This is a genomic window from Streptomyces sp. NPDC016845, assembly GCF_044332585.1.
In the GTDB taxonomy this organism is placed as follows: domain Bacteria; phylum Actinomycetota; class Actinomycetes; order Streptomycetales; family Streptomycetaceae; genus Streptomyces.
Map to the genome: position 1 here is coordinate 226,426 of NZ_JBIRPI010000009.1, position 40,798 is coordinate 267,223.

The window sequence follows — 40,798 nt, forward strand, 5'->3', positions numbered from 1 at the left end:
AGGGCGACGTCCTCGGGCTCGCCTGGGGCCGCTCGACCATCCACATGGCCGCCGCCCTCGACCGGCTCCCGCCGTGCACCGTCGTGCAACTGACGGGCGTGTACGACGCCGGGACCGCCGAGCGCGGTTCGGTGGAGGCCGTGCGCCGCGCGGCCCAGGTGTCCGGCGGCGACGCGCACCCCATCTACGCGCCCATGCTGCTCCCCGACGCCGCCACCGCGACCGCGCTGCGCAACCAGACCGGCATCGCGCGCGCCTTCGAGTACTTCGACAAGGTCACCGTGGCCTGCGTGTCGATCGGCTCGTGGGAGCCCGGCATCTCCACCGTGCACGACATGCTCAGCGACGAGGAGCGCGCCCACTACGCGTCCCTCGGCGTCGCAGCCGAGATGTCCGCGCACCTCTTCGACGCCCAGGGCCGCCGCGTCGGCCGCGACCTGGGGGAGCGGTGCATCACGGTCGAGACGGACCGGCTGCGGCGGATACCGGAGGTCGTCGCCATCGCGGGCGGCCAGCGCAAGGCCGCCGCCATCGACGCCGTGCTCCGCTCGGGCCTCGTGACCAGCCTGGTCACCGACACCGCCGCGGCCGACTTCCTGCTCGCCGCCGGATCCACGCCGCGCCCCGCGCTGCAGCGCACGGACCCGGACGACTGACGATGGCCGACACGGTCGTGCTCGACCTCGACGGGGCCCCGGACAAGGCCGCGTTCATGGAGCGCTGCGCCACCGTGCTCGCCCTGCCGAACTGGTTCGGACGGAACTGGGACGCACTGGCCGACTGCCTGAGCGAGCGCGAACTGGTGCTCGTCGTGACCGGCTGGCAGGGGTTCGCGGCGCGGTGCCCGCGGGAGTGGGCGACGGCCCGCGCGGTGTTCGGCGAGGCCCCCGCCGTCGAGCTGCGCCTCGACTGACCGTTGCACCGTCACTGATCGTTCTCTTTTGGATGATCGTCCGAGCCGGGCCGGTGACCTTGGGAGGTTCGGCCCGGAGACGGCTTCGCCGCGCCCGTGGGAAAATGAAGTACGTGCTTTGTGCCCCGGAGGATTCCTCCCGGGGACCCCTTCTACCGACTGGGATGTCCGCACGTGCGTTTCCTCAATGACATCAAGCCCGCGTACGACCTGACGTACGACGACGTCTTCATGGTGCCGAGCCGGAGCGCCGTCGGCTCCCGCCAGGCCGTGGACCTCTCCTCGCCGGACGGCACGGGCACCACGATCCCGCTGGTCGTCGCCAACATGACCGCGATCGCCGGGCGCCGCATGGCCGAGACGCTCGCCCGCCGCGGCGGCCTCGTCGTCATTCCGCAGGACATCCCGATCGAGGTCGTCACCGAGGTCATCTCCTGGGTCAAGACCCGTCACCTGGTGCTCGACACCCCGATCGTCCTCGCGCCGACCCAGACGGTCGCCGACGCCCTCGCACTCCTTCCCAAGCGCGCGCACAACGCGGGCGTGGTCGTCGACGACGAGCTGCGCCCCGTCGGCGTCGTCACCGACCAGGACCTGACCGGCGTCGACCGCTTCACGCAGCTCTCCGAGGTCATGTCCCGTGACCTGCTGCTGCTCGACGCGGACATCGACCCGCGCGACGCCTTCAACAAGCTGGACGGCGCCAACCGCCGCTACGCCCCCGCGGTCGACAAGGACGGCAAGCTCGCCGGCATCCTGACCCGCACCGGCGCCCTGCGCGCCACCCTCTACACCCCGGCCACCGACGCGGACGGCAAGCTGCGCGTCGCCGCCGCCGTCGGCATCAACGGTGACGTGGCGGGCAAGGCCAAGCAGCTCCTCGACGCGGGCGTCGACACCCTCGTCATCGACACCGCGCACGGCCACCAGGAGTCGATGATCAGCGCGATCAGGACGGTGCGCGCGCTCGACCCGCGGGTGCCGATCGTGGCGGGCAACATCGTCGCCGCCGAGGGCGTCAAGGACCTGATCGAGGCCGGTGCCGACATCATCAAGGTCGGTGTCGGACCCGGCGCCATGTGCACCACCCGGATGATGACCGGCGTCGGCCGCCCGCAGTTCTCCGCCGTTCTGGAGTGCGCCGCCGAGGCGAAGAAGTACGGCAAGCACGTCTGGGCCGACGGCGGTGTCCGCCACCCGCGCGACGTCGCCATGGCGCTCGCCGCGGGCGCCTCCAACGTGATGATCGGCTCCTGGTTCGCCGGGACCTACGAGTCCCCGGGCGACCTCCAGCACGACGCGCAGGGCCGCGCCTACAAGGAGTCCTTCGGCATGGCGTCCGCGCGCGCCGTGAAGAACCGCACCTCGGACGAGTCCTCCTACGACCGCGCCCGCAAGGCGCTCTTCGAGGAGGGCATCTCCACCTCCCGGATGTTCCTGGACCCGCAGCGTCCGGGCGTCGAGGACCTGATCGACTCGATCATCGCGGGCGTCCGCTCGTCCTGCACGTACGCGGGTGCCGACTCGCTCGCCGAGTTCGAGGAGCGGGCGGTCGTCGGCATTCAGTCCGCCGCCGGTTACGCCGAGGGCAAGCCGCTGCACGCCAGCTGGAGCTGATGCCCCAGGAGGCGGCGTGGGCGGTGCCGGTCAGACGGCCGGAGCCGCCCACGCCGCCTCGATGCGTCTGCCGCCGGGCGCGGGCAGCACCGCGAGCCGCTCGGCGAGCCGTTCCGCCATGTGCCGGCCGAAACCGCCGCCACCCCTGTGAGGGGTGCGCATCGCGTGGTCGACGGCTACCCCACCGCCGGATCTTCGTGGCCCCCGCCCCCGGTGGGGGGCAGGACGGTGTCGAGGCCCGTGATGCGGAAGATCCGCTCGACCGCCGGGGAGAGCCGGCTGACCGCGAGGGCGGCGCCGCGCTCCTGGAGCTGTCCGCGGGCGCGCAGCAGCACGTTGATGCCGCCGGAGTCGAAGAACTGCACGCCCGACAGGTCGAGGGTGACGATGGTGCCGGGCCCGGGGGCGAGCGCCGTCACCGCCGCGAGCAGATCGGGCGCCGTCTCGTAGTCGAGGTCGCCGCTGAGCGTGATGACGGGGCCGCCGGGACCGTCCGTCACGGTGCGGGCCCGCACCGGGCGCGGCCCGTCGGGTATGGACTCGGATGCCGCGTGCGTCATCGGCTCCTCCGTACGGTCAGGGCGAGTGTGTCGTCGGGGTGCAGGATCACGGTGTGCATGTCCTCGGCGAGGGCGCCGGGGATGTCCTCGGTGGGGCGGTGGCGGTGGCGGACGGCCGCCTCGACGAGTCTGCGCTCGCCCTCGTAGGGGTCGCGGCGGCTCTCGGTGAGCCCGTCCGTGTAGAGGACGAGCAGGTCGCCGGGGGCGAGTTCGTCGTGCCAGAGGCGGTCGCTGCCCGCCATCGGGTAGCCGACGCCGCGGCCGCGTACCTCCAGGAAGCGGGTGGTGCCGTCGTCGGAGACGAGGAGCGGCGGCGGGTGGCTGCCGTTGGCCAGCTCCAGGTGGCCCGTGGCCGGGTCGATACGGGCGAGCAGGACCGTCGCCATCAGCTCACGGTCGTAGGGCAGCAGGATCTCGTCGGTCCGCGCGACGATCGTCTCCAGCGGATGGCCCTCCAGGGCGAGCGTGCGCACGGCGTGCGTGACGTTCAGGGCGCTGCTGGTACTGGTGAGTCCGTGGCCGAGGGCGTCGACGACGGTGATGTGCACGGTGCCGTCGGGCAGCTGGAACCAGTCGTACAGGTCGCCGCCGGTCGGCGCGTCGCTCTCGGCGGGCGCGTAGTGGATGGCCAGTTCGAGCCCGTCGACCTTCATCGGCCCCGGGCGCAGCGCGTCCTCCAGTTCGCGGAGCATCTGGCCGTGGGCGCGGCGCAGTTGCTCGTCGCGCTCCTCCAGCTGGACGTAGAGGGCGAGGACGCCGCTGTTGGTCTCGTCCAGTTCGTGGGTGAGGCGGCGCCGGTCCGCCTCCAGGGCGTCGGCGCGGGCGACCGCCGCCCGCAGCTCCTCCTCCAGGAGGGCGGTGGGGGAGGGCTCGGCGCTCTCCACGGCCGGCGGGCGGCGCTGGCCCGGCAGCGGCACCTGCCACACCGTGGTGTCCGCCTCGCGGGTGCCGGGCAGCGGCAGCGTCTCCACCGAGGCGGCCCAGGGCGGGCCGGCGGCGTGCAGCCGCACCGTCAACGACTGCCGGTGCGCGGAGTACTCGTACACCGACTCCAGGGTGACGGGCCGGCCCGCGCGCAGTTCGGGGCCGGCGACGCGGGCCACCGAGAGGGTGAGCCGGGTGCGCAGCTCGGCCGAGAGCCGGAACGTCACCGCCAGCGCTCGTACGGCGGCCCGCAGATCGGCCGCCGAGCGGTGGGTCGAGCGCTGAGCGGGCACGGCTGCCCGGTCGGTCATGTGTTCCTCCTTGCCGCCCCGGAGACCAGGGCGGTCGCGTCGTCCCGCGCCGAGCGGTGGCCGTGCCCGAGGGCCGCGGCCAGCAGCCGGGGCGGGAGCCCCAGCAGGAACGGGGGCGCGGAGTCCGCCCAGCGCGGCGCGATGCCGTCGCTGTGCAGGACCGCCGCGCTGTCCTCGGGCATCGGCAGCGTACGGGCCCGCGGCCTTGGCATGTTCCAGCCCACGACTCCAGGCTGCCCCGTGTCGCGGGCGGCGATGCCGTCGTGGCCGACGAGCAGCAGGCGCACGTTGCCGACCCCGCAGTGCTCGACCGCACCGGGCCGCAGGCGCAGCAGGGAGACGGCGGCGCCGCGGCTGCCCCGCAGGGCGCGGTCCATCGTCATGAGCAGCTCGGGCAGCGGGCCGTGCGGGTTCTCGCGGAACACCCGGACGGCCTCGGCGCTGGCCCCGGCCGCCTCGGCGCCGTGCCCGAGGCCGTCCACGACGGCCGCGGTGCGGCCGCCGGGGGCGTCGACCACGGCCGCGCTGTCCCCGCACAGCTCCTCGCCGCGCAGCGGCAGGCAGACCAGGCCGAGGTCGGTGGCCGCGGGAGCGGTGCCGGGCGCGTGGAAGCGGGCGCAGATCAGTGTGCCGACTCCCGGCAGGGTGCGCAGGGTCAGCTCGTCCGCGAGGCGCTGGGCCGCGCCCATGCCGGAGCCGAGGGTGCCGGTGGTGCTGTAGCCGTCGGCCATGGCGCGGTCGGGGCTGGCGATGCCGGGGCCCCGGTCGGCGGCGATGATGTCGAGGCCGCCCTTCTCGCCGTGGCGCTGGACGTACATCGCGCCCTCCACGGCGTGCCGCAGGAGGTTCTCGGCCAGCTCGGTGGTGAGCACGGCGGCCCGTTCGACGGTGGCCTCGGCGAGGCCGGCGGCCCGCGCGGCGTCCTTGGCCAGGGTCGCCGCGTGGTGCACGGCGCTGGGGTGGTCGACGACGACGTGCGCGGTCACGGCGACGTCGGCGAAGGCGGTCACCGCGCCGTCCAGCGGACCACGGTGACCGTCGTGCCCGCGCCCGGGCGGCTCTCGACGTGGAACTCGTCCATCAGCCGCCGGGCCCCGCCCAGACCGTGGCCGAGGCCGTTGCCGGAGGTCCAGCCGTCGGTCATGGCGGCGCCGAGGTCCGGGATGCCGGGGCCCTCGTCCTGGATGACGAGGCGGACGCCGTCCGCCGCGCCCCGCTTGAGGAGTTCGACGGTGAGGGTGCCGCCGCCGCCGTGGATGTAGGCGTTGCGGGCCAGTTCGCTCGCGGCGGTCACCACCCGGGTCTGGTCGACCAGGCCGAGGCCGCACTCGATCGTGGCCGCGCGCACGGCGTGCCGCACCGTCAGGAGGTCGTCCTCCGACCGCACCTCGTAGTCGCGGCGCACGCTCACCCGGACCGCCGGGCCGTGGTGCGGCGCGTGCGAGGCGAGCTCATCGGACATGGTCACGGCCGGGGCCCTCCGGGGTCCGCAGCCAGCCGAGCGCGGTGAGCCCCTGCTCGGCGTTGAGCGCCGTCTCCACGCCGGTGAGCCGGATGCCCAGCTCGACCAGGGTGATCGCGACGGCGGGGCGCATGCCCGCGACGATGACCCGCGCGCCCAGGAGCCGGGCCATGTGCGTGAGCTCCATCAGGGTGCGGGCCACGAACGAGTCGATGAGTTCGAGCCGCGAGATGTCGATGAGCACACCGCGGGCGCCGTCGGCGACGATCCGCTCGGTCAGCTCCTCGGTGAAGGCGATCGCGGAGCGGTCGTCCAGCTCGTTGAGGAGCCCTGTCACCAGGACGTCCGCGAGCCGCAGGATGGGGACGCCCGTCGGGTGCGGCGTCGGTGGTGTGCTCACGTGGCGGCCGACCCGGTCATGGGGAGGGCGCCGGCGGGCTGCTCGGTCATCCGCATCGCGTCGGCGAGCGCGTCGGCGAGCGTCGCGCGGGTCAGGATGGTGGACAGGTCGATCCCCAACTGGACGATGGTCTGGGCGATGGACGGCCGGATCCCGCTGATGACGCAGTCCGCGCCCATCAGCCGGACCGCGCCGACGGTGTGCATGAGGTGCTGGGCGACCGCCGTGTCGACGGTCGGCACCCCGGTGATGTCGATGATGGCGATCTTCGCCTCGTCGTCCTGGATCGCCTGGAGCAGCGACTCCATGACGATCTGGGTCCGCGCCGTGTCGAGCGTGCCGATCAGCGGCACGGCGAGCACGTGCCGCCACAGCTGGACGACGGGCGTGGACAGCTCCATGAGCTGCCTGCTCTGCCGCTGGATGATCTCCTCGCGCCCCTCGACGAAGGTCTCGAAGGAGAGGGCGCCTGCGGCGTCGAGCATGCGGTTGACCAGGACGGCCGCCGAGAACAGCTCGCCCGTGTCGAGGGTGGTGTGCCGCACTGCCGCCAGGAGCGCCTCCTTGAGGGAGAGGACGGCGAGCGCGGTGTCGGTGGGGGTGGCACCGGCCCGGACCCGGCGCAGGGAGAGCTGGGTCACCGTCGTCCGCAGATCGTGGTGCGAGGTCACGAGCCGCTCGACGGGGATGTCGCCGGCCAGGGCCTCGGTGAGGGCCTCGACGAGCAGGTGCGCCTCCTCGCGCAGCTCGCTCTCGCAGAGGTCCGCGCCGAGGGCCGCCTGCTCCAGCTGGAGCGTCGTCCAGCGGTCGGTGATCTGCCCCTCCTGATCGCGCAGCGCCGCGAGCAGCACCTTGCGGATGTCGGTATCGCTGGTACTCACGAGCCCCTCTTCACACCGTTCTCTTCGTCTTTCCCGGACGGACTGTGCACCTTGCACACATGATGCACACACCGGATCTTCACCGCGCCGACCAGGGGGCCGACGCGTCACCGTCCCGCGGCGGCCGGCCTGCGGCCGACGCACGGGACGGCCCCACCGCGTACCCACGAACTGCGCCTTCACGCCACACGACCCCGTGTGAGCCCGGCCACACCGCGCACGCAACAGACGAAACGGACGCCGCAACGAACCCCCGCGCAACCGGGATCCGCGCAACGATCATCCGGCCGCGCGCAAGGTTGCTGCATTACAGCCGGGAAGTCACGTCCTCTAGAGTCATCCGCTGTACGCGGCACGGCGGGAACGCGCTGCTCGGCGCTTCCCCGTTCGCGGTGTGACCGGACAGACGCCCTCCCGCCCTGCCCGACCCTCAACCGGCAGCGATGAAGGAGCCAGTCCGTGCTCGACCACGGCGCACCCCCGCGCAACCCCCGCGACGAGCCCGCGAGCGCGGGCCTCGGCGCCCGTCTTATGCGCCGCAAGCCGGTGGAGCGCCTGGTCGAGGAGGGTGGCCGAGGCGAGGGCGGGCAGCTGCGTCGCTCGCTCGGGCTGTGGCAGCTGACCATGATCAGCATCGGTGCCACGCTCGGCACCGGGATCTTCGTCGTCCTCGGCGAGGCCGTCCCGAAGGCGGGCCCCGCCGTCACGCTCTCGTTCGTGATCGCGGGCCTCACCGCCCTCTTCTCGGCCCTTTCCTACGCCGAACTGGCCGGCTCCATCCCGGTCGCGGGCTCCTCCTACTCGTACGCATACGCAACGATGGGTGAGCTGATCGCCTGGGTCTGCGGCTGGTGCCTGGTCCTGGAGTACGGGGTCTCCGTCGCCGCCGTCGCCGTCGGCTGGGGCGAGTACCTCAACGAGCTGCTCGACGGCACGATCGGCGTCACCATCCCGGACGTCCTGTCGGCGCCGCCCGGCGACGGCGGCATCTTCAACCTGCCCGCGCTGATCGTCGTCCTGCTCGCCATGGTGTTCCTGCTCGGCGGTGCCAGGGAGTCCGCGCGGGCCAACACGATCATGGTCGTCGTGAAGATCGTGTCGCTGCTGCTCTTCTGCGCCATCGGCCTCAAGGGCTTCCAGTCCGGCAACTACGAGCACTTCATGCCGCTCGGCATGGCGGGCGTCAGCGCCGCCGGAGCCACCCTCTTCTTCTCCTACATCGGCTTCGACGCCGCCTCCACCGCCGGTGAGGAGGCCAAGAACCCGCAGCGCGACCTGCCGCGCGCGATCATGCTCTCCCTCGTCATCGTCACCGCGCTGTACGTGCTCGTCGCCGCCGTCGCCGTCGGGGCCCGGCCCTGGAAGCGGTTCAGCGACTCCGAGGCCGCGCTCGCCGGGATCATGAAGGACGTCACGGGCCAGTCGTTCTGGGCGACGCTGCTCGCCGCGGGCGCGGTCATCGCCATCGCCTCCGTCGTCCTCACCGTGCTCTACGGGCAGACCCGCGTCCTGTTCGCCATGAGCCGCGACGGGCTCGTGCCGAAGGCGTTCTCCAAGGTCCACGCGAAGAGCGGGGCGCCGCGCGTCAACACCGTCCTCGTCTCCCTGTTCTGCGGCGTGCTCGCCGCCGCCGTGCCGCTCGGCCAGCTCGCCGACGCCACCAGCATTGGCACGCTCTTCGCCTTCGCCCTGGTCAACATCGCCGTGATCGTGCTGCGCCGGACCCGGCCCGACATGGAGCGCACGTTCCGGGTGCCGCTGTCGCCGCTCTTCCCGGCCGTCGGCTTCGCGCTCTGCGTCTGGATGATGGGCAGTCTGTCCGCGATCACCTGGATCGTCTTCGGTGTCTGGATGGCCGTCGGCCTCGTGTTCTACTTCTGCTACGGGATGCGCCGCTCCCGTCTCGCCGCCCCCTCAGAGCCCCAGAAGTGAACCGCCTGCCTTGCTGAACGATCTCGACGAACGCATCGTGCACGCCCTCGCCGAGGACGCCCGCCGCTCCTACGCCGACATCGGCCAGATCGTCGGCCTGTCCGCGCCCGCCGTGAAGCGGCGCGTGGACCGGCTGCGGGCCACCGGGGCGATTACCGGTTTCACCGTGCGGGTCGACCCGGCCGCGCTCGGCTGGGAGACCGAGGGGTTCATCGAGATCTACTGCCGCAGCAACACCTCGCCGGACGCGATCCGGCGGGGCCTGGAGCGCTATCCCGAGGTCGCCGCCGCCTCCACCGTCACCGGCGAGGCCGACGCGCTCGTCCAGGTGTTCGCCTCCGACATGCGCCACTTCGAGCGCGTCCTGGAACGGATCGCGGGGGAGCCGTTCGTCGAGCGAACCAAATCGGTGCTCGTGCTGTCCCCACTGATGCGCCGCTTCACCTCCGGCTCGCCCGTCTAGAACCCGGCCTGATCCGTGGTCCGGCCCCGGCCCGATCCCTGGTCCGGCCCCCGGCCCGGCTCCACGCAACGAATCGCTGTTGTCGCGCTCCCGCACGCAACGGATCGCCTCGGCAGACGCAACAGACGTGTCTTGTCCCGCCCCGCGCGCGAAACGTACCGTCATAGCGGCCCCGGGCAGCCCCGGTGGCCCTCCCGCACGGACGTACGTTGGTGAGTACAGGCCTGCCGTCGCCGCCGCGAACCCCGTGACCCCGTACCCGCCCGCGCGTCCGCGTATCCGCAAGGAGCTTGTACCCCATGACGTCCACGGTGCCGACCGCCGTCCAGCACACCGAAGCGCAGCCGCCGATCACGATGTTCGGGCCCGACTTCCCGTACGCGTACGACGACTTCCTCGCGCACCCGGCGGGGCTCGGGCAGATACCGGCGGCCGAGCACGGCACCGAGGTCGCCGTCATCGGCGGCGGGCTCTCCGGCATCGTCGCCGCGTACGAGCTGATGAAGATGGGCCTCAAGCCCGTCGTCTACGAGGCGGACAGGATCGGCGGCCGGCTGCGCACGGTCGGCTTCGACGGGACGCCGCCGGACGCGGCCGGACTCAGCGCCGAGATGGGTGCGATGCGCTTCCCGCCCTCCTCGACCGCGCTCCAGCACTACATCGACCTGGTGGGCCTCCGGACGCGGCCGTTCCCGAACCCGCTCTCCCCGGCGACCCCCTCCACCGTCGTCGACCTCAAGGGCGAGAGCCACTACGCCGAGACGATCGACGACCTGCCGCAGGTCTACCGCGACGTCGCCGCCGCGTGGAACGCCTGCCTGGAGGAGGGCGCCGACTTCACCGACATGAACCGGGCGATGCGCGAGCGCGACGTGCCGCGCATCCGCGAGATCTGGTCGCAGCTCGTCGAGAAGCTCGACAACCAGACCTTCTACGGGTTCCTGTGCGACTCCGAGGCGTTCAGGTCCTTCCGCCACCGCGAGATCTTCGGCCAGGTCGGCTTTGGCACCGGCGGCTGGGACACCGACTTCCCCAACTCCATCCTGGAGATCCTGCGCGTCGTCTACACCGAGGCCGACGACCACCACCGCGGCATCGTCGGCGGCTCGCAGCAGCTGCCGCTGCGCCTGTGGGAGCGCGAGCCGGAGAAGATCGTGCACTGGTCGTACGGGACCTCGCTCGCGTCGCTGCACGAGGCCGGGGCGCCCCGGCCCGCCGTGACCCGCCTTGCCCGTACCGCCGGGAACCACATCACCGTCACCGACGCGGACGGCGACATCCGCACGTACCGCGCGGCGATCTTCACCGCGCAGTCCTGGATGCTGCTCTCCAAGGTGGCGTGCGACGACGCGCTCTTCCCGATCGACCACTGGACGGCGATCGAGCGTACCCACTACATGGAGTCCAGCAAGCTGTTCGTGCCGGTCGACCGGCCGTTCTGGCTGGACAAGAACCCGGCGACCGGCCGCGACACCATGTCGATGACGCTCACCGACCGCATGACGCGCGGCACCTACCTCCTGGACGACGGACCCGACAAGCCCGCCGTCATCTGCCTCTCCTACACGTGGTGCGACGACAGCCTGAAGTGGCTGCCGCTCTCCGCGAACGAGCGCATGGAGGTCATGCTCAAGTCGCTCGGCGAGATCTATCCGGACGTCGACATCCGCAAGCACGTCATCGGCAACCCGGTCACGGTCTCCTGGGAGAACGAGCCGTACTTCATGGGCGCGTTCAAGGCCAACCTGCCCGGCCACTACCGCTACCAGCGCCGCCTGTTCACCCACTTCATGCAGGACCGGCTGCCCGAGGACCGGCGCGGCATCTTCCTCGCCGGCGACGACATCTCCTGGACGGCAGGCTGGGCCGAGGGCGCCGTGCAGACCGCGCTCAACGCCGTCTGGGGCGTGATGCGCCATCTGGGCGGCGCCACGGACGCGACCAACCCCGGGCCCGGCGACGTGTACGACGAGATCGCCCCGGTCGAACTCCCGGAGGACTAGCTACAGCCCTGCGGCGCGGGCTTTCTCGTAGACCTCCGCCGCCACGTCCTTCAGCTCCTGCGCGTCGCGGCAGTCGCCCTGAAGGTCGACGAGGATCTCCTCCAGGCCCACCTCGTCGTGCGCGACCAGGTCCTCGACGATCTGGTCGGCGCTGCCCTGGAACGGGCGGCGGTCGTCGGCCGTGTACGGCTCGCGCGTGTAGAGCGTGTTCGCCCGCAGAACGCTCTGCAGCGGCGCCGTGCGGCCCCGCTCCCCGGCGAGCGCGCGCAGTTCGGCCCACTGCTGCTTCAGTGACTCGGCCCCGGTCGCGGCCGGCATCCAGCCGTCCGCGTGGTCGACCAGGCGGCGCGCGGCCTTGGCACTGTTCGCGGGCAGCAGGATCGGGAGGGGCCCCGCGGGTTTCGGGCCGACCACGGACGGCGCGATCGTCGTCAGCTCGCCCTCGTACGCCACCGGGTCCGGGCCCCACACCGCGCGGCACACCGCGAGCAGCTCGTCCAGAACCTCGCCGCGCCGCTCGAAGGGCGCCACACCGGCCGCCGCGTACTCGTCGTGCGACCAGCCGGTGCCGAGCCCGGCGACGACCCGGCCGCCGCTCGCCGCGTCCAACGAGGCGAGCGCGCGGGCCAGTTGGAACGGCACGTGCAGCGGCGCCACCAGGACGCTCGTGCCGAGCCGCGCGCGCGAGGTGGCCGCAGCGGCGAGCGTGAGCGAGACCAGCGGGTCGGCGACCGAGCGGTACCGGTCGGGCCAGGGGAGGCCCGGGACGCCGTAGAGCCCCTGGCGGGCGGGCTCGGGGAAGAGGATCCGCTCGAAGACCCAGAGGCTGTCGTACCCGGTGGCCTCCGCGGCGCGGGCCACGTCCGGGATGTCGCGGCCGACGTCGTACTGTCGCATCTGCGGGAGGCCGAGGCCGAGTCGGGTCGCCATACCGTGCTCCTTCGTCGCATGCGCATCGGTTGTCGCAGAGGTCAACGCGCGGTCGGCGCCCGGGAGTTCCGTGTAGGCCGAATGATTCTGTGGACGGCCGGGACCGGTGCTCGGCCGGGCCCCGGTGTTCAGTCGGGGAGCGGTGCTCGGCCGGGAGCGGTGTTCATTCGGGAGCGGTGTTCAGTCGGGGAGCGGGGTGAGCAGCATCCGCCCCACCAGGCCCACGGACGTGTCCATGGAGCGCGTGAACTCGGCCGTCACGCCCGGCAGTTCGCGCAGCGCCCACAGCGCGCGGGCCGCGCCCCACGCCGCGTCGCGCGCCCGCTCCAGGCTCCATGAGCCCAGCAGATGGGTGAGCGGATCGGCGATCTGGAGGAGGTCGGGGCCCGGCATCAGCTCCTCGCGGATCCGTTCCTCGAGAGTGACGAGGATGTCGCCGACGCGCTCGAACTCGTCCTCCAGAAAGGCCGGTTCGCAGCCGAGCGTGTGACAGGCGTCCACGACGGCGAGCGCCAGGTCGTGGCCGATATGGGCGTTGATCCCGGCGAGCGCGAACTGGAGCGGCCGGACCCCCGGGTGACGGCGGAACTGGAGCAGCGGACGCCAGCACGCCGGGCCGAGCAGCAGCCCGGCGGAGGCCGCGTCGACGGCCGTGAGGTAGCGCTCCGCGAAGCGGACGTCGAGGGTGACGGCGGCGGTGCGGTCCGGGAAGCCGCCCGCTGCGCCGCTGTCGATGGCCCGGTCCACCGCCTCGGTGACGGCGAGGTAGACCCGGTTGAAGACGGCCACACCGTCCCCGGGCGGCAGGTCGGCGGCGAGCGCGCGCATCCGCGCGATCACCGCGCCGACTCCCTGATCGAACCGCTGATCGACCCCCTGTGCCGCTGCGAGCGGCTCGTACTGCTGCGACTGCGCCATGAGCGAAGAGTCGCAGCAGCGGGCCGCCACGGACGCGGGCCCGCTGGGGGCTTCCCCAGAACGAGCGAACCGCGGGCTACTGCTTCGCGTTCTCGTCGTCCGTCTTCTTGTCGTCCGTCATCTTGTCGTCCCTCTTCTCGTCGTACGTCGACGTACCCGAGTCGAGGAGCGGCTCCTGCGACTTCAGATGCGCGGGCGCCATCGCGCGCAGCGCGTGGTATCCGGTGATCACGACGATCGTGCCGAGCGCGATGCCGCTGAGCGAGAAGTTGTCGGAGAACTTCAGGGAGACGTTGCCGACGCCGATGATGATGCCCGCGGCGGCGGGAACCAGGTTCAGCGGGTTGCGCAGGTCGACCTTGGCGTTGATCCAGATCTGCGCACCGAGCAGGCCGATCATGCCGTAGAGGATGACGGTGATGCCGCCGAGGACGCCGCCCGGGATCGCCGCGACGATCGCCCCGAACTTCGGGCACAGGCCGAAGAGGAGCGCGAAACCGGCCGCCGCCCAGTAGGCCGCCGTCGAGTAGACGCGGGTCGCGGCCATGACGCCGATGTTCTCGGAGTACGTGGTGTTGGGCGGGCCGCCGACGGCGGTGGAGAGGATCGAGCCGACGCCGTCCGCGGAGATCGCGGTGCCGAGCTTGTCGTCCAGGTTCTCGCCGGTCATCTCGCCGACGGCCTTGACGTGTCCGGCGTTCTCGGCGATCAGGGCGATGACCACGGGCAGCGCGACGAGGATCGCCGACCACTGGAAGGACGGGCCGTGGAAGGTGGGCAGGCCGATCCAGTCCGCCTTGCCGACCGCGGAGAAGTCCAGGCGCCAGTGGTCGACGGCCTCGGTGCCGCCGTTCACCGAGTGGATCCTGCCGAAGATCCGGTCGAGGAGCCACGACACCACGTAGCCGAAGATGAGGCCGAGGAAGATCGCGATACGCGACCAGAAACCGCGCAGGCACACCACGGCCAGACCGGTGAAGAGCATCACCAGGAGCGCCGTCCACTGGTCGGCCGGCCAGTACGTGGACGCCGTGACCGGCGCCAGGTTGAAGCCGATCAGCATGACGACCGCGCCGGTCACCACCGGCGGCATCGCGGCGTGGATGATCCGCGCCCCGAACCGCTGGACCGCGAGACCCACGAGGAAGAGCACGGCACCGACGACGAGGACCGCGCCCGTCACCGTGGCGCTGGAGCCGCCCTGCGCCCGGATCACGGCCGCGACGCCCACGAACGAGAGCGAACAGCCCAGGTAGCTGGGGACGCGGCCGCGCGTCGCGAGCAGGAAGATCACCGTCGAGACGCCCGACATCATGATGGCGAGGTTCGGATCGAGCCCCATAAGTACTGGCGCGACGAAACTCGCGCCGAACATGGCCACCACGTGCTGCGCGCCGAGCCCGATCGTGCGCGGCCACGTCAGCCGCTCGTCGGGGCGGACGACGGCGCCGGGGGCCGGGGTGCGCCCGTCGCCGCCGTGGAGTTTCCAGCGCACGCCGAGGTCCATGTGAGTTCTGCTTTCTGTGGCTCGAAACGATCGCCTCATGGTAAGGGCACGTACGTACGAGCCTTGCGCTGCGCCGAGGAGCCGCTCGGGTGGAACTCAGTTCGTGCGCGCCACCGACGGGTCCTTGGCGGGCGCCGGTGTCCGGTCCGCCCCGCGCAGCACCCCGGCGAACACCATCAGCCCGCACGTCAAAGCCGTGACCAGGCCGAACGACACCACCAGGCTCGTCATGTCGGCGACCGTGCCGATGGCCGAGGGGGCGATCAGACCCGAGGTGTACGTGATCGTGGCCACGCCCGCGATGGCCTGGCTCGGGTTGGGCCCGCTGCGCCCGGCCGCCGCGAAGGCGAGCGGCACGACGACCGCGATACCGAGCCCGAGCAGACCGAACCCGGCCATCGCGACGGGCGGGTTCGGGGCGATCACCACGAGCAGTCCGCCGGCCGTGGCCATGACGCCGCTCACCCGTACGGTGCGCACCGCGCCGAACCGGTCCACGATCGCGTCGCCCGCGATCCGGGCCACCGCCATGGTGAGCGTGAACGCCGTGGTGCAGGCGGCGGCGAGCCCCGCCGAGGTGTCGAGGACGTCCCGCAGATAGACCGCCGACCAGTCCAGGCTCGCGCCCTCGGCGAAGACGGCGCAGAACCCGACCGCGCCGATGAGCAGCGCGGACCTGGGCGGCAGCGCGAACCGCGGCGGCGCCTCCTCGTCCTCCGCGGGGCGCAGGTCGAGCACCCATCGGCAGGCGACGAAACCGGCCACGGTCAGCACCGCGGCGGCGAGCAGGTGGTGCAGGCGGGCGTCGGCGCCCATGTGCGCGGCGAGGGTGCCGCCCGCCGAGCCGATGAGCGCGCCCACGCTCCACATGCCGTGCAGGCCCGACATGATCGATTTGTCGAGGCGGGTCTCGACCTCCACGCCGAGCGCGTTCATCGCCACGTCCGACATGCCGGCCGACGCGCCGTAGACGAAGAGGACCGCGCAGAGCGTGAGCAGGTTCGGGGCGAGCGAGGGCAGGACCAGGGCCAGCGTCCACAGTGCGAGCAGGCCGCGCAGCGCCGTCCGTGCGCCGAACCGGTGCGTCACGCTGCCCGCGAGGGGCATCGCCACGGACGCGCCGATCGCGGGGAAGGCGAGCGCGAGGCCGAGCTGGCCCGCGCTGACGCCCGCGTGGTCCTGGATCCACGGCACGCGGGTCGCGAAGGACCCGGTCACCGCGCCGTGCACGCAGAACACGGTCGCGACGGCGTAGCGCGCCCGTTTCACGTTCCGCAGCGCGTACGTCACTTCACTCATCCGGCGGGCCCCTCCCCGTAGATCCCCGTACGCGTCCCGTCCGCGCGTTCGAGGTGGCCGCCGTAAACTATCAGGAACCCTGCCTGATAGTTACCCCTGTTTTCGGCGTAGGATCCCGCCATGCCCGCCACACCGAGGACCGCCCGAGCCATCAACGACCGGCTCGCGCTGCGCTTCCTCCAGGACGAAGGCCCGCTCACCGCCGGGCAGTTGAAGGACCGCACCGGGCTCTCCCGGCCCTCGGTCGCCGATCTCGTCGAGCGGCTCACCGCGTCCGGGCTCGTCACGGTCGTGGGGGAGGCGGGCGCCCAGCGGCGCGGTCCGAACGCCCGGCTGTACGGGATCGTCGCGGACCGCGCGCACCTCGCGGCGCTCGACGTGCGCACCGAGAGCGTCCGGCTCGTCGTCGCCGACCTCCTCGGCACGGTGCTGGCGCGGGCGTCCCTGCCGGTCGAGGCGGGGGAGCGGACCGGCGCCGCCGTCGAGCGGGCCGTCGCCCTCCTGGAACACACGGCGAAGGAAGCGGGCGTCGACCGGCTGCACACCGTCGGCGTCGGCGCCCCCGGCCTGATCGACCCGGCATCGGGCGAACTCCGCGACTCCTCCGGCCTCCCCGAATGGCACCGGCGCCTTGTCGCGGTGCTCCAGGAGCGGCTCCCCGCCCGGGTCCTGGTCGAGAACGAGACGAACCTCGCGGCCCTCGCCGAACAGCTCGACGGCGCCGCCCGCGAGCAGGACACCTTCGTGCTGCTCTGGCTCGGGCTCGGCATCGGCGCGGCGGTCGTCCTCGACGGCAGGCTGCGCCGCGGCGCCTCCGGCGGCACCGGAGAGGTCGGCTTCCTGCCCGTGCCCGGCACGACCGGACTGCCCACCGCCATCGACTGCGGCGGCGGCTACCACTCCCTGGCCGGTTCCGCCGCGATCCTCGAACTGGCCGCCGCGCACGGCCTCGTGGCCCCGGGCGAGCCGGTGGAGCGCGCCGCCGAGGTGGTCCGCGACGCGGTCGCCTCCGGCGCCGACGCCTTCCTCGACGCCCTCGCCGACCGCGTCGTCCTCGGCGCCGCCGCCGTGGTCGCGGTGCTCGACCCCGGCTGCCTGGTCCTGGCCGGTGAGGTGGGCCGGGCGGGCGGCGAGACCCTGGCCCACCGCGTCGCCACCCGCCTCACCGCGATGTCCCCGCTGGCTACGGAGGTGCGACCAGGGACTCTGGGCGGGGGCGCCGTGCTGCGCGGGGCGCTCCTGATGGCGCGGGAGTCGGCGCAGGAGGACGTCTTCGGGCCGACGGCCTGACCCGGCCGGTCACCGTCTCGGGCAGCTCTCGCACGACTCCTTGTCACCGTCTCGGGCAGCTCTCGCACGACTCCTTGTCACCGTCTCGGGCAGCCCTCGCACGACCCCCTGTCAGCGCCGCAGATACTCCTCGAACGTCCCCTTCCCCACCGCCTGCTCCGGCGCCAGATGCCCGCCCGACCGGAACGCCCGGTACGTCTTCCCCGCCAGCGGGACGCTGACCACCGCCCGGCGCCTGCCCGTCGCGCGCAGGTACGCGCGGGCCAGGTCCGGGAACGTACGGACCTCGGGTCCCCCCATGTCGGGGACCCGCCCCGCCGGGGGCCGCACGGCCAGCCCGGCGAGCCGGTCGGCGACCTCCGCCACCTCGATGGGCTGGTCGGCGACGCCCGCCGGGAGCACCATCACCGGAGACCTGGCGAAGGTGCTCAGCATCTGCTGGACCAGCTCGTGGAACTGCGTCGCGCGCAGGACCGTCCAGCCGAGCCCGGATCCCTCGACCAGGCGCTCCACCGCGTGCTTCGCCTTGTAATAGCCGAGCGGCACCCGGTCCACGCCGACGATGGAGATGTAGACGAGGTGCGGGACCCCCGCCCGCCGCGCGGCCCCGATCAGGTTCCGCGCCGCCCTCTCGTCACCGCCGCGCGGCGTCGACGCGCAGTGCACGACCGCCTCCACGCCCTCGACGGCCCGGTCGAGCGCGGGCCCGCCCTCCCGCAGGTCCACCGCGTACGGCTCGGCCTTCCTGCTCAGCACCCGTACCTCGTGCCCGCCCTCGCGCAGCCGCTCGGTGACGAGTCGGCCCAGCGTTCCGGTACCCCCGGTCACCAGAATCGTGGTCACGGCCGCATCAGCTCCTTCGTACCCGGAGCGCTCCCTCGTGGAGCGCCCGTCCGAAACCAGGAACCGGCGGACCCGCGTGAATGTGACAGCACCGGAGGTTTTTCGCTCAGATTTCTCCGGACGAGGCCGGCTGACGGCGCACGAACTCCAGTTTGTCCGGGTTGAGGACCGTGTGCGCGGCCGCCACGAGCCCGCCCCGGTCCTGTGGCTGAGCTGGTCGTCACCTCCTCACCCTGTCAGAAGGACCCACCGCGGCCGGCGGCCTTGTGAGCCAGCCCACAGCATTCGCTTGCATGCACATGGATCGGACGTGGCACACTGGCCGTGTACCAGAAGCAGCGCACTCCGGGGTCGGTGAAAGTCCGAACCGGCGGTTACAGTCCGCGACCCGGTCACGTCCAGTGACCGGTTGACCAGGTGAAATTCCTGGACCGACGGTTAAAGTCCGGATGGGAGGCAGTGCGCGGCGGGCGGGCACCCCAGGGTGCGCGTCGCCGTCTGTTCCGGGTGCCGTCCCACCTCAGGTGGCGGCCCCGTCGTTCGGCGTCGTTCCCGAATGGCCGGTGTCGCAGTCCGTACGTTCTGTCGCCGTCGTACGACAGTGCCCCGGAGTCCATGCCCCATGAGGGAGGACCCGGGAAGTGTTCACCGGAATCGTCGAAGAGCTGGGCGAGATCACCGCCGTCGAGATGCTCGACGACGCCTGTCGCTTCCGCGTCCGCGGCCCCGTCGTCACCGAGAACGCCAAACACGGTGACTCCATCGCGGTCAACGGGGTCTGCCTCACCGTCGTCGAGCACGACGGCGACGCCTTCACCGCCGACGTCATGGCCGAGACCCTCAAGCGCTCCAGCCTCGGCGCGCTGGCCACCGGCTCCCGCGTCAACCTCGAACGCCCGATGGTCGCGGACGGCCGCTTCGGCGGGCACATCGTGCAGGGCCACGTCGACGGCACCGGCACGATCATCGAGCGCCTCCCCTCCGCGCACTGGGAGATCGTCAAGATCTCGCTCCCGGCCGAGCTGGCCCGGTACGTCGTCGAGAAGGGCTCCATCACCGTCGACGGCGTGAGCCTGACCGTCGTCGAGGCGGGCGCCGACTACTTCACCCTCAGCCTCATCCCCACCACCCTCGACCTGACCACGCTCGGCATCAAACAGCCCGGCGACCCGGTCAACCTCGAGGTCGACGTCCTCGCGAAATACGTCGAGCGGATGCTCGGTTACCAGGGCAGCGATCAGCACAACGGCCGGGACAGCGCTCAGGGGGGCACCAAGTGAACTGGCTCAACACCGAAGCGTTCACCATCTTCGACCAGCACATCCTCTGGTCGGACATGATCGGCAACACCATCGGCCTGATCGCCCTCGCGCTCGGCTGGCGCCGCTCCATATGGACCTGGCCCGCCCAGCTCGTCTCCGGCGCGATCCTGCTCACCGCGTTCGCCACCGCGCACCTCTCCGGCAGCGCGGGCAAGCAGCTCGTCGTCATCGTCGTCGCCCTCTTCGGCTGGTGGCAGTGGAACCGCGGCAAGGACCAGGCGCAGGACGGCTCCATCGCCGTACGGTTCGCCACCTGGCGCGAGCGGGGCGCCCTCGTCGGCGCCGCCGCGATCGGCACGCTCGCCGTCGGCGGCCTGTTCACCGCGTTCCCGACGCTGTCGTGGGACCCGTGGCCGGACGCGTACATCTTCGTCGGGACCGTCGTCGCCATGTACGCCCAGGCGCGCGGCATGGTCGAGTTCTGGTTCGCCTGGCTCCTCGTCGACCTCGTCGGCGTCCCGCTGAACTTCGCCAACGGCTTCGCCTTCTCCGGCTTCGTCTACGTCATCTACGGCGCGCTCGTCCTGTGGGGCATGCGCGACTGGTGGCTGCGGTCCCGCGCCGCCGCGGCCAAGGCCCCCGCGCTCGAAGGAGCCCACGCATGAGCACCGCAGCCCGCCTGTACGAGATCACCGCCGACACCGACCTCAGCCTCGACCCGGTCGAACAGGCCATCCGCGACATCGCCGCAGGGCGCCCCGTCGTGGTCGTCGACGACGAGGACCGGGAGAACGAGGGCGACCTCGTCGTCGCCGCCGAGAAGATCACGCCCGAGATCGTCGCCTTCATGATGAGCGAGTGCCGCGGCCTGATCTGCGCCCCCATGGAGGGCGCCGAACTCGACCGGCTCGCCCTGCCGCAGATGGTCGGCGACAACACCGAGTCGATGAAGACCGCGTTCACCGTCTCCGTCGACGCCTCCGGCGCGCACGGCGTCACCACCGGCATCTCCGCCGCCGACCGCGCCACCACGCTCCGGCTCCTGGCGAGCGGCACGGCCGAGCCGGGCGACTTCGTCCGCCCCGGCCACATCTTCCCGCTGCGCGCCCGCACCGGCGGCGTCCTGGCCAGGAACGGCCACACCGAGGCCGCCGTCGACCTCGCCCGCCTCGCGGGCCTGCGCCCGGCCGGCGCCATCGTGGAGATCGCGGGCGAGGACGGCGTCATGCTGCGCCTGCCCGAGCTGATCCCGTTCGCGCGCAAGCACGGCCTGACGATCATCTCCATCGAGGACCTGATCGCCTACCGCCGCTCCGCGGAGCCCACCGTCAAGCGCGAGGCGACCGTCCATCTGCCCACCGCCTTCGGCGAGTTCACCGCGTACGGCTACCGCTCCACGGTCGACGGCGTCGAGCACGTCGCCCTCGTCCACGGCGACCTGGGCGACGCTTCCGACGACACCGAGCCCGTCCTGGTCCGCATCCACTCCGAGTGCCTCACCGGCGACGTCTTCCACTCCCTGCGCTGCGACTGCGGCCCCCAGCTGGAGGAATCGATGCGCCGCATCGTCGAGAACGGCCGCGGCGTCGTCGTCTACCTGCGCGGCCACGAGGGCCGCGGCATCGGCCTGCTCTCCAAGCTGCGCGCCTACGAGCTCCAGGAGCAGGGCCGCGACACCCTCGACGCCAACCTGGAGCTCGGCCTGCCCGCCGACGCCCGCGACTACGCGGCGGGCGCCCAGATCCTCGACGACCTCGGCGTGCGCACCCTGCGCCTGATGACCAACAACCCCGACAAGACCGACGCCCTCACCCGGCACGGCCTCGTCGTCACCGCCCGCGAGCCCATGCCGATCACCGCGGGCGAGCACAACCTCCGCTACCTGCGCACCAAGCGGGACCGGATGGGGCACGACCTCCCCTGGCTGGACACGCCCAAGCCGTCCGCCTGCACCAACCAGTAACTCCACCTGTTCCCTGAACCCATCTACGTACGAGGAGAAGCGCGTGAGCGGCAAGGGTGCCCCCGAACTGAGCGTGAAGAACTGCGGCGACCTGCGCGTGGCCGTCATCGCCGCCCAGTGGCACGAGAAGGTCATGGACGGGCTCGTCGACGGCGCCCTGCGCGCCCTCACCGAGCTGGGCATCAGCGAGCCCACCGTCCTGCGCGTCCCCGGCAGCTTCGAGCTGCCGGTCGTCGCCAAGGTCCTCGCGGGCCGCGGCTACGACGCGATCGTCGCGCTCGGCGTCGTCATCCGCGGCGGCACCCCGCACTTCGAGTACGTCTGCCAGGGCGTCGCCCAGGGCCTCACCCAGGTCTCCGTCGACACCGGCGTCCCCATCGGCTTCGGCGTCCTCACCTGCGACACCGAGGAGCAGGCCCTGGACCGCGCCGGCATCGAGGGCTCCCGCGAGGACAAGGGGCACGAAGCGGTCACCGCGGCCGTGGCCACCGCCACCACGCTGCGTACCGTCTCCGAACCCTGGCGTTAGGGGCGGGGGAGAGCCGCGTAAAGTAGGGGCCACCATGTCCAATAAGACGTTCGAGGAGCTCTTCACCGAGCTCCAGCAGAAGGCCGCCACCGGCGACCCCGCCACTTCCCGCACCGCAGAGCTGGTCGGCAAGGGTGTCCATGCCATCGGCAAGAAGGTCGTCGAGGAGGCCGCCGAGGTCTGGATGGCCGCCGAGCACGAGGGCAAGGAAGCCGCCGCCGAGGAGATCTCGCAGCTGCTCTACCACGTCCAGGTGATGATGGTCGCCCGCGGCATCTCCCTCGACGACGTGTACGCCCATCTCTGAGCCGGCACCCCAGCTCGTTCAACCCACCCCTTACGCGAAGGAATCCGCCCTCATGCTGCGCATCGCCGTCCCCAACAAGGGTTCACTGTCCGGACCTGCGTCGGCGATGCTCCATGAGGCCGGATACCGCCAGCGCAAGGAGTCCAAGGAACTCGTCACGGTCGACCCGGACAACGAGGTCGAGTTCTTCTACCTCCGCCCCAAGGACATCGCGATCTACGTGGCCTCCGGCAAGCTCGACATCGGGCTCACCGGCCAGGACCTCCTGATCGACTCCGGGGCCAACGCCGAGACGATCCTGCCGCTCGGCTTCGCCCGCTCCACCTTCCGCTTCGCCTCCCGGCCCGGCGCCGTCAAGGACCTCGCCGACCTCGCGGGCAAGACGATCGCGACGTCGTACGAGGGCATCGTCGGCAAGTACCTCGCCGAGCACGGCGTGGACGCCTCCGTGGTCCACCTCGACGGCGCGGTGGAGACCGCCATCGAGCTCGGCGTCGCCGACGCCATCGCCGACGTCGTCGAGACCGGCACCTCGCTGCGCAACGCGGGCCTGGAGGTCTTCGGCGAGCCGATCATGAAGTCCGAGGCGTGCGTCATCCGCCGCAAGGGCGACAGCGCCGAGGACCCGAAGGTCCAGCAGTTCCTGCGCCGCCTCCAGGGCGTCCTCGTCGCCCGTACGTACGTGATGATGGACTACGACTGCCGCGCCGAGCACCTGGAGAAGGCCGTCGCCCTCACCCCGGGCCTGGAGTCGCCGACCGTCTCCCCGCTGCACAACGAGGGCTGGGTCGCCGTGCGCGCCATGGTCCCCGCCAAGGACGCGCAGCGCATCATGGACGACCTGTACGCCCTCGGCGCACGGGCCATCCTCACCACGGCCATCCACGCCTGCCGCCTCTGAGGACGCACACCATGTCCGACCCCGTAGCCCTTCCGGTCACCTTCCGGCCCGGCCACACCCGCGTCATCCTGCACGCGCTCGGCGCCGTCTGCTTCGTCGTGATCAGCGTGATCGCGCTGATCCTCGACACGATGAGCCCGGCGGAGAAGCTCAGCTTCGTCTTCACCGCGGCCCTCTTCTGGGGGGTGCTCGGGCTGCTCGCGCGGCCCAAGGTCGTCGCCGACGAGGACGGCGTCACGGTCGTCAACATCGCCCGTGGCCGCCGCCTCGCCTGGGCGGAGATCGTGCAGGTCAACCTGCGCCCCGGCGACCCCTGGGTCTTCCTCAACCTCACCGACGGCACCAGCCTGGCCGCCATGGGCATCCAGCCCGCCCTCGCCAAGCAGAGCGCGATCCGCGACGCGAAGACGCTCCGCGCCCTGGCGGAGGCCAGGACCGGCCTCCAGGACTGAGCCGCCCGCACTTCAGAGCCGAACCGGGGCCCCGGCCCCTGACACCTTTGCCTCGGACTTGATGCTGTGTCTGTCGGGGGGCGACCCCCGAGCCCCCAGCCGTGGGTGGGTTCGGCGTGGGCGGGGTCAGGGGGCCCGGCGGAGTTCGGGGCTGAACCGGGGCCCCGGCCCCTGACACCTTTGCCTCGGACTTGATTAATCTGTTGGGCGGGGCGTGCGCCATGTGCCGCCCCGCCCCTGACGCGCCCGGACGGGTGAGCGGGGGCTCCTGCTAACCAAGGAGTGACTCCCTCCAGCGATGGACGGATCGTCCGGCAGTATCTGCGCCGCCCCCTCCCGACATAGCGCGCCCCTCGCGCGCAGGTCCCCGGAGGCGGCGGCATGACCATCCCGTTGCTGCTCCTCGCGGCAGCCTTCCTCCTGATCCTCGCCAACGGGTTCTTCGTGGCGGCCGAGTTCGGGCTCGTCACCGTCGAGCGCCAGGACGCCAAGGAGGCGGCGGACGCCGGCGACAAGCGCGCCCGCACCGTCGTCGAGGCGCTCAAGGAGCTGTCCTTCCAGCTCTCCGGCACCCAGCTCGGCATCACCATCACCTCCCTGGTCGTCGGCATGCTCGCCGAACCGGCCCTCGCCGAGCTGCTGCGCGGCCCCTGCGAGGCCGTCGGCCTCCCCGAGGGCGCCGCGCGCGGCGTCTCGGTCGTCGTCGGCATGCTGCTCGCCTCCGCCGCGCAGATGGTGATCGGCGAGCTGGTCCCGAAGAACTGGGCGGTCTCCAGGCCGCTCCAGGTGGCCCGCTTCGTGGCAGGCCCCCAGCACGCCTTCGCCCGCCTCTTCCGCCCGGTGATCGCCCTGCTCAACACGGTCGCCAACCGTCTCGTCCGCGCCCTCGGCGTCGAACCGGCCGACGAACTGGCCTCCGCCCGCACCCCGGGTGAGCTGGTCTCGCTGGCCCGGCACTCCGCGCAGGCGGGCACCCTGGAGCAGGACACCGCCGACCTGTTCGTGCGCACGCTCTCGCTCGGCGAGCTGACCGCGCAGCACGTCATGACGCCCCGCGTGAAGGTCAGCGCGCTCCAGGCCTCCGCGACCGCCGAGGACGTGATCAACCTGACCCGCGCCACGGGCCTGTCCCGCTTCCCCGTCTACCGGGAGCGGATCGACGAGGTCATCGGCATGGTCCACCTCAAGGACGCCCTGGCGATGACCGCGCACGAGCGCCTGCGCACGCCCGTCGTGCGCATCGCCCAGGCTCCGCTCCTGGTCCCGGAGACCCTGCCCGTGCAGCCGCTCCTCGCGCGTCTGCGCAGCGAGCAGCCCATCGCCGTGGTCGTCGACGAGTACGGCGGCACGGCCGGGGTCGTCACCCTGGAGGACATCGTGGAGGAACTCGTCGGCGAGGTCCGCGACGAGCACGACCGGCTCGACCTGCCCGAACTGGCGGCGGCCCCGGCCGAGGACGGCAGACCCGCCTGGGACGCCGACGGCAGCTGCCGCGTCGACATCCTGCGCCGCATCGGCCTCGACGCCCCCGAGGGCCCGTACGAGACGGTGGCCGGGCTCGTCGCCGACCTCCTGGGCCGCATCCCGGCCCCCGGCGACAGGGCGGAGCTGCCCGGCTGGCGGCTCTCCGTGCGACAGGTCGACCACTACCGCGCCGAGCGCGTCCGCATCGTGAAGTGCGCGGACGCCCCGGCGGCTCTGCTGGAGGCGGCCCGATGAGCGCCCTGCAACTCTTCTTCGCGATCCTGCTGGTCCTCGCCAACGGCTTCTTCGTCGGCGCCGAGTTCGCCCTGGTCTCGGTCCGCCGCAGCCAGATCGAGCCACTGCCCGGCAAACGGGCCCGCCAGGTCCTGTACGGGCTCGAACACCTGCCGCAGATGATGGCGGCGGCCCAGTTCGGCATCACCATCTGCTCGCTGACGCTCGGCGCGGTGGCGGAGCCGACGGTGGCGCACCTCCTGGAGCCCGTCTTCGAGGCGGTCCACATCCCGCATGGCATGGTCCATCCGCTGGGCTACGCCATCGCCCTCGCGGCGGTCGTCTTCCTCCACCTGGTCATCGGCGAGATGGTGCCGAAGAACCTGGCGATGGCGGCGCCGGAGAAGACCGCGCTGTGGTTCAGCCCGGGTCTCGTCGCCTTCGCCCGGCTCTGCAAGCCGGTCACGATCGCGCTCGGCGCCTGCGCCCGGCTGATCCTCAAGCTGTTCAGGGTCGAGCCGAAGGACGAGGTCGAGGCGGTCTTCACCAGCGAGCAGCTCAACCGCCTGGTGGAGGACTCGGGCCAGGCCGGGCTGCTCGACCCGGAGGAGCAGGAGCGCCTGGAGGACGCCCTGGAACTGGGCAGCCGCCCGGTCACCGACGTCCTCCTGACCCGCGCGGACCTGGTCACGGTCGGCCCCTCGGTCACCCCCGCCGAGATCATCGCCCTGACGGCGCGGACCGGGTTCTCCCGCTTCCCGCTCTGCGCGGACGGCGGCGCCTTCATGGGCTACCTGCACATCAAGGACGTCCTCGACCTGATCGAGGGCCCCGGCACGGACCGCGCGGTCCCGCAGCAGATCTGGCGCCCGATGACGACCCTGCGCGCTGAACTGCCCCTGGACGACGCCCTCACGGTGATGCGCCGCGCCGCCACGCACCTGGCGCAGGTCGCCGACGCCTCGGGGCGGGTCCTCGGCCTCGTCGCCCTGGAGGACGTCCTGGAACTCCTGGTCGGCGAGGTCCGCGACCCGGCGCACCGGGACGAGCCGGAGCAGCCCGGGGAGCCGCAGGAGCCGGAGGTCCCGGTGGCCCGGACGAAGCAGGAGGCGCTGACGTAGCCGCCGGGCGGGACGGTCGCAGGCCCTACAACCCCATGGGGTCCTGCGGCCCCCTTCCGGAGAGCACCTCTCCGTACGCCTGCATGAGATCGGGCAGCCGCAGCGTGGCCAGGTCGTCGCGGGACGGTTCCGTCAGACAGCCGGTGAGCCGCAGATCGCGGTAGGCGCAGGACTTCTCGTACAGGGTCCGCAGGAACCGTCCGTTGCCCAGCTCGTCGATCCAGCCCTGCTCCACCACGTGCCCGGCGACGGAGCGCAGCTCCTCCAGGGCCTCCTCGTCCCACGCGTCCCCATTCTCGGCGGCCAGGACCTCGCCGATCGAGGTGAGCTCCAGCGGCCGGTACGAGGGGAAGTCGACCCGCGACGTGAAGCGCGACGACAGACCGGGGTTGGCGGCCAGCAGCCGGTCCATGCCCTCCGGGTATCCGGCGAGGATCACCACGAGGTGGTCCCGGTTGTCCTCGGCCCGCTTGAGCAGCACTTGCAGGGCCTCGTCGCCGTACGCGTCGCCCTTGCCGTAGCCGGAGTTGGACAGCGCGTACGCCTCGTCGACGAAGAGGACGCCGCCGAGCGCGGAGTCGATCAGCTCGTTGGCCTTCACGGCGGTCTGGCCGAGATATTCGCCGACCAGATCCGAGCGCTGCGCCTCCACGAGGTGGTCGCCGCCGAGCAGGCCGAGCGCGTAGAAGACCCGGCCGAGGATGCGGGCCACCGTCGTCTTGCCCGTGCCGGACGGGCCCGAGAAGACGAAATGGCGCTTCGGCGGCTGGACCGGCAGGCCCTGTCCCGCGCGCAACCGTGCCATGTTCAACTGCGCGGAGAGCGCTTTGACCTGGCGCTTCACCGGTTCGAGGCCGACCATCAGCTCCAGCTCGGAGAGCGCCTCCTCCAGGAGCACCGGATCGGCGGGCCCGGCGGGCAGCGGCGCCGAGACCGGGACGACGGCCTTCTCCCGCACCATGTCGGGGTCGTCCGCGCCGACCGTGCTCGGGGTCGGCAGACCGGGCTCGGTGACCTTGAGGTCCCGCCCGTCGCCCGCGTACAGCGGCTCGACCGACTCCGCGCCGTCCGCGCTGTCCTGGTAGCCGGTCAGGGGGAGCGGCGCCAGGTCGGGCCCGTCCCCGAAGTCCCCGTAGCCGTCTCCCTCGGCGATCGCCGCGAGCCGCGCCGAGGTGTCCATGAACGCCGGGTCGACCCGGTGCACGGCCCGGTACAGCGGCATCGCGGCCGCCGAGCGGCCCGTGCCCTCGTGCGCCCGCGCCAGCCAGTACCGCAGCTCCTTGCGCTGCGGCTGCTCGCTGCGGCAGCGCATCAGGGCCGAGGAGAGCAGCGGCTCCGCCTGCCCGTACATCTCCAGGCGGACCCGGGCCATGCCGCCGAAGAGACCGGCCTCGATGCCGAGCATCGGGTCGTCGATCAGCGAGTCCGTCTGCCGGACCAGCTGGTCCCAGTCCTTGACCAGGTAGGCCCGGCAGGCGTGCAGGAAGCGCACCTGCGGGTCCGCGTCGGCCGCCGGCAGGGTCGACAGGGCCCGGTCCAGCTCCGGGACGTGGCGTCCGTCGAGCCAGTGCGAGGCGTGCGCGAGCAGTAGGTCGCGCGGGCGTTCTAGGACCGGCTGCACCCACCAGCCCAGCCAGTACCAGGAGTTGAGCGTGCGGCGGTGTCTCGTGCGCTGTTCCCCGAACCGGTCGCGGTGGCGGAACATCCGCAGCAGCGCCGTCGTCGTGTCGATCCGCAGCGCGTGCAGTCCGAGCCAGCCGTCGGCCATCCCCGGATCGAGCCGCACGGCGGCCCGGAACTCCTCCTCCGCCTGCGGATACGCGCCCATCGTGTACGCGTCGACGCCCCGCAGCCAGGCGAGGTCGGCCGGGCCCGTCGGCGCGCCGGTGCCGAAGTCCATCACGTCCCCCACAAGCCGTGCCCCCGATGAACCGCTCTGTCATGGACGGGAGTTGTCACGATGCGGACAGCGAGCCGTCCGTAGACCGCACCGAGGGCATCGTACCTGCGGGGGCCCGGTCGGCCGTAGGGCGCGGCGGCGTCGGATCGGCGCGGGGAGGCCCGCGGGCGCGGGATTTCGCGCAGGTGAGCACGGTGGGGATTGGTGACCCAGGGTAAGCGGTGAGCGGCCCGGCGCGGATCGACGGGGACATTGCGGGCAGAACGAAGCCCCCGATCACGGGGGAACAACCGGGGGCTTCGCGTCTGCCGGCGGCCCCGGAAGGCCGCTCATTGGAAACGTAAGTCCTGTACGGCCCCCCGGTCAAGCAGAGTTGAGGCACTCGGGGAAAGTGGCGGAAGGCCGTATCGGGGGCGTCAGCGCACCGCTGGCGGTTCCTCACCCTGTGTGACGGCAGGGTGGTTGCGCAGCGCCCCGCCAGGCCCCACGCGCACCTCGTACCCCGGGTGGCACTCCCGTACCAATTCCTCCGCGAAGGGGCGGGACGGGTCCCGAGTGAAATGCTCGCGCTCCGCCGGTATCCAGCCGTCCCAGAAGGCGTCCTGCGCCGCGCCGTCCCTGGCCCGCCCGCGCGCCCACGCGGCCTCCCGCGGCAGATCCATCCACACCAGGCGCGCCAGCGAGGGCCGCAGAGCGCGCCGGCCCGCGCCCACGCCCTCCACGAGGATCACCTCGGCGGGCGCCAGGACGCGCACGGCGTCGAAGCGGCGGGCGTGCCAGTCGTAGGTCTCGTAGTGCGCCGCGTCGCCCCGGGAGAGGGGAGCGAGTACCTGTTCGCACAGCCGGTCCGTCCAGGCGAAGAGGGCGTCGTGGCTCGCGATGTCGTCCAGACGCAGCACCGGCGCCCCGCCGAGCGCCTCGGCGAGCCGCGCCGCGAAGGTCGACTTCCCCGAGCCCGCGTGCCCGTCGATGCCGACGAGACGCACGGGGCCGCACGAGGGCGGCAGCCGGCGGAGGCGGTCGGCGTACGGGGCGAGGGGCACGGGCTGGTGGTCCACAGCCGCCAGGTTACGCGGCGACCAGGCCGGGTTTCACATGCGCCGCCGCAGGTCATTCCAGTGGTGGAGACCAATATTGGTCCGGCGACAGGCCCCGAAACGCTGGTGGAAATCGCGTCACCGCGGCCATAGTTGGCGCACTGTTTCACCTGAACCGCGGCGAGCCGCACCGGGCCCGCACCCGGTGCGCCCGCACCGCCCGCCCGACCCGCCCGACCCGTCCGACCCGTCGACTGGGGGACCACCCGATGACCCGACCCGATCAGGACTCCCGTCCGGCCCGCAGAACCGTGCTCGCCGCGGCCGCGGGCGTCGTCCTCGCCGCCGCGACGGCCGCGGGCACCACCGCGCAGGCAGCGGCGGGCCCGTCCGCCGCACGAAAGAAGGCCCCCGCACGCCCGGTGGACAACGTGGACAACGTGGACAACCACACCTGGACGACGTACACCGACTGGCGCTCGGGCACCGCCAAGGGGACGCGCGCCGTCTCGGGCGCCCGCCCCGGCGTGACCCTCGCCAAGGCGGCCGGCACGCTCACCTACACCGACCCGCACCTGAACAGGACCTCCGACTGGGAGTACGCCACGTGGACCTCGCCGGTCCACCGCCTGAGCGTCCCCGCCACCGAGGTCATCGCCTCCTGGAACGCGCACACGCCGCCCGGCACCTGGATCCAGGTCGAGCTGCGGGGCACGTACTCCGACAAGACGAAGACGCCCTGGTACGTGATGGGCCGCTGGACCGCCGGGGACGACGAGATCGTCGACATCCGCCGCACCTCCGTCGACGACCAGAGCGACGGCAGATCGAGCATCTGGACGGACACCTTCTCCATCGACGACGCGGCCTCGGGCCTGCGGCTCGTCTCCTACAGCCTGCGCCTGACCCTGCTGCGCGCCCCCGGCGCCAAGGATGCCCCGACCGTGTGGCGGCTCGGCGCGATGGGCTCGGACGTGCCGGACCGCTTCACCGTCCCGGCCTCCACCCCCGGGCTCGCCAAGGAGCTGGACGTCCCGCGCTACTCGCAGGAGATCCACGCCGGCCAGTACCCGCAGTACGACAACGGCGGCGAGGCCTGGTGCAGCCCCACCTCCTCGCAGATGATCATCGAGTACTGGGGCCGCAAGCCGACCGCCGCCCAGCTCGCCTGGGTCGACCCGTCCTACGCCGACCCGCAGGTCTGCCACGCGGCCCGTCACACGTTCGACTACCAGTACGAGGGCTGCGGCAACTGGCCCTTCAACGCGGCGTACGCGGCGACGTACAAGGACCTCCAGGGCGTCGTCACGCGCCTCTCCTCCCTGACGGACCTGGAGACGCTGATCGCGGCCGGTATCCCGGCCATAACGTCCCAGTCGTTCCTCAAGGAGGAGCTGACGGGCGCGGGCTACGGCACCTCCGGGCACCTCATGACGGTCATCGGGTTCACCGCCGAGGGTGACGTGATCGCCAACGACCCGGCGTCGCCGAGCGACCCGGAGGTGCGGCGCGTCTACAAGCGGGCCGAGTGGGAGACGATCTGGCTGCGCACGAAGCGCTACAACGCCTCCGGCAAGGTGGCCTCCGGCACCGGCGGCGTCTGCTACCTGTACTTCCCGGCCCACCCGACCCCGAAGCAGCGCAAGGCGCTGGCGGCGGTGGGGGTGCGCTGATCCGGTCCCGGAGGCGGGCATGACCGACGTGTCGGCGCGGGTCCCCGTGGTCCGCGCGTGACCAAGGTCTCGGCCGCGAAGCGACATTCCGGTGGCAAGGTGGTAAGTGCACCGCCCACGAACCCAGTGAGTGAGACCCCCATGACCGCAAGCTCCGTAGCCGCCTCCGCAGCCAGTCAGGCCCCCGCCGCCGCGCGCACGCGCACCGGTGGCCCGCAGGAGGACGGCCCGAAGATCCTCGAGCACCTCATGGGGTGGACCTTGGTGGTCGTGCTCGCGATGTTCGTCACACAGGCCGGCCTGATGTGACCGCTGCGACGACAGCCGTGAGGGGCGGGGCCCGGAAGGCCGGGCCCCGCCCCTCATGCGTACCGCTCTCGCGTGATGGCTAGCTGACGGCCTTGATCAGCTCACCGCTCGCCGTGTCGCCGGACAGCTCCCACAGGAACGTGCCGCCGAGACCCTGCTGGTTCTTGTAGTCCATCTTCCCCGCGATGGTCTGCGGGGTGTCGTAGCTCCACCAGTCGCTGCCGCAGTGCGCGTACGCGGTGCCGCCGACCGTGCCCGTGGCGGGGCACTTGGTCTTCAGCTCCTTGTAGTCGTCGATGCCGGGCTCGTACTTGCCCGCGGCCGGGCCGGTCGCCGTGGCGCCCGGCGCGTCCTGGGTGACGCCGGTCCAGCCGCGCCCGTAGAACCCGATGCCGAGCAGCAGCTTCGAGGCGGGCACGCCCGCGGCCTTCAGCTTGGCGATGGTGGCGTCGGTGTTGTACCCGTCCTTCGGGATGCCGTCGTACGCCTTGAGCGGGGAGTGCGGGGCGGTCGGCCCCTGGGCGTCCCACGCGCCGAAGTAGTCGTACGTCATCGGGTTGTACCAGTCGACGTACTGGGCGGCGCCCGCGTAGTCGGTGGCGTCCAGCTTGCCGCCGTCGGAGGCGTCGGCGGGTATGGCGGAGGTCAGCAGGTAGTCACTGCCGAACTTCGCGCGCAGCGCCGCCATCAGGTTCCTGTACGCGTCCCGCCCGCTGGTGTCGCAGGTCAGGCCGCAGGCGTTGGGGTACTCCCAGTCGATGTCGATGCCGTCGAAGACATCGGCCCACTTGGAGTTCTCGACCAGGTCGTAGCAGGACTGGGCGAACGCGGCCGGGTTCTTCGCGGCCTCCGTGAACCCGCCGGACCAGGTCCAGCCGCCGAAGGACCACAGGATCTTGAGGTCCGGGTGCTTCTTCTTCAGCTTGAGCAACTGGTTGAAGTTGCCGCGCAGCGGCTGGTCCCAGGTGTCGGCGACGCCGTCGACGGACTGGTCGGCGGTGTACGCCTTGTCGGTCGCCGCGTAGGCGTCGCCCATGGTGCACTTGCCGCCCTGGACGTTGCCGAACGAGTAGTTGATGTGCGTCAGCTTGTCGGCGGACCCGGACGTCTCGACGTTCTTGACGTGGTAGTTCCGGTCGTAGACGCCCCACTCGGTGAAGTATCCGACGACCTTCGAGCCGGCGGCCCTGGTCTGTGCGCCCGCGTCCGCCTGGGCGGCCGCGCTGCCCGCGGAGGCGAGCAGGCCCGCGCCGAGAACGGCGGAACAGGCGGCGGCGGCGAGCGCCTTGAGGGGGGTGCGGGGGAGAGGTGATCTGCGCATGGTGTCTCCTCGTGGGGGAGGGGGACATGGGGGCTGTGGGGGGTGACATGAACGCGCTGAGTCGGCGAACGGAACTGACAGTAGGAGGACTAGACCAGTGCGGTCAATGGTCCGGACCAATTTCCGTCGCATCTTCAACTGGCGACCCCACGCCCACACTTGGGCGCAGTCTGCTCAGTAACCCCGGGAGCCGCTGAACTGCCCCGTCCGCACCGTGGGCGCCACGAGCCGCGCCCACTCGGGGTCGTGCCGCCCCGGCAGCGTCTTCCCGTACTCGGCCCAGGTGGCGAGGAGGGCGCGGTAGAGAGGCGGGTCCTGGGGCGCCTGGTGGGCCAGGTGCGCCTGATGAACCGATTCTGCGAAGTGGGGTGCGGGAACGGGTGAGAGGCCGCGCCTGCGCCGCCCGGTGGGCGCCGTGGCGGGGGTCTGCGTCGGGGTCATGCCGGACCAACGCGCGGCGCCCGCCGCGGGTCACCCGCATCGGCAATCGGGCGTCCGTTCGCGGAATCACCGGAGTCGCGAGCCGCCGGGGTGCGCAGTGTCGCCGTACACCTATCCCGCTTCTCGTCAGCTGACGTACCGTCAGCTCGCAGGTTCCGGTGTCTGACCGTCTGACCTCCGGAGGAGGACGCATGGCCCAGGACGACCGACCCGTCGCGTTCGACGAGTACCCGGTCCATCAAGTACCGCTCTCGATGAAGCACGTCGCCACCAGCGACCGGAACGCCTACGACCGCTGCATCTTCCATCTCTTCGACCCCGAGGGCGAGTTCCTGCTCATCCTGGGGCTCGGCGTGTACCCGAACCTCGGAGTGACCGACGCGTACGCCACCTTGCGCCACGGCGACACCTTGCACGCCGTCCGCGCCTCGGACGCGCTGAGCGACGAGACCCGGACGCGGATGGAGGTCGGCCCGCTGCGGATCCTCGTGGAGCGGCCGCTGAAGGACTTCCTCCTGACGTGCGCCGCCGACCCCGGGGACCCGGACGCGCTCGCGTACGAGATCGGCTGGCACGCCGACTTCCCCGCGCTCTGGGAACCGCACCACACCCAGCGCCGCGGCGCCCGCCTCACCCTGGAGGGCAAACGGTTCGTGCAGGCCGGACGGTGCGACGGGCGGCTGCGGATCGGCGGACGCGAGATCGAGTTACGCGGTTGGACCGGAACCCGCGACCGCAGCTGGGGCGTGCGGCCCGTGCCCGGCGAGGAGGGCGGCCGGCTCGCCGCCGAGCACCCCGCCGAGGGGTTCCACTGGGTGTGGGCGCCGGTCCGCTTCGAGGACCGGTTCCTGATGGTGGTGGTGCAGGAGGACGCCGACGGGTACCGCACGCTGAACGACGCCACCCTGGTCCGCGAGGGCCACCGTGACCGCCAACTCGGCTGGCCGCGCGTCGACATCGGCTACCGCCCCGGCACCCGCCGCCCGCGGAGCGCGGTCATCCACCTCACCGACCCGGCCGGCCACAAGCCCCTCGAACTCGGCGTCGAGGTCCTCACCTCCTCGCCCCTGGCGCTGGGCGCGGGCTACCCGCCCGCCGACGACTGGCAGCACGGCACCTGGCAGGGCCGCGGCTGGAGTGACCGCCGCGCCTACGACCTCTCCGACCCCGCGGCCCACCCCCGCGCCGCCTTCGGGGTGACCGACCACGCCGCCCGCTTCACCCTCGACGGCCGCGTCGGCCACGGCATCTTCGAGCACGGCAGCTTCGGCCGCCACGACCCGAGCGGCTTCGCCGGGTTCGACTCGGTGGCACCCGAGCGTCCCTGAGCCTCATCCCCTGAGCCCCGTTCCGTCGCGGGTTCCGTCGCCCATTCCGTCGCCCGTTCCGTCGCCTGTTCCGTCGTCATCGGAGGGAGTCCGGTCATGGCCGGCGCACCGCGCCCCCGTACCTCCACACGTGAACCCGAGGAGATCGCCCGCCGCCTCACCGCCTGGCTGGGCCGCAGCCTGCCCGGCGCGAAGGCGGTGAACGTCACCGTCCCCGCCTCCAACGGCATGTCCAGCGAGACCCTGCTGTTCGACATCGAACATCCCCGGCCCCCGGTCAGGGCGTGCGCGCTGCGGCTCGCCGCGGACCCGTCGGCGTACACGGTCTTCCCGGTGTACGACATGCCACGCCAGTACCGCACGATGCGGCTGGCCGCGGCCCGTGCCCGGCTGCCGGTGCCGCGTGTGCTGTGGCTGGAGGAGGACCCGACGGCGCTCGGCGCGCCGTTCTTCGTGATGGAACGGGTCGCCGGGCGCGTCCCGCCCGACGTGATGCCCTACACGTACGAGGGAAACTGGCTGCACGCGGCCACGGATGACGAGCGCGCCCGTCTGGAGGACGCCAGCCTCCGCCTGCTCGCCCGGCTGCACGACGGAGTGCCCGCGGCCGAGGCGGACTTCCTCGCCCTGCCGGGCGACGGCACCCCGCTGCGCAGGCACGTCGAAGGCCAACGCGCCTACTACGCCTGGGTCGTCGACGGCCTCGCGCGCTCACCCCTCATCGAGACCGCCTTCGAGCGCCTGGAGGAGCTGTGGCCGCGCGACGAGGGCGAGCCGGTCCTCAACTGGGGCGACGCCCGCATCGGCAACATCGTCTACGACGGGTTCGCCCCGGCCGCCGTCCTCGACTGGGAGATGGCGGCGCTCGCCCCGCGCGAGGTCGACCTCGGCTGGACGATCTATCTGCACCGTTTCTTCCAGGACCTGACCGAGAGCTCCGGCCAGCGCGGACTGCCCGGCTTCCTGCGCCGCGACCACGTCGAGGCGCGCTACGCCGAACTCACCGGCCACACCCCGCGCGACATGGACTTCCACACGCTCTACGCGGCGCTGCGGCACGCGATCGTGATGCTCCGCGTCGCCCACCGCCAGGTCCACTTCGGCGAGACCGCCGTGCCCGACGACCCGGACACGCTGATCCTGCACCACGGCAGCCTGCGGGCCATGGTGCAGGGCAGGTACTGGACGAACCTCGGATGAAGTAAGGGACGGGACGGGGCGCGGCTCAGGCCGCGGCCCGGCGGTGCGGCTGGACCGGCACGCTCAGCGGCCGCGAGCCGGGCCCGCCCACGTGCGAGAACGGCTGCATGCGCCAGTCAAGGCCCTGAGGCAGCGTCAGGAGCAGGGCGGTGTCCTGCTCCTGCGCACCGACCAGCTCGTCGGCGGGCCGTGCGTCGGCGGCCGACCGTCCCGTGCCCGCGCAGACGGTGAGTCCGAACGGGTTCCAGGGCGAGGCGCACAGCGCGTGCTCCGGCAGGACGTCCTCGTCGGCGAGGAGCGCGATGGGCTGCGCGCAGTCCGGGCACAGCACCCGGTACATCTCGAACGTGTCGTAAGAGTCGGCGTCGGCGTCGGTGCCGGCGTCCAGGCCGATGGCCTCCTCGTCGAAGACGTCGCGTTCGACGCCCTCCGGCTGGGGCTCGGCGACCGTGCGCTTGCGCTGACGGGTTGCGGGGCGTCCGGGACGCTTCACGTTCTGCATGGGAATCTCCCCCTCGGGTGGGCCGACCAGGAACCGCGGCCACGACCACAGCAAGCACTTCCCTCCCCGCCCGCGCGGTAATCGCTTCCCATGTGAGGACACGGTCGGAAGTGTGTGGTCTTCGTCACATGCCGCTTGCGTGTGCCCGGGGCGCGGTAGGCGAAGGGGCCGCACAGGGCCGATCGCACGGCTCCGAGGTACCCGGGGCGATCACGGGCCTGTAGGTTCTGGCGCATGGAGGAGCTCGACCGACAGATCGTGCAGCTGCTCGTCAAGGACGGGCGGATGAGCTACACCGACCTGGGCAAGGCCACGGGCCTGTCCACGTCGGCCGTGCACCAGCGGGTGCGCCGCCTGGAGCAGCGCGGCGTGATCCGCGGATACGCCGCGGTCGTCGACCCCGAGGCGGTCGGCCTGCCGCTCACCGCGTTCATCTCGGTGAAGCCGTTCGACCCGAGCGCCCCCGACGACATCGCCGAGCGGCTCGCGGGCGTCCCCGAGATCGAGGCGTGCCACAGCGTGGCCGGGGACGAGAACTACATCCTCAAGGTCCGCGTGGAGACCCCGCACGAACTGGAGAACCTGCTGGCGCGCGTCCGCTCCCTCGCCGGCGTCTCCACGCGCACGACGGTCGTCCTCTCGACACCGTACGAGGCGCGGCCCCCGCGCATCTGATACGAGGCAGGGTCTCCGCGGAGCTGATACGAGGCAGGGTCTCCGTGGAGCTGATGCGAAGCGGGGTCTCCGCGGAGCTGATACGCAGGCGGGGCAAGAGCCCTTCTGCCGACAAAAGGGACCCCGGCACGCGCGCGTAGCGGCCCGCGCGGGAGACTGTCCCCCATGAGCACGCCCCCCAGCACCCGTACCGTTCTCCTCCGGCGCGGCGAGGTCCACAGCCCCGCCGACCCCTTCGCCACCGCGATGGTGGTGGAGGCAGGACACGTCGCCTGGGTCGGTTCGGAAGGCGCGGCGGACGCGTTCGCGGACGGCGTGGACGAGGTGATCGACCTCGACGGCGCCCTGGTCACCCCGGCGTTCACCGACGCCCACGTCCACACCACCTCGACCGGCCTCGCCCTCACCGGGCTCGATCTCACGGCCGCCCGCACCCGCGAGGAGGCCCTCACCCTCGTACGGGAACACGCCGAGGCCCGCCCCACCGACCGGGTGCTGCTCGGCCACGGCTGGGACGCGGCCCGCTGGCCCGACACCCGCCCGCCCTCGCGCGCCGAGCTCGACGAGGCCACCGGCGGCCGCCCCCTCTACCTCTCCCGTATCGACGTGCACTCCGCGGCCGTGAGCACCGCGCTGCTCGACCTGGTCCCCGGCGTCCGGGACCGGGCCGGATACACGCCCGACGAGCCCCTGACGCGCGACGCCCACCACGCCGTGCGCGCCGCCGCCCTCGGCGCCGTGGGGCCGCAGCAGCGCACCGAGGCACAGCGCGCGGCCCTGCGCCACGCCGCGTCCCTCGGTATCGGCTCGATCCACGAGTGCGCGGGACCCGACATCTCCTCCGAGGACGACTTCACCGGGCTGCTCGACCTCGCCCGCTCCGAGCCGGGCCCGCGCGTCGCCGGGTACTGGGCCGACCGCGACATCGAGCGTGCCCGCGCCCTCGGTGCCCTCGGCGCGGCCGGCGACCTCTTCGTGGACGGCGCCCTCGGCTCGCACACGGCCTGCCTGCACGCGCCCTATGCCGACGCCGAGCACACCGGCACCGGTTACCTGAGCGCCGCCGACGTCGCCGCGCACGTCGTCGCCTGCACCGAGGCGGGCCTCCAGGCCGGGTTCCACGCGATCGGCGACGCCGCCGTCACCGCGGTCGTCGACGGCATGCGCGCCGCCGCCGAAAGAGTCGGCCTCGCGCGCGTGCGCGCCGCCCGGCACCGCGTCGAGCACGCCGAGATGCTGACCCCCGAATCCGTCGCCGCCTTCGCCGAGTTCGGCCTCACCGCGTCCGTGCAGCCCGCCTTCGACGCGCTGTGGGGCGGTGAGGACGGCATGTACGCCGACCGCCTCGGCGCCGGACGCGCCCGCACCCTCAACCCGTTCGCGGCTCTTCTTCGCGCCGGGGTCCCGCTCGCGTTCGGCTCCGACAGCCCGGTCACCCCGCTCGACCCGTGGGGCACCGTCCGCGCCGCCGCCTTCCACCGCACGCCCGAGCACCGCGTCTCCGTACGTGCCGCGTTCACCGCCCACACGCGCGGGGGATGGCGCGCCGTCGGGCGCGACGACGCCGGGATCCTCGTTCCCGGGGCCCCCGCCGACTACGCCGTCTGGCGCACCGACGAACTGATCGTGCAGGCCCCGGACGACCGGGTGGCCCGCTGGTCCACCGACCCGCGCTCCGGCACCCCGGGGCTGCCGGATCTCTCGCCGGGCGCCCAACTGCCCGTCTGCCTGCGGACGGTGGTCTCCGGTCAGCCCGTCTTCGTAGGGCTGGACGAGTGAGAAACCGGGGCGGCGCGCGGCCGGTTCCGGGCGCCCCCGGTCCCCGCAGACCTGCGCATCCTCGGCCCTGACCAGCCGTCTTCACAAAGAGGTGCAGGTGGGACGGCTGTTGACAGACCGCGGCAGGGGGCGGGTAGGTTCGGCCGGGTCCACCACCTTTCGCCCGACCGCGCAGACTGAGCGGTGATAGAACGCAGTCCGGCGCCCGCGCCACGGGGCGCTGGAACGTTCCGGCCGGTCGGCGAGGTGCGACCCGGGTGGGGCCCGGGCGTTCAGTAGACAACGGCTCTCGGTCGACCCGCAGCCAGCGGGCCCCAGGTCGGCCCGAAGGACGCCCGGCCCCGATCCGCAGTGTCGGCCCGGCCTGCGGAGTACCAGGTCATGTGGCGAAGCCACCTGCTCTAAGGTAGGTCCCCTTGTGCACTGAGGCACTGCCCTCAGGCAACGCACTGAAGTGCTGCGTGTAGTTCTAAGGGGAATTTGTGAGCGACGGCGGTGGGCGCGAGTTCGGCCCTCTCGGTACGGCTTTGGTGATCATTCCGACCTATGACGAGGCGGAGAACATCACGGCCATCGTCGGGCGGGTCCGGGCCGCGGTGCCCGACGCCCACGTACTGGTCGCCGACGACAACAGCCCCGACGGCACCGGCAAGCTCGCCGACGAGCTGGCCGCGGACGACGACCAGGTCCACGTCCTGCACCGCACCGGCAAGGAGGGCCTCGGCGCCGCGTACCTCGCCGGTTTCGCCTGGGGCATGGAGCAGGGGTACGGCGTCCTCATCGAGATGGACGCCGACGGCTCCCACCAGCCCGAGGAGCTGCCCCGGCTGCTCACCGCGCTCAAGGGCGCGGACCTGGTGCTCGGTTCGCGCTGGGTGCCGGGCGGACGAGTCGTCAACTGGCCCAAGTCCCGCGAGTTCCTCTCCCGCGGCGGCTCCACCTACTCCCGGCTCCTGCTCGACGTCCCGATCCGCGACGTCACCGGCGGTTTCCGGGCCTTCCGCCGCGAGACCCTCGAAGGGCTCGGCCTCGGCGACGTGGCCTCGCAGGGTTACTGCTTCCAGGTCGATCTCGCGCGCCGCGCCGTGAAGGCCGGCTACCACGTGGTCGAGGTCCCCATCACGTTCGTCGAGCGCGAACTGGGTGACTCCAAGATGAGCAAGGACATCGTCGTGGAGGCCCTGTGGCGGGTCACCACGTGGGGCGTGGGCGCGCGGATGGGCAAAATGCTCGGCCGCCCCTCCGACGGATCCTCCGATCCCTCAGGGCCCTCGGAGCGGGTCTGAGCGGCCTCCCGCCCTCCCGCCCTCCGCTTGAACGCCGCTTACGTCACTCGGACGGGTCCCCAGGCACACTGGAGGCATGACCACAGGCACACCCCCCAGCAACCAGTCCACCGGCGTCCGGCGCTCCCGGGTCCGCAGGTTCCTGCCGCTCGCCGTCGCCGCGTGGGTGGTCCTGGAGATCTGGCTGCTGACGGTGGTGGCGGGCGCCGTCGGCGGCTTCACGCTCTTCCTGCTCCTGGTGGGCGGCTTCGTCCTCGGTGCCGCCGTGATCAAGGCGGCCGGGCGCCGCGCCTTCCAGAACCTGAGCGAGACGCTCCAGCGCCGGCAGCGGCCGGACGCCGTGGAGGCGGGCGAGCAGCGTTCGCAGGGTAACGGGCTGCTGATGCTCGCCGGTCTGTTCTTGATGATCCCCGGGCTGATCTCGGACGCCCTCGGCCTGCTGCTGCTCGTGCCGCCGGTCCGTACGGCGCTGAGCCGCTACACGGAGCGGACCATCGAGCGGAAGATGAGCGAAGCCACCAGGGGCGCGTTCGGCGCCGGTTACGGGCAGAGCCGCGGCGGCGGCCCGGCCGGCGGCACGGGCACGGTGATCCAGGGCGAGGTCGTCCGGGATGACGACGAGAAGCCGTCGAACGGCCCGGACGGATCGCAGCAGCGCCCGCCGATCATGCCGTCGTAGCAGCAGGGCAGGCCCCGAGCAGGGCGGATCCTGGGCAGGGCCGACTTCGGGCAGGACGGAAAACGGCCGGGGCCGGACACACACCGAGTGTGTGCGGCCCCCGCCCCCAAAAAAGTTTACGTGGACCCAACCGAAACCCCGACATCGGGCTGTAACACCCGTTGAACCCCAAAATAAAAAAA

At 72.2% G+C, this 40,798-nt stretch carries 41 protein-coding genes and 1 riboswitch (1 of these 42 cut by a window edge); of the genes, 24 read left to right on the forward strand and 17 right to left on the reverse strand.

The genetic code is table 11. From position 1 onward, the window contains the following. The 3 genes from ACH4RC_RS23465 to ACH4RC_RS23475 all read left to right on the forward strand — a co-directional run. Positions 1 to 656 carry the 3' portion of a sugar-binding transcriptional regulator gene (locus ACH4RC_RS23465; protein WP_398204192.1) on the forward strand. It extends 325 nt beyond the left edge of the window, so only the last 656 of its 981 coding nucleotides appear in the window; its start codon lies off the left edge, out of view; its stop codon occupies positions 654 to 656. Between the two features lie 2 nt (positions 657 to 658). Beyond that, the gene (locus ACH4RC_RS23470) at positions 659 to 913 is read left to right on the forward strand and encodes a barstar family protein (RefSeq protein ID WP_398204092.1); all 255 of its coding nucleotides are present in this window, start codon (positions 659 to 661) and stop codon (positions 911 to 913) included. A 174-nt stretch (positions 914 to 1,087) separates the two neighbouring features. Further along, entirely contained in the window at positions 1,088 to 2,530 is a 1,443-nt protein-coding gene (locus ACH4RC_RS23475) for a GuaB1 family IMP dehydrogenase-related protein (RefSeq protein ID WP_398204095.1), read from the forward strand. Positions 2,531 to 2,560: 30 nt separating this feature from the next. Here the strand turns inward: ACH4RC_RS23475 and ACH4RC_RS23480 are convergent, their stop codons facing one another. The 7 genes from ACH4RC_RS23480 to ACH4RC_RS23510 are packed head-to-tail and all read right to left on the reverse strand — an operon-like array spanning position 2,561 to position 7,068. Next, positions 2,561 to 2,692: a hypothetical protein gene (locus tag ACH4RC_RS23480; protein WP_398204098.1), complete on the reverse strand. Its 132-nt coding sequence runs from the start codon at positions 2,690 to 2,692 to the stop codon at positions 2,561 to 2,563. Between the two features lie 14 nt (positions 2,693 to 2,706). Next, a complete protein-coding gene (locus ACH4RC_RS23485; protein WP_398204100.1) occupies positions 2,707 to 3,090 on the reverse strand; it encodes an STAS domain-containing protein in 384 nt (127 codons plus the stop codon). Then, on the reverse strand, positions 3,087 to 4,325 hold the full coding sequence (locus tag ACH4RC_RS23490) for a PP2C family protein-serine/threonine phosphatase (RefSeq protein WP_398204102.1): 1,239 nt from the start codon (positions 4,323 to 4,325) through the stop codon (positions 3,087 to 3,089). The genes ACH4RC_RS23485 and ACH4RC_RS23490 overlap by 4 nt, the downstream gene beginning before the upstream one ends. Beyond that, positions 4,322 to 5,335 (reverse strand): ATP-binding protein, encoded by a 1,014-nt coding sequence (locus tag ACH4RC_RS23495; protein WP_398204104.1) that lies wholly within the window; start codon positions 5,333 to 5,335, stop codon positions 4,322 to 4,324. Before ACH4RC_RS23495 ends, ACH4RC_RS23490 begins: the two co-directional genes overlap by 4 nt. Continuing rightward, positions 5,332 to 5,793, reverse strand: a complete 462-nt coding sequence (locus ACH4RC_RS23500) for an ATP-binding protein (protein WP_398204107.1) — start codon at positions 5,791 to 5,793, stop codon at positions 5,332 to 5,334. The genes ACH4RC_RS23495 and ACH4RC_RS23500 overlap by 4 nt, the downstream gene beginning before the upstream one ends. Continuing rightward, complete coding sequence (locus ACH4RC_RS23505) at positions 5,777 to 6,187, reverse strand: STAS domain-containing protein (RefSeq protein WP_398204108.1); 411 nt, start codon at positions 6,185 to 6,187, stop codon at positions 5,777 to 5,779. The genes ACH4RC_RS23500 and ACH4RC_RS23505 overlap by 17 nt, the downstream gene beginning before the upstream one ends. After that, positions 6,184 to 7,068 (reverse strand): STAS domain-containing protein, encoded by an 885-nt coding sequence (locus tag ACH4RC_RS23510; RefSeq protein WP_398204110.1) that lies wholly within the window; start codon positions 7,066 to 7,068, stop codon positions 6,184 to 6,186. The genes ACH4RC_RS23505 and ACH4RC_RS23510 overlap by 4 nt, the downstream gene beginning before the upstream one ends. Before the next feature lie 459 nt (positions 7,069 to 7,527). On the opposite strand from ACH4RC_RS23510, the gene ACH4RC_RS23515 reads away from it, so the two are divergent. The 3 genes from ACH4RC_RS23515 (at position 7,528) to ACH4RC_RS23525 (ending at position 11,466) form a co-directional block, all read left to right on the forward strand. Further along, positions 7,528 to 9,000: an amino acid permease gene (locus ACH4RC_RS23515; RefSeq protein ID WP_398204111.1), complete on the forward strand. Its 1,473-nt coding sequence runs from the start codon at positions 7,528 to 7,530 to the stop codon at positions 8,998 to 9,000. Positions 9,001 to 9,010: 10 nt separating this feature from the next. After that, the gene (locus ACH4RC_RS23520; protein WP_361079730.1) at positions 9,011 to 9,463 is read left to right on the forward strand and encodes an Lrp/AsnC family transcriptional regulator; all 453 of its coding nucleotides are present in this window, start codon (positions 9,011 to 9,013) and stop codon (positions 9,461 to 9,463) included. A gap of 299 nt (positions 9,464 to 9,762) precedes the next feature. After that, positions 9,763 to 11,466, forward strand: a complete 1,704-nt coding sequence (locus ACH4RC_RS23525) for a flavin monoamine oxidase family protein (protein WP_398204115.1) — start codon at positions 9,763 to 9,765, stop codon at positions 11,464 to 11,466. Here the strand turns inward: ACH4RC_RS23525 and ACH4RC_RS23530 are convergent, their stop codons facing one another. The 4 genes from ACH4RC_RS23530 to ACH4RC_RS23545 all read right to left on the reverse strand — a co-directional run bounded on the left by ACH4RC_RS23530 (position 11,467) and on the right by ACH4RC_RS23545 (position 16,120). Then, positions 11,467 to 12,396, reverse strand: a complete 930-nt coding sequence (locus ACH4RC_RS23530; RefSeq protein ID WP_398204117.1) for an LLM class F420-dependent oxidoreductase — start codon at positions 12,394 to 12,396, stop codon at positions 11,467 to 11,469. Positions 12,397 to 12,576: 180 nt separating this feature from the next. Next, complete coding sequence (locus ACH4RC_RS23535) at positions 12,577 to 13,314, reverse strand: DUF5995 family protein (protein WP_398204119.1); 738 nt, start codon at positions 13,312 to 13,314, stop codon at positions 12,577 to 12,579. 76 nt (positions 13,315 to 13,390) lie between these two features. Beyond that, positions 13,391 to 14,821 carry a uracil-xanthine permease family protein gene (locus tag ACH4RC_RS23540; protein ID WP_398204122.1) on the reverse strand — a complete coding sequence of 477 codons (1,431 nt, stop codon included), beginning with the start codon at positions 14,819 to 14,821 and terminating at the stop codon, positions 13,391 to 13,393. Between the two features lie 96 nt (positions 14,822 to 14,917). Next, complete coding sequence (locus ACH4RC_RS23545) at positions 14,918 to 16,120, reverse strand: MFS transporter (protein ID WP_398204125.1); 1,203 nt, start codon at positions 16,118 to 16,120, stop codon at positions 14,918 to 14,920. A gap of 120 nt (positions 16,121 to 16,240) precedes the next feature. On the opposite strand from ACH4RC_RS23545, the gene ACH4RC_RS23550 reads away from it, so the two are divergent. Beyond that, complete coding sequence (locus tag ACH4RC_RS23550) at positions 16,241 to 17,410, forward strand: ROK family transcriptional regulator (protein ID WP_398204127.1); 1,170 nt, start codon at positions 16,241 to 16,243, stop codon at positions 17,408 to 17,410. A 111-nt stretch (positions 17,411 to 17,521) separates the two neighbouring features. Here the strand turns inward: ACH4RC_RS23550 and ACH4RC_RS23555 are convergent, their stop codons facing one another. Beyond that, positions 17,522 to 18,253, reverse strand: coding sequence for an SDR family oxidoreductase (locus tag ACH4RC_RS23555; protein WP_398204129.1), 732 nt, complete (start codon positions 18,251 to 18,253; stop codon positions 17,522 to 17,524). A 336-nt stretch (positions 18,254 to 18,589) separates the two neighbouring features. Further along, positions 18,590 to 18,720, forward strand: a riboswitch (FMN riboswitch). Positions 18,721 to 18,894: 174 nt separating this feature from the next. Between ACH4RC_RS23555 and ACH4RC_RS23560 the strand changes: the two genes are divergently transcribed. The 9 genes from ACH4RC_RS23560 (at position 18,895) to ACH4RC_RS23600 (ending at position 26,486) form a co-directional block, all read left to right on the forward strand. Then, positions 18,895 to 19,533, forward strand: coding sequence for a riboflavin synthase (locus ACH4RC_RS23560; RefSeq protein ID WP_398204132.1), 639 nt, complete (start codon positions 18,895 to 18,897; stop codon positions 19,531 to 19,533). Continuing rightward, complete coding sequence (locus tag ACH4RC_RS23565; RefSeq protein ID WP_398204133.1) at positions 19,530 to 20,180, forward strand: nicotinamide riboside transporter PnuC; 651 nt, start codon at positions 19,530 to 19,532, stop codon at positions 20,178 to 20,180. The genes ACH4RC_RS23560 and ACH4RC_RS23565 overlap by 4 nt, the downstream gene beginning before the upstream one ends. After that, positions 20,177 to 21,478 (forward strand): bifunctional 3,4-dihydroxy-2-butanone-4-phosphate synthase/GTP cyclohydrolase II, encoded by a 1,302-nt coding sequence (locus tag ACH4RC_RS23570; RefSeq protein ID WP_398204135.1) that lies wholly within the window; start codon positions 20,177 to 20,179, stop codon positions 21,476 to 21,478. Before ACH4RC_RS23565 ends, ACH4RC_RS23570 begins: the two co-directional genes overlap by 4 nt. Before the next feature lie 43 nt (positions 21,479 to 21,521). Continuing rightward, complete coding sequence (ribH, locus tag ACH4RC_RS23575; protein ID WP_398204137.1) at positions 21,522 to 22,007, forward strand: 6,7-dimethyl-8-ribityllumazine synthase; 486 nt, start codon at positions 21,522 to 21,524, stop codon at positions 22,005 to 22,007. 34 nt (positions 22,008 to 22,041) lie between these two features. Beyond that, entirely contained in the window at positions 22,042 to 22,314 is a 273-nt protein-coding gene (locus ACH4RC_RS23580; RefSeq protein ID WP_324775649.1) for a phosphoribosyl-ATP diphosphatase, read from the forward strand. A 52-nt stretch (positions 22,315 to 22,366) separates the two neighbouring features. Beyond that, the gene (gene hisG / locus ACH4RC_RS23585; protein WP_398204140.1) at positions 22,367 to 23,215 is read left to right on the forward strand and encodes an ATP phosphoribosyltransferase; all 849 of its coding nucleotides are present in this window, start codon (positions 22,367 to 22,369) and stop codon (positions 23,213 to 23,215) included. Between the two features lie 11 nt (positions 23,216 to 23,226). Beyond that, positions 23,227 to 23,667 (forward strand): PH domain-containing protein, encoded by a 441-nt coding sequence (locus ACH4RC_RS23590; protein ID WP_398204143.1) that lies wholly within the window; start codon positions 23,227 to 23,229, stop codon positions 23,665 to 23,667. A 381-nt stretch (positions 23,668 to 24,048) separates the two neighbouring features. Continuing rightward, the gene (locus ACH4RC_RS23595) at positions 24,049 to 25,386 is read left to right on the forward strand and encodes a hemolysin family protein (RefSeq protein ID WP_398204145.1); all 1,338 of its coding nucleotides are present in this window, start codon (positions 24,049 to 24,051) and stop codon (positions 25,384 to 25,386) included. After that, positions 25,383 to 26,486: a hemolysin family protein gene (locus ACH4RC_RS23600; RefSeq protein ID WP_398204148.1), complete on the forward strand. Its 1,104-nt coding sequence runs from the start codon at positions 25,383 to 25,385 to the stop codon at positions 26,484 to 26,486. The genes ACH4RC_RS23595 and ACH4RC_RS23600 overlap by 4 nt, the downstream gene beginning before the upstream one ends. 25 nt (positions 26,487 to 26,511) lie before the next feature. Here ACH4RC_RS23600 and ACH4RC_RS23605 read toward each other — a convergent pair whose 3' ends face one another. Then, positions 26,512 to 28,386, reverse strand: coding sequence for an AAA family ATPase (locus tag ACH4RC_RS23605; RefSeq protein WP_398204150.1), 1,875 nt, complete (start codon positions 28,384 to 28,386; stop codon positions 26,512 to 26,514). Positions 28,387 to 28,802: 416 nt separating this feature from the next. Further along, complete coding sequence (locus ACH4RC_RS23610) at positions 28,803 to 29,444, reverse strand: uridine kinase (protein ID WP_398204152.1); 642 nt, start codon at positions 29,442 to 29,444, stop codon at positions 28,803 to 28,805. 248 nt (positions 29,445 to 29,692) lie between these two features. Between ACH4RC_RS23610 and ACH4RC_RS23615 the strand changes: the two genes are divergently transcribed. Beyond that, a complete protein-coding gene (locus ACH4RC_RS23615) occupies positions 29,693 to 31,096 on the forward strand; it encodes a peptidase C39 family protein (RefSeq protein WP_398204155.1) in 1,404 nt (467 codons plus the stop codon). A gap of 141 nt (positions 31,097 to 31,237) precedes the next feature. Then, on the forward strand, positions 31,238 to 31,405 hold the full coding sequence (locus ACH4RC_RS23620; protein ID WP_398204158.1) for an SCO1431 family membrane protein: 168 nt from the start codon (positions 31,238 to 31,240) through the stop codon (positions 31,403 to 31,405). A 79-nt stretch (positions 31,406 to 31,484) separates the two neighbouring features. Here ACH4RC_RS23620 and ACH4RC_RS23625 read toward each other — a convergent pair whose 3' ends face one another. Then, complete coding sequence (locus tag ACH4RC_RS23625; RefSeq protein WP_398204159.1) at positions 31,485 to 32,726, reverse strand: glycoside hydrolase family 18 protein; 1,242 nt, start codon at positions 32,724 to 32,726, stop codon at positions 31,485 to 31,487. A gap of 174 nt (positions 32,727 to 32,900) precedes the next feature. Then, on the reverse strand, positions 32,901 to 33,167 hold the full coding sequence (locus tag ACH4RC_RS23630) for a hypothetical protein (protein ID WP_398204161.1): 267 nt from the start codon (positions 33,165 to 33,167) through the stop codon (positions 32,901 to 32,903). A gap of 191 nt (positions 33,168 to 33,358) precedes the next feature. On the opposite strand from ACH4RC_RS23630, the gene ACH4RC_RS23635 reads away from it, so the two are divergent. Both ACH4RC_RS23635 and ACH4RC_RS23640 read left to right on the forward strand, forming a co-directional pair. Then, complete coding sequence (locus ACH4RC_RS23635) at positions 33,359 to 34,495, forward strand: hypothetical protein (RefSeq protein WP_398204164.1); 1,137 nt, start codon at positions 33,359 to 33,361, stop codon at positions 34,493 to 34,495. A 96-nt stretch (positions 34,496 to 34,591) separates the two neighbouring features. Beyond that, a complete protein-coding gene (locus tag ACH4RC_RS23640; RefSeq protein ID WP_398204166.1) occupies positions 34,592 to 35,695 on the forward strand; it encodes a phosphotransferase family protein in 1,104 nt (367 codons plus the stop codon). Positions 35,696 to 35,720: 25 nt separating this feature from the next. On the opposite strand, the gene ACH4RC_RS23645 is transcribed toward ACH4RC_RS23640, so the two are convergent. Then, positions 35,721 to 36,197 (reverse strand): hypothetical protein, encoded by a 477-nt coding sequence (locus ACH4RC_RS23645; RefSeq protein ID WP_398204168.1) that lies wholly within the window; start codon positions 36,195 to 36,197, stop codon positions 35,721 to 35,723. Positions 36,198 to 36,431: 234 nt separating this feature from the next. Between ACH4RC_RS23645 and ACH4RC_RS23650 the strand changes: the two genes are divergently transcribed. From ACH4RC_RS23650 to fxsA, 4 genes are all read left to right on the forward strand, one after another. Continuing rightward, a complete protein-coding gene (locus ACH4RC_RS23650) occupies positions 36,432 to 36,872 on the forward strand; it encodes an Lrp/AsnC family transcriptional regulator (RefSeq protein ID WP_018534770.1) in 441 nt (146 codons plus the stop codon). 165 nt (positions 36,873 to 37,037) lie between these two features. After that, on the forward strand, positions 37,038 to 38,651 hold the full coding sequence (locus ACH4RC_RS23655; protein WP_398204171.1) for an amidohydrolase: 1,614 nt from the start codon (positions 37,038 to 37,040) through the stop codon (positions 38,649 to 38,651). Between the two features lie 482 nt (positions 38,652 to 39,133). Next, positions 39,134 to 39,937, forward strand: coding sequence for a polyprenol monophosphomannose synthase (locus tag ACH4RC_RS23660; RefSeq protein WP_398204173.1), 804 nt, complete (start codon positions 39,134 to 39,136; stop codon positions 39,935 to 39,937). Positions 39,938 to 40,013: 76 nt separating this feature from the next. Continuing rightward, on the forward strand, positions 40,014 to 40,616 hold the full coding sequence (gene fxsA, locus ACH4RC_RS23665; protein WP_398204176.1) for an FxsA family membrane protein: 603 nt from the start codon (positions 40,014 to 40,016) through the stop codon (positions 40,614 to 40,616). Positions 40,617 to 40,798 lie beyond the last annotated feature (182 nt).

Coding starts and splice junctions, on each gene's coding strand:
- ACH4RC_RS23470 (WP_398204092.1), top strand. CDS start 659: ATGGCCGACACGGTCGTGCTCGACCTCGACGGGGCCCCGGACAAGGCC.
- ACH4RC_RS23480 (WP_398204098.1), bottom strand. CDS start 2,692: ATGCGCACCCCTCACAGGGGTGGCGGCGGTTTCGGCCGGCACATGGCG.
- ACH4RC_RS23485 (WP_398204100.1), bottom strand. CDS start 3,090: ATGACGCACGCGGCATCCGAGTCCATACCCGACGGGCCGCGCCCGGTG.
- ACH4RC_RS23490 (WP_398204102.1), bottom strand. CDS start 4,325: ATGACCGACCGGGCAGCCGTGCCCGCTCAGCGCTCGACCCACCGCTCG.
- ACH4RC_RS23525 (WP_398204115.1), top strand. CDS start 9,763: ATGACGTCCACGGTGCCGACCGCCGTCCAGCACACCGAAGCGCAGCCG.
- ACH4RC_RS23530 (WP_398204117.1), bottom strand. CDS start 12,396: ATGGCGACCCGACTCGGCCTCGGCCTCCCGCAGATGCGACAGTACGAC.
- ACH4RC_RS23535 (WP_398204119.1), bottom strand. CDS start 13,314: ATGGCGCAGTCGCAGCAGTACGAGCCGCTCGCAGCGGCACAGGGGGTC.
- ACH4RC_RS23540 (WP_398204122.1), bottom strand. CDS start 14,821: ATGGACCTCGGCGTGCGCTGGAAACTCCACGGCGGCGACGGGCGCACC.
- ACH4RC_RS23545 (WP_398204125.1), bottom strand. CDS start 16,120: ATGAGTGAAGTGACGTACGCGCTGCGGAACGTGAAACGGGCGCGCTAC.
- ACH4RC_RS23550 (WP_398204127.1), top strand. CDS start 16,241: ATGCCCGCCACACCGAGGACCGCCCGAGCCATCAACGACCGGCTCGCG.
- ACH4RC_RS23570 (WP_398204135.1), top strand. CDS start 20,177: ATGAGCACCGCAGCCCGCCTGTACGAGATCACCGCCGACACCGACCTC.
- ACH4RC_RS23580 (WP_324775649.1), top strand. CDS start 22,042: ATGTCCAATAAGACGTTCGAGGAGCTCTTCACCGAGCTCCAGCAGAAG.
- hisG (WP_398204140.1), top strand. CDS start 22,367: ATGCTGCGCATCGCCGTCCCCAACAAGGGTTCACTGTCCGGACCTGCG.
- ACH4RC_RS23590 (WP_398204143.1), top strand. CDS start 23,227: ATGTCCGACCCCGTAGCCCTTCCGGTCACCTTCCGGCCCGGCCACACC.
- ACH4RC_RS23595 (WP_398204145.1), top strand. CDS start 24,049: ATGACCATCCCGTTGCTGCTCCTCGCGGCAGCCTTCCTCCTGATCCTC.
- ACH4RC_RS23600 (WP_398204148.1), top strand. CDS start 25,383: ATGAGCGCCCTGCAACTCTTCTTCGCGATCCTGCTGGTCCTCGCCAAC.
- ACH4RC_RS23605 (WP_398204150.1), bottom strand. CDS start 28,386: ATGGACTTCGGCACCGGCGCGCCGACGGGCCCGGCCGACCTCGCCTGG.
- ACH4RC_RS23615 (WP_398204155.1), top strand. CDS start 29,693: ATGACCCGACCCGATCAGGACTCCCGTCCGGCCCGCAGAACCGTGCTC.
- ACH4RC_RS23620 (WP_398204158.1), top strand. CDS start 31,238: ATGACCGCAAGCTCCGTAGCCGCCTCCGCAGCCAGTCAGGCCCCCGCC.
- ACH4RC_RS23625 (WP_398204159.1), bottom strand. CDS start 32,726: ATGCGCAGATCACCTCTCCCCCGCACCCCCCTCAAGGCGCTCGCCGCC.
- ACH4RC_RS23630 (WP_398204161.1), bottom strand. CDS start 33,167: ATGACCCCGACGCAGACCCCCGCCACGGCGCCCACCGGGCGGCGCAGG.
- ACH4RC_RS23635 (WP_398204164.1), top strand. CDS start 33,359: ATGGCCCAGGACGACCGACCCGTCGCGTTCGACGAGTACCCGGTCCAT.
- ACH4RC_RS23640 (WP_398204166.1), top strand. CDS start 34,592: ATGGCCGGCGCACCGCGCCCCCGTACCTCCACACGTGAACCCGAGGAG.
- ACH4RC_RS23645 (WP_398204168.1), bottom strand. CDS start 36,197: ATGCAGAACGTGAAGCGTCCCGGACGCCCCGCAACCCGTCAGCGCAAG.
- ACH4RC_RS23650 (WP_018534770.1), top strand. CDS start 36,432: ATGGAGGAGCTCGACCGACAGATCGTGCAGCTGCTCGTCAAGGACGGG.
- ACH4RC_RS23655 (WP_398204171.1), top strand. CDS start 37,038: ATGAGCACGCCCCCCAGCACCCGTACCGTTCTCCTCCGGCGCGGCGAG.
- fxsA (WP_398204176.1), top strand. CDS start 40,014: ATGACCACAGGCACACCCCCCAGCAACCAGTCCACCGGCGTCCGGCGC.